Consider the following 57,671-nt stretch of genomic DNA (forward strand, 5'->3'; position numbering starts at 1 on the left):
GCCCACAACCGTCTGAACGCACTACAGGTCGTGCCCCAAAACTTCCTACGGCGTGACTGGCAGCCCATACGGATACGAATTTTTACCCATATAAATGATGCCGCGTCCATGATTTGGACAGCCGCAACGCGCCCATGCTGACCAGCGGCGTATGCGCCCCTGCCATCGCCTGCGCGCTGCAATTTCGCGCGAGTTGAAACAACGATGCGAAAGACCGCCATATCTGGCTGAGAACTGAGGCATCTCACGTGGCACAATCAGCGCGATAGCGGCCCTCTACTGTCAACGATTGCATTTGGCAAAGATTGCGTGGGGGGCAACATGAAATCATTTCCGGCAGCATATGGAGGCTTGCATGCGCAGATGTTTGAAAGACTGTCGGCATTTTTTCGTGGCGCTTGCAATTTCACTGTCATTAACATTGCTGGGAGCAGGGTTTCTTGTGCAGCGCAACGCTCAGATGCGTATCGCTGAACTCGAAAGCGTATTTACGTTGCAAACAGATAAACTGACAAGTATCCTGACAAAATATTTCTATAAAACACAAACACTTGCCGCAATTACCATTACGGGCAGCGGTAAGATCGAAAATTTTGAGCAGGTAGCAGCCGCGCTTCTTGACGACTCGTGTATTCAGGCCATTGTTCTGGCGCCCAAGGGTATAGTAAGCCATGTATATCCCACACAGGGCAACGAGGCGCTGCTGGGCAAGGACATATTGACCTATTCTTTCGGCAGTTGGGAAACGGTACGCTCCAGACACAGCAGCCACATGGTCATGGCGGGCCCCGTACCCATCATAACGGGCGGCACGGGCCTGATGGGCCGATTGTCGGTCTATACCGACGGCAAGAACAAGGCCAGGCAATTCTGGGGGATCGCTTCCATTGCGCTCAACTTCCCTGAAGTACTCAAGGGAGCGGAGTTGAGGCTGCTTGACGAACTGGGTCTGCCCTATGAAATCTGGCGAGAAAGCCCGTACGGCGGCGATCGCCAGATACTCGCCATGGGCACCAGCCCTGAATCCAGGGGCGCTCCCTACCTGGAAATGCCTGTGCACATACTCAATACCCAATGGTTTTTCAAGCTTTCTGCAAAAAGGGCATGGTACCAGCTCACGGAAACATGGCTTTACGTTGGCTTCAGCATACTGCTCAGCCTGCTGGTTTCCATGCTGGTGCAGCGCAGGTACGACATGGCGTTGGCGCACCGCCGCCTGGAAGAGATTGTGTATATCGACGCCCTGACAGGCTGTTTGAACAGGCGCGGACTCTTTAACGATCTTGGCCAGCGAATCGAAACCGACCCTGAAAAGAAATTCAGCCTGTATTATCTGGATCTGAACAAATTCAAGCCCATTAACGACGATTACGGGCACAAGGCGGGAGACAGGGTGTTGCAGCATTTTGCGGCCACCATGCGCAAATACGCTCCCAAACCCCACGCCCTTGCCCGCATAGGCGGTGACGAGTTCATTCTCATACTGCCGGGAGAAAATGACGAAGCACGAACACGGGAGGCCCTGGAAAATGCGCGTCGAGAATTGGCAAAAGGATTGCCCGCCGAGGGTATTCCCGTCGCCATTACCTTCAGCGTCGGCATGGCCGTTTACCCCGACCACAGTACGGATCTGGACGCGCTGCTTTCACGGGCCGACCAGGCCATGTACAGGGACAAGCAGTCACACGGCAGCGTGCGCAATGTGCCCCGTAGGCAGCAGGCGTAAATGACGCATCAGCCAGGCCAGATTGACGTTGAAATGTTCCAAAACAGGCGGCGGGCCAATGCCCGCCGCCTGTTTTGGTTCGCTGTAAGCGTGCCTGCCCTGTTACGTGCTGCAACAGGCGTGCCCTGTTGGGATGTTTCTATCCGCAAATGCGCTCCCTCTACATGGAGCGCATTTTTTGCAGCGGCCTACCTTTCAAAATAGGTATAGCCGCGCAAACCGTCTTCAAAGGCCTGCATGATGGAGAACCTGTCGCTGGGCGAAATGCGGCCCTGACGCACGGCCTGCTCGGCAGTGTCGCGCAGGTCTTCAATAATGCGGCGCGGGTCATATTCCACATAGCTCAGGATGTCCGCCACAGAGTCGCCACGAATTTCGCGCACGTACTCATAACTTCCGTCATCGGCCACGCGGATGGACACGACGTTGGTGTCCCCCATGAGGTTGTGCAGATCGCCGAGGGTTTCCTGGTACGCGCCCACAAGAAAGACGCCGAGATAATATTCCTCGCCGTCACGCAGGGGATGCAGTTCCAGCGTGGGCTTCATGCCCTGCGGGTCGATGAACTGGTCGATGCGTCCGTCCGAATCGCAGGTAATGTCCGAAATAATGGCGTGCCGCGCCGGAAACTCCTTGAGCCTGTGGATGGGCATGACCGGGAAAAGCTGGTCAATGGCCCAGGTGTCGGGCAAGGACTGGAACACGCTGAAGTTGCCGTAATAGATATCGGCCAGACTCACGTCAATATCGGCCAGATCGCGGGGTACGTTCTTGAGCCGGGTCTTTTCCTGGGCGATACGCATGATGATGGCCCAGAAAAACCGCTCGGCCAACGTCCGCTGGCGCAGGTTCGCGCGCCCCATCGAGAAAAGCTGCCGCATCTCGTCACGGTAGTAGATGGCGTCGTTATAGCATTCCTGCAGATTGCGCAGGCTGATGTTGGCCAGCGTTTCACGCAGGTTTTGCACAGGTTCCGGCGTGCCTTCGGGCAGAGCGTCAGGCAGTTGCACTTCTTCAACAATGCTCACGTCCAGCACGTTGAACAGCAGCACCGAATAATAGGCCACAGTGGCGCGCCCCGATTCGGTGATAATATGCGGATGGGGCACATTTGCCTCATCCAGGGTGCTCATGATGGCCTCAACCACGTCTGTGCAGTATTCGTCCAGACTGTAGTTGCGCGAAGAAATATAGTTGGTATGCGAACCGTCGTAGTCAACGGCAAGGCCGCCGCCAAGGTCAAGGTAGCCCATGGGCGCGCCCTCTTCCATAAGTCCCGCGTAAAGACGCGCGCCTTCCATAACGCCTGTGCGGATGTCACGGATGTTGGAAACCTGCGAACCCAGGTGGTAGTGCAGGAGCTTGAAGCAATCAAGCATGTCGTGCGCCTTGAGCGTATCCACCACGTCCACGATCTGGGCGGGAGAGAGGCCGAAGGTGGAACGCTCGCCGCCGGAATCCGTCCAGTGCCCGCCAGCCTTTACGGCCAGCTTGGCGCGCACGCCAATGTTGGGCCGCACGCCAAGAACCTTGCTGCGCTCAAGCAGCACGCCGAGTTCGCTGGGCATTTCAAGCACGAAAAAGACGTTGAAGCCCAGGCGCAAAGCCTGAAGCCCCAGATCCATGAATTCCTCATCCTTGTAGCCATTGCAGATGATGCAGGCCTCGCGGTCCTGCATCAGCGACACCGCGGCGATAAGTTCGGCCTTGGAGCCTACCTCAAGCCCGTGGTGATACTGTGCCCCGAACTGGGCGATTTTTTCCACCACCTGCTGCTGCTGGTTAACCTTGATGGGAAAAACACCGCGATAGGCCCCGGCATAGCCGAGATTTTTGATGGCTTTGCGAAAACTCTCGTGAATATTCGCTATGCGCGAGTCCAAAATATTTTCCACGCGCAAAAGCACGGGCATGTCGTGGCCCCTGTCCCGCAGGCCGGATATGATCTCCGGAATTGAAACCTGCGGCCCCTTGGGGCCCTGCGGGCAAATAACCACTTCGCCCGCATCGGAAACGTCAAAATATCCGGCACCCCAATTGCGGATACCGTACAGTTCGATGGAGTCCTCCACCCGCCACTGCTGCAATGCGCGGTTTTTTGCCAACTCGCACTCCTTGTATCGCCCTACGGCGAAGGTTAAAATCCTGCTGCAAAAAAGAGGCGTAATTATGCCGGGAAGGGGGTGAAAGTCAATGTTGGCAAACAGACCAAAATACGACGCTTTGGGCCTCTATTCACTTGACGCCGGACGGCCCTTGCTTCAACCTGTCCGCATGGTCACACCCGCTTTTTGGTTCAGGCCGGCCTGTGGAAGCCCTGTTTTGTGCTGCCCGTGTATTTGCTGTCCATGCTTTTAAGGATATATCCATGACGCCCTTTGACAACCGCCCGCCGATGCCATTTTTTTCCTGTACCAACCTTGCGGGGCATCTGCGCCATGCTCCCTTCCCTCGGGCTCTGCTGCTGGCCCTGACCATTGCGCTGCTTCCAGCTCTGAATGGCTGCTTTGGCAACGACCAGAAATCTTCCGGGCCGCCCCCGGCACCTGTGCGCGCGGCCGCTGTGGCCCGTGCCGATGTTCCGCGCCTGCTGCATGTGGTGGGCAACGTGCGGGCATCGGCCTCTGTGGGCGTCAGGCCGCGCGTGGCGGGCGAAATACAGCAGGTTCATTTCACGGAAGGGCAGGATGTGCAGGAAGGGCAACCACTCGTCACCATCGACCCGCGCCCTTTCGAGGCTGTACTGCGTGAAAAACGCGGCATGCTGGCCAAATCGCAGGCCCAACTCAACAAGGCACTGGATGACATGGCGCGCTACGGAAAGCTGGTGGGCGGCGGCTATGTGAGCCGTGAAGCCTACGAACAAACCGCTACCCAGGCGGCGGCGCTACGCGCCACGGTGCAGTCTGACAAGGCTGCCGAGGAAAGCGCGGCCCTTGACCTTGCCTACTGCACAGTGGTGGCCCCCATAAGCGGACGTGTCGGAGCGCTCAATGTGGATAAGGGCAACATGATAAAATCCACTGACGCAACGCCCATTGTGACCATCGACACTCTTTCCCCCATCTATGTGGGTTTTTCCGTGCCGGAGGCACATCTGCCCGTCATACTGGACCGCATGGCCACTGAAAGCGTCCCCGTTACCGCCACGCCTACAGGCGCGCAGCCGGAACACGGGCTGCTGACCCTGGTCGACAATACCGTGGACACGCGCACCGGCACCATCCGCCTGCGGGCCACATTTGAAAACGCCGACCGCCATCTCTGGCCCGGCCAGTTCGTGCAGGTTGAACTGCCCCTTGGCATGGGCGAACAGGTGCTCACCGTGCCCTCGCGCGGGGTACAGTCTGGTCGGGACGAATCCTATGTATATGTGGTGGACAAGGACAACCGCGCCGCCTACCGCACAGTGAAGGCCCTGTTTGAGCACAAGGGAGTCACCGTTGTGGAAGGGGCATTGACCGAAGGCGATCTGGTGGTCGTTGACGGTCAGGTACGCCTTGCCCCTGGCCTGCCTGTGAAAGTGGTGGAATAAACGCGACGCCAGCGCGGACGACGTTTGCGGGCAGGCAGCTGCAATGCCCATGGCGCGCCCCTTGCATCGCGTTGCGCGCGGATACGCAGCAATGCTGACCTTCACGACAGTCGCACGCAGCTATGTAGCAGTACTTGCGTTATGCAATTGTGGCAAACCTGCGATCTTTGCATGGCGACTGCTATTGCACGAAAAGGACCACGCCGTTTCACATACCGATTATTTTGCGCAGTTTCTTTGTCGCATGGCTTAAAGCATACGCAGCCCCTGCGGCAACGGCTGAAACGACACACGCCTTCACGGCGGGCGTCGTTTCACACGGCCGCCGGGGCAATTACAAAATAAAAACCTGGTCTGCATGTAACAACAGCGCGTGCCTTCTTGAAAAACGCGCAGCGGCCTGTCGCCCTCATGCGGGCATAAAAAACACGCGCGGCATATTATCTCGGCGTATTGCCCGAGCGTATTGTCGCTGAGCCTTGCCGCCAATACGGCTCAAACGTCTTCCATTTCAATGCGCCGGCAGACGGCCGAACCGTTGCTCAATCCTGCCAGGGCAAGCTCGAACTGCGCCAGGTGCTCTTCAGGCAGCAGCAGCGTAAAATGGGCCTGGGCCGCATAATCCTCGGTCGCTGTCTGCGCCTCAAAGGTCGGCAACAGGCGGCGCAGGGCGTCCACATGGGCGTATTCCACCGTAAGGGCCAGGCGGGCCTTCGGCACACGCTCCACCAAGGGAAGGGAAGACAGATTTTCGCGCACGCTGTCCTGATAGGCGCGCACAAGCCCGCCAGTGCCGAGCTTGACCCCGCCGAACCAGCGGCTCACCACCACGCACAACTCGCCCACGCCACTGTGCAGCACCACCTGCAGCATGGGCCGACCGGCCGTGCCGTGGGGTTCGCCATCGTCGGAAGAGCCTATCTGTGCCGTATGCCCCGGCGCTCCCGCCGCATAAGCCCAGCAGTTATGGGTGGCGTCCGCGTGACGCCTGCGTATTTCTTCCACAAAGGCGCGAGCGGCAACGGGGCCTGGCGTGTGGGCGCAAAGAGCAAGAAAACGGCTGCGGCGGATGAGTATTTCCGTGCAGTGCGGCTGGTCCGGGCTGGCGGCGGGAACGGCGTAGCGGCTCATGCCCCGTGCCCCTCGCAGTGCCACAGGGGCTCATCTTCATGGTCGCTTTCGTCACGTCGCGCATGCTGCGGCAAATCCAGAACCGAGGCGTCAGTCAAGGTGTCCGGCGGGGCGTCTGGCGGGCAGAATTCGCGGATACAGTCGAGCGCCAGGGGAAAACGCCGCTCCAGTTCGTGACGCCGGGCCAGATGCAGATCGGTGAAATCAAAACCGGGGGCAACCGTACACCCCACCAGTGAAAACCCGGAGCCGGGCGCTGGCGTGGCCCCGAACCAGTGGCCGCCGGGCACGGCAAACTGCAAGACATGCCCGTTGAAAATATCCGGCCCCAGGATGACTTCGCGGGCACGGCCCCCCTGGTCTATCCAGGCCAGCCGCAACGGCCCGCCAAGATGAAAGTGCCACAACTCATCCTGGCGTATGCGGTGCAGACGTGAGTATTGCCCTGCCCGCAGCAGAAAAAGTATGGCTGTCGATACGGGCCGGGGCTGCTCAAACCCGCAGGGCATGCCCCGTGGCGTCAGCATCTGCCCGCACTGATAGGTACGGCGGTAATATCCCCCTTCTGGATGGGGGGCGAGAGCAAGCTTTTCAATAATATTGCGGGCGTCCATATGTGCAGTGTAACCGCAGCCGGAGGCATAGGCAACGGCGGCAGCGCCGGGGCGCAGGACTGGCCGCGCGGAGTGGCGGCCTGGCAGCAAGTGGGCCGCGCCAGCCGCGCATGCCCGCACGCCCGAGGATTTGGCAGACAAATGTGCGCCCTGCGAAAACGTAAATGTCGCGCACCCGCACGCGTGGGATTCGACGAGATCAGGCCGTCACTGCGGCCGAGCGGCACAACGCACATCCACACCAGAAAATTCGGCCTGAGCTGCGACAAACACCATCATACGCCGCCCCCACGACCGGCCGCACTGATTGGACAGCAGATGAAGAGCAGGGTACCCTTGAAAACATACATTCCCCAAAATTTCGACGCGCGAGCTTCAGAACGTAACCGCCCGAAGAAACTGTTCTTACGCCTCCACAAAGAGCGTCTGCTCCCGTATTTGCCAAAATGCCCCAAACGTGAAATTGCCCTTGAACGATAATTATTTTATGTAGATATCAGCATTTGCACACAGCACGGACAAAATTATTACAAAAAAAGCTTTACAAGCACCGGGCTATTGATTAAATAGGAATCGTTCTTGATAAAACTAAAACATAATAAATCAACACTACAAGGAGTAACCAATGAGCAAGACTCAGGAAAATCTCATGACGGCCTTTGCCGGTGAATCCCAGGCCAACCGCAAATATCTTGCTTTCGCCCAGGCTGCCGACAAAGAAGGCCTGCCCCAGGTTGCCAAACTTTTCCGCGCAGCTGCCGCCGCCGAAACCATCCACGCCCACGCGCACCTGCGCAATGCGGGTAAAATCGGCGACACTGTCGCCAATCTCAAGTCGGCCATTGAAGGTGAAACCTACGAATTCACCAAGATGTATCCCGAAATGATCAAGGACGCGGAGGAAGAAGGCAAGACCGCCATCGCCAAGTATTTCGACTTTGTGAACACTGTCGAAGAAGTGCATGCCACCCTGTACAAAAAAGCCCTTGAAAACCCCGCTGGTCTGCCCGCGACCGACTATTACATCTGTAAGGTTTGCGGCTACACGCATGAAGGCCCCTGTGACGCCTGCCCCGTGTGCGGCGCTGGCACAGCTGCCTTTTTCAACGCCAGCGAATGCTGCAAGTAATTCACTTTCAACCAGGGATTGCACCAGCCAGCTGATGCGCTGACAAAGGGCGCGCCCCGTGCGGGCCCAACCACGTAAGCAGCGATTGGCCGAGAGGGAGCAACCACACAAGATTTCAGGCGAGAAGTCGGGCGATGCGCCCGCTGGTCGCAGCAAGTAAATCCGATGTGTTAAAGAGTCTCAAAGGGGGCGGGGCTGCCGGCAGGTGCTGGCGGCCCTCTTTCAATCTGGCCGCAAACATGCGCAGCGCCGTCCTGGAGCAGATCAACGTTGAAATGCTTCACATTTCAACGTGTCATTCTGCCGAAAAATGCGATTCTTGGCAGAATCCACGCAGACGGCGGCGCGCTACGCGTACGTGCAGCGTTAGAGCAATTTAACTTTTAAATTGCTCTGACGGCTGCGTGAGCAGACGTTCGCTACGGAGGCGTCAGCGCAGTTTATCTGCGCGGTTAAACGCCGAAGTGAGCGTGCCTTAAACTTTGAGAATGTAGATTCTCAAAGTTAATCTGCTCTAGAGCGTGCAACCTTTTTCAAAGGTAAGAAGCTCTAACGGACCACGGCGGCGCGAGAGCGGATCCGCGTGGGAACACTGGTGCTGTTGGGCCTCCCGGTCTGGGGCCGCGCCGGCTACGGCGCTCACGCATGCACTGGAGCATTTAACACTTGAAATGCTCGTGTACGGCAGGCAAAAGCCCGCCTGCCCGCATTCGCGGCAAGGGTTTTCCTGAAAATCCTTGCAGAGCAGTTAACTCATTTCATTCATAAACTGCTCTGAACGGCTGCGCAGTCTGCATCCACAGGCCAGCGTTGTGTCCTGCAAAACGGTTCTTCAAAAACCAGGGCAGCCGCTGCGGGCCGAGGGGGCACATCCGCGCTTGCGCCCTTACCGGGGGCGGCTTACAGTTGCCCGAGCGGTTCAAAACAGCATGCTCGGGCCGCACGGCTCTTCCTCTCGTGCCGGTTCGGGCGCAGGCAGGCTTGCCATGCGGTAATGCCCGCCTTTTGGTTTGCCTTTTTCATCAAAAAAGTTCAGTATGGACTGATGTTCGCTGGTTTGGGCACAATTGCCCTGTTCCGGCGTCACGGGGCGCGCGCCCACTTTTCTGCGCCGAGGACCGCCATGTTGCGGTGCCCCTTACGTCCATTCAGTTGTGTGGAGAACGTCAATGCGTCTTCTTTTCCGTTCATATGTACTTAGTTTTACACTGCTCCTCGGTGTCGCTCTGGCGTGCCAGGGCGTAGTGCACAGCGCCGAAGCCAAGGAACCTGCCAAGGAACCGGCCAAAGAGCAGACCAAGGATGCTCCCAGTAAATTCGATGCCCTCAAGCGCTTCAGCCAGGTACTTGATCTGGTGGAGCGTTATTATGTTCGCGACGTAACCCAGGGTGACCTGATCAACGGTGCAGTCAAGGGTATGCTGCAAGGGCTTGACCCCCACTCCACCTTCATGAACACCGATGAATACAAAGAAATGCAGGAGACCACCTCCGGCGAGTTCTTTGGCGTGGGCATAGAAATATCTCAGGAAAACGGCCAGATCACCGTGGTGACCCCCATTGAAGACACCCCGGCCTTCCGTGCCGGTCTGCAGCCGGGCGACATCATTCTGTCCATCAACGGCCAGCCAGCTCAGGAACTGTCCCTTCAGGAAGTGGTGTCGCGCATCCGCGGCCCCAAGGGTTCGGAAGTTGAACTGGTCATTCTGCACCACGAATCAAAAAATCCGCAAACCGTGCGGATCACGCGCGACGCCATCCCCCTTATCAGCGTCAAGTCCAAGAAGCTGGAAGACGGTTACTACTGGCTGCGTCTCACGCGCTTCTCCGAGCGTACCACTGACGAGTTGAAAGAAGCCCTCAAGGCCGCTGAAAAAGAAAGCAAGGCCACTGGCGGCATCAAGGGCATTGTGCTCGACCTGCGCAACAACCCCGGCGGGCTGCTGGATCAGGCCGTAAGCGTGTCTGACGTCTTCCTTGACAAGGGAACCATCGTTTCCATCAAGGGCCGCCGCGAGAACACCGAGCGTGTGTACACGGCCAAAAAGCAGGGCGACGACGTGCGCGTTCCCATGGTGGTTCTTATCAACGCGGGTTCCGCCTCTGCCTCTGAAATCGTGGCTGGCGCGCTGCGTGACCAGAAGCGCGCCCTCATTGTGGGCGAACGCTCCTTCGGCAAGGGTTCTGTGCAGAACATCATTCCCCTGGCTGACGGCTCCGGCCTCAAGCTCACGGTGGCTCTTTACTACACGCCCAACGGCAGTTCCATTCAGGCCGAAGGCATCGTGCCTGACCTGGAAATCCCCTTTGAAGCGCCCCGCACCGAAGATAAGGACAACCCGCGCATGATGCTGCGCGAGCAGGACCTGAACCGCCATCTTGAAACCAAACCGGACAAGAAGGCGGCCAAGGGCAAAAATACGGCCAATGACGCGCAGGAACAGCTTGCGCGTGACAATCAGCTGCGCATGGGCCTGCAGATGGTCAAGAGCCTGCCCAAGATGCGTGAAATCAAGGCAGATTGACGCCGGGCGTCACCTGACAGCACATGCGGCATAAAAATGATACGGAAAGCCTCCAGACTGGCCCATTGTGGCCGGGCGGGAGGCTTTCCGCATCTGTGCGCATGGCCCTGGGCGGGGGAATCTGGCTTGCGGCCAGTCTGGCCCTTGCCCTGTGGGTCGGACGTGGCACGCCTGACCCCTTTGCCGAAAATCAGCCCGCGGCAATGACGGATGCCGCCGGCGACCCGATGGATGCCCGTCCGGGCCAGATGCCGCAACCAGGCAGAGACGCCGCCGACCCGCAGGCCAGACTTGAAGCTCTGGACAAGATGGTGGAAGAGGTTTTGCCGCAAACGCTGCCTGCCGCCCGCTGGCGGCGGGAACTGACGCCCCCCCTTGTCGGGGACGACCCCGACGGCGGCCATGACACTGGCAATGGCACTGCCGGTACTGCCGCCCTCAGCATGGCAAGAAACGCGCGACGCAGCGCCTCCTCCGGCGCACCCTCTGGCGCGCCTGGGCAGGCAGCCGTGTTTCCCGCTCCCGCCAGCCCGGAAGCTCCGACGGTTCGCGTCTATACAGTGACAGGCCCGTGCGCCCCGCTGCGCCTCGGCCTGGGGCTGCTGGACAAGCTGGCCCGGCCCGACGCGAAGGTTCTGGCGGAAAGAAAAAGGCTCGCGGCTGAAGAGGCCGCCCTTGGCGGCCCGCAGGGCGGAGGCGGCCTCAACGCCAGAGGCGGCGCGGCCCTGTCCGACAGAGAAACGGATCTGCCTGGTCCAGAACTTGCTGATGGCACAATCCGCATCGCCTGGACGGATGCGGGCAGTCTGGATATTTACGATAATGGCCGTCTCACGCACCGGTTTCTTTTTCCGGGCCGCGAGGCGCAACTGGCTGACCTTGCAAGCCCTATGCCCCGGCCCGCCCTTGCGTTGGTTATTGACGATATGGGCCAAAGCCTGAGCGCCGCGGAAGCCCTGGCCGCCCTGCCCTATCCGGTTACCCTGGCCATATGGCCGCGCGCGCCGCACGCGCGTGAAACGGCGGAGATCGCCACACAGCGTCGGCTCGACGTCATGGCCCATGTGCCTATGGAGCCGCTGGCCAGAGCGGACGGCAAAAGGCCGCAACCCGGACCAGGGGCTTTGCGTACAGATATGGAGCCCGGTCAGATCAGGGCCACCCTGAAGGACAATCTTTCAGCCCTGCCGTCGGCCATAGGCCTGAACAACCATATGGGATCGGCCTTCACGGGCAGCGCGGCCTCCTGCCGCCGCCTGTGCGCCTGGCTTGAAGGTATGGGCCTCTTTGTTCTGGACAGCCTCACCACCCCGGACTCACAATTGGGCATGCAGGCACGGGCTTTGGGCATGGTAAGCGCCGTGCGGGACGTTTTTCTTGATACACGCCGCCAGACGCCCGCCATCCTGTCCGCCCTGGACCAGGCGGCGGCAAAGGCCCGCGCCAGAGGCTACGCGGTGGCCATCGGCCACCCGTATGAAGAAACCCTGCGCGCCCTGCGAACCTGGCAGGACAAGGCCCAGGTTGCCCTTGTGCCCCTGCGTCGGCTTGTCTGGCACCTTGCGCAGGAACGATCTGCCGGTACGGCCGAAACGCTTGCACGGTAGCCGCGCTGAAGATCCTCGGCACAGGCCAAGGGCAAATTTTCCGCCTCAGGAGCGCCGCGCATGCCGGGCCTCTGCCCGCGCAGACTCCGGGCATCCTCAAAATGACGATGCACTGAGCGCCATGTTAACAGCTTTGCCCGCCGCTGGCTCCGATGGGGAGCCGCACCGGACGGGCAGCGCGCCGCAAAGGGCGCGCCGGGGCGTAAGCGGCGCCCCGCCTTCACCCTATCAGATTAAGGAGTGTGTCATGATGCAATCCACCTTTGCCATTATCAAACCCGATGCCGTCGCAAGCCAGTTCACCGGTGAAATACTGGCGGCCATGGAAGCGTCCGGGCTCAAGATCGTGGCCCTCAAAAGGTTGCATCTTTCCAAGGCTCAGGCCGCCGGTTTCTATGCCGTCCATCGTGAACGTCCCTTTTTTGACAGTCTGACGGACTATATGTCCTCTGCCCCCCTGGTTTGCGTGGTGCTGCGCGGTGAAGACGCTGTGCCCCGTTGGCGGGCCCTCATGGGCGCCACCAATCCCGCGCAGGCCGAACCCGGAACCATCCGCGCCAAGTACGGCCAGAGCATTGAGGCCAACGCCGTGCATGGCTCGGACGCTCAGGAAACCGCCGCCTTTGAAATAGGCTATTTCTTCAGTGGCCTGGAAATTTCGGAGTAAATCATGACAATGCGCATAGGTTGTGTGGGCTGCGGCAATATGGGTGGAGCCATTCTGGCCGGACTGGCCCGCGGTGCGGGCCGGAACCAGGATCAGGCAGACGCTTACGCTTTGTGCGGCTACAACCGCACAGCCTCGCGCATGCGTCCGCTTGAAGAAGCAGGGGTGCAGGTCATGACAAGCCCCCTTGCCGTGGCTGAAAATGCGGACATCATCATTCTGGCGGTCAAGCCGTACCAGATGCGGGAAGTGGTGGGACAACTACGCCCCGCGCTTGACGCAAACAAGGTTCTTGTGTCCGTGGCTGCGGGCATCACCAGCGGCAGTCTTGCCCAATGGGCTGAAAACGCCTGCCCCGTGGTGCGCTGCATGCCCAATACTCCCGCCCTGGTGGGTAAGGGCGTGTTTGCCCTGTGCCTTGAGGACCCCAAACTCTCCCAAAGCTGCAAGCAAAGCCTTTTGCGGGTTTTCGGCACTCTGGGACAGTGCGTCGAACTGGCTGAAGAAAAATTCACGGCCTTTTCCGCGCTCATTGGCGCGGGCCCGGCGTACGTATTTGCCATGATGCAGGGGCTCGTGCAGGCCGGGGTGACGCTGGGCTTCCCTCATGCCCAGTCACGGCAGATGGTCACGGCCCTTTTTGCCGGATCAGCCCGCATGGCGGAGCAGGACGCCTCCCCCCTCGGACAGTTGCGGGACAACGTCTGCTCGCCCGGAGGCCTGACCATTGCCGGAGTGAACGTGCTGGACCGCGCGGGCCTCACCGGCCTTCTGGTTGATGCCGTGCTGGCCGCTGACGCCCGCGGCGCGGAGATGGAACGCAAGGGCGGTTAGGTGTTGAGGTCAAGAAGGTTGCGTTGAATTGCTTTGTGGGGGAGGGACCCTTTTGCAAAAGGGTCCCTCCCCCACACCCCCACCCCCTAAAACTCTTAGAGCAGATTAACTTTGAAAATATACATTTTCAAAGTTTGAGGCACGCTCACTTCGGCGTTTAACAGCGCAAATAAATTGCGCTTACGCCTCCGTGGCGGGCGTCTGCTCCCGCATCCACCAGAGCAATTTCATTATGAAATTGCTCTAGCGTGGTCACGTATGACACAAAGGGTTTTCTGATTTGAAGTGGGGATGTTTCAAAGCCCGTGGCCAATCCGGCCCGGTAAAAGATAAAGTCGGCTTTCAGGTGTACCTGAAGGCCGACTTTTCATTCGGTGAAAGAACAGGAAAAAACGGTTTTTCAGCCCGCGCTTCGAGCGCCCTGCCCGGCGTTTGTCAGGCAAACCAGCAGCGTGCCCGCCAATCCGGGGCGCGCTCCTTCCAGACCGGAGCCTCGGCGCGGCAAATATCCTGCGCCTTCGGACAACGGGGATGAAAGCGACAGCCGTCCGGCGGATCCAGAGGGCTCGGCAGTTCGCCTTCCAGTGGCGGTGCAAGATAGCCCCCGCCCTCGCCTGTGGGCATGGCGGCCATGAGCGCCTGCGTGTAGGGATGGGCCGCCCCGGAAAAAAGCTGCTCCGCTGTGGCTTCCTCCACCACCTGTCCAAGATACATGACCACAATGCGCCTGCACAAAAAGCCCACCACAGAAAGGTCGTGCGAAATGAAAAGATAGGCCGGGCCGAAGTGCTCCTGCACGTCGCGCAGCAGATTGAGTATCTGCGCCTGCACCGAGGCGTCCAGAGCGGATACGGGTTCATCGCACACCACCACCTGGGGTCGGGTGATGAGCGCGCGGGCCACGGCTATGCGCTGACGCTGGCCGCCAGAAAACTCGTGGGGATACCTCCCCCCCATGCCTTCAAGGCCCACGGTGGCAAGCATCTCGTCCGCCAGCCCGAGGCGTTCGGCCCTGGGGATGTTGCGTGCAGCCAGAGGCTCGGCAATGGAGGCCCTGGCGGAAAGCCGTGGGTTAAGCGAAGAGAAGGGATCCTGAAAAACCATCTGAATCTGCCCGGCGGCCCAACTGTTGGCCCCGGCCGGGGGCAGCTCCCTGCCGCCAAGCAGCGCCTGCCCCTCTGAAGGTGCGAGCAGACCGCAGGCAAGCCGCCCCAGGGTCGACTTGCCGCAGCCCGATTCGCCCACAAGCCCCAGACTTTCACCGGAATAAAGACGAAGGCTCACGGCGTCCACGGCCGTAAGAAGGCGCTGTTCGGCAAAAAAACCCCGCCTGACGGCAAAACGCCGTGAAACTTCGCGCAGTTCAAGCAAAGGAGCGGCGGCGGGGTCTGCGGCGGGATTTATCGCCACGTCGTCCGCCCCAAGCGTGGCCAAATCCACTCTGGCATCGTCTGTCACGGTCAGCATGTCCGCTCCGCCACACCAGCGGTACTGAAGGTAGCCATGTCATTATAGATGTCGGCGGCGCAGCGTAACAGGCCATAGGCCACAGCCCCCCCGGTTCCCTCGCCCAGCCGCATGTCGAGATGCAGCAGAGGCCGGTGGTCGGGCACTGCCTGTTCCAGCCGGGCCAGTGCCCGGCCATGCCCCTGTTCTGCCGAGGCATGGGACAGCACGGCATACTCGGCCAAAATCGGACATATGCGCAAAGCCGTCACATAGGCCGCGCTGCAAATGAAGCCGTCCACCAGCACGGGCAAACGCCGCGAGGCCGCGCCCAGCATGATGCCGCTCATTACCACGATTTCGTGGCCGCCAAGGGCGGCCAGAATTTCCACGGGATCGCCGCTGCCCACCGCTTTTTCGTTAACGGCCAGGGCCTTGCGCACTATCCGGGCCTTGTGCTCGACCATGGCCGCGTCCGCCCCTGCCCCGGGCCCTGCCATGACCTCTGGTTCAAGGTGCAGCAGCGCGCAGTATAGGGCCGTGCCCGCAGTGGAGTTGGCAATGCCCATCTCCCCCACACCAAGACACTGATACCCCTTGTCCGCTGCGTCATGGGCCAGTTTGACGCCCGCGCGCAGCCCCTTGAGGCAGGTTTCCACACTCATGGCCGGGCCAAGCGTCATATCCGCCGTGCCGTCACCGAGGCGGCAGTCCAGCAGCATGGGGTTCGGCGCAAACGAGCCGCCAGCACATCCGGCGTCCACCACGCGCAGTTCCATGCCCATGCTGCGGCACAGCACGTTGATGGCCGCGCCGCCGCCAAAAAAATTCTGCACCATCTGGCGCGTCACGGCCTGCGGAAAGGGCGAGACGCCCTGAGCCGCCACGCCATGGTCGCCCGCAACAGTAAGCATGAGCGCCGGATGTACCCGCAGGGGCAACTGCCCTCCGCGCATGGCGTAGAGCCTGCGGGCCAGGTCTTCAAGCCTGCCAAGGCTGCCTCTGGGTTTGGTGAGGTCGTCAAGATGCGCCTGGGCCGCATCCAGATCCTGCTGGCGCAGAGGTTCGATATGCAGGTCGGGAGAAATACGTTCAAGTGCCGTTGGGGATGAAAAAAGCTGTGAAGTGTTGTCGTTCATAATTTTTATCTAGCCTTTCCCCTTTCCGTGCGCAAGGGTGAGTGTCGGCAAACAGGGAGAATATGCATGGCCGCCCTTTACGATCGCTTGCGGGTACTTATTATGACGTGCATACGAAACCGAGGACTTTTCACCAATGACCCAAACACTCGCAGCCATATACGCTCAAGTTCCTTCACGGGTCCGCTCCATGTGCGGCCAGCGGCATTTTTGCGGCATCAACCGCACCCTGGCCTGGGCGCTCTACTGGACATTGCTGACGTTTCTTTCAGGCGGGCTGCTTGCCCCTGCGCAGGCAGGCGCGGCCCCTCAGGAAAACAGCCCGCGCATGACCCCTGTGGTCCGCGCCGTGCAGGCCGTTGCTCCGGCTGTGGTCAACATCACCAGTACCCATGTGATACAGGGGCAATATCTTTCGCCTCTGGAACAGTTTTTCGGGCCGGGGTTTGGAATGGGACCGGATTTCGGCGCTCCCTCCCCCCGCAGCCAGAAACGCGAAAGCCTGGGAACAGGCGTTATTGTTGACGGCAAAAAGGGGCTCGTGCTCACCAACGCCCACGTTATCGCGGGCGGCGACGAAGTTATGGTACGCCTGCTTGATGGCCGTGAGTTCCCCGCCATCGTGCGCGGGGCTGACCCGGATTTCGACATAGCCGTACTGGAGATCAAGGGCCCGCAGAACCTTCCGGCAGTGCGCCTTGGAGATTCTGACGACGTGCTTCCCGGCGAGACGGTCATTGCCATCGGCAATCCCTTCGGCTTCAGTCATACGGTCACAACCGGCGTGGTTTCCGCCCTGGGGCGCACCATACGCAACCGCAACAATGCCTTCACCGACCTCATACAGACCGATGCTGCCATTAATCCCGGCAACAGCGGCGGCCCCCTGCTCAATCTGGAGGGCGTGCTTATCGGCATCAACACTGCCGTGGACGCCAGAGCCGAGGGCATAGGTTTTGCCATCCCCGTCAACAAGGCCCGCCGGGTTATGGCCGACCTTGTGGACAGCGGCAAGGTCGCTCCCCTGTGGCTCGGACTTGACGTGCAGGATATGGACGTGCAAACAGCCATGGCACTGGGGCTCAAGAGCGCGCGCGGCGTGCTGATCAGTATGGTTTTTCCCGGCACTCCGGCCGACGGAGCCCATATACGTCCCGGCGACATTCTGGACACCATCAATGCAACGCCCGTGCGTGACCGGCGAGACTATCTTGATATTTTGCGCAACCAGACGCCGGAAACAAAGCTGCGCCTGGGCCTGAAGCGCGATGGCGGAGCCGTGACGGCCGAGGTTGTTCCCGCGCCCTTTACTGACGAAAGCGCCCGCACCCTCATGGAAAAGCGCTGGGGTTTCAGCGCGATGCAGACATCCGGCGGCGTTGTGTTGAGCAGCGTCAACAAGCAGGGACCGTCAAATTTCTTGCGTAAGGGCGATGCTATCACCGCTGTGGGGGCCAGCCCTGTGCGCAAGATGGAAGACCTGTTGCAGGCATTCAGGCGCGAACGCATGGCCGGGCAGGTACTTTTGCAGGTCATGCGCAACGGCAAGGGCTATTACGCCAGAATAACGCCATAACAGGCCGGATTACGCCCCTTCGGGCAGGTTCCGGCGGGGTACGGCAATGCTTCTCTTTTTTGAGCCCATCACAGGCAATACGTCTGAAAATCAGCGCATGGCGAGGCTTTTCGGGCAGAGAACAAAGGGCACTTGACAGGGGGGTAGGCTAAAGCTATCCATTTGCACAAGCTAATTTTATCCGCTTGTGTGATCAAGCAAGACAACCTATTGGGAGGACATCATGGGTTACAATGTGAATGTTGACGTGGACAAGTGCATCGGCTGTGGCGAATGCGTGGATGTTTGCCCCGTTGAAGTTTATGAAATCAAGGACGGCAAGTCTGAAGCCGTGAACGCTGAAGAGTGCCTTGGCTGTGAATCCTGTGTTGAAGTCTGTGAAGTCAGTGCCATTACCATTGAAGAAAACTAAGGTAAGGTTGGAAGGCCGTTCGGCATTCCATTGCTGACCCAGTCACAGACTGAGTGTTGTGCCGCCCGACGCACGCGCGCCAGGCGGCACTTACATACAAGGCGAAACGCGGGATTTTTCCGGGCGGGTCAAAGCCTGCCTTGAAATCCCGTACAACACGCCGGGCGCGACCGGATACGCCTTGTGGGCTTTATGTTCAGGCCTGACCAGAACGCCCGCAAAAAAAAGGGTGAAACCTTCCGCCTCCGCCCCGCCGCACACCTGCCGGACGGCCCGTACGCGCCCTCCGCACAGCCACAGGATGACCATGATCCCTGATCTGACCGCCATTTTCGCCCGTTATGAAAACCTGCGGGCTGAGGCCGACACCCTCTTTGACCGGGTACGGGAGGCCTGTCCGCAGTGCGTGACCTGTAAAGAAGGCTGTAGCGACTGCTGCCACGCCATGTTCGACCTTTCGCTGGTGGAGGCCATGTATATTCACAAGGCCTTTGAAGAAGCTTTCAATTACGGGCCCGAACGCTCGGCCATTCTGGAGCGCGCTTCTGAACTGGACCGCCACATCACCCGCCTCAAGCGCGACCTGTACCGCGCTGAGAAGGATGGCGAAAGCCCCGAAGCCATCATGTCTGTGGCCGCCAGAGTCAAGATGCGCTGCCCGCTGCTGGACGATGACGACCGTTGCCTTTTGTATGAAGCCAGACCCATTACCTGTCGGCTTTACGGCGTGCCCACCGCCATTGGCGGCCAGGGCCACGTATGCGGGTTCTCGGCGTTTGAAAAGGGCCGCCCCTACCCCACGGTGCATATGGACAAGATGCAGGCCAGGCTTGAAGATCTGAGCAAAGAAATTGCCACTGCTGTCAAATCGCGCTTCAAGGAGATGCATGAAGTCTATGTGCCGCTGTCCATGGCGCTGCTGACCCGCTATGACGAGGCGTACCTTGGCATAGGCCCCGCCAAAAAAGAAGAGGCTTAAGCGGCCGCTGGCAATCACATCCGCAACCGTCGTGCGCGCGGGCGCGGCTGCGCCGCATCCGGCTCAAACCGAAACTACGCGCCCGCAGACGTTTTTGGCGCACAGCAAGGAGTACGGCATGTACGGCAGCATACCCGCCACCGTCTTTCGGGACGGCACGCCGCAAGAACTTAATGAGGAGCAGGAAAAGCTCAAGCGTGAGATTTATGACCGCATGAATCCGCGCCGCCGCAAATTTGTGGACCGTCTGGGTTACGAAAACTGGGACCCTTTCCAGAAGCCCAATGATCCTCTTGACCTGCGCACGGACATCTCAAAACGCACGACGCAACAGCTCATCAACGAATTTCTGCGCGATGCGGCCAAAAATGGCCCGTGCGGCAAGGCTTACAGCAAGGGCGCTATGGAATGCGCTTTGGGCGTCATCAATAAAGACGAAAAATACATGGGCATTTTCGACTTTTGCCGCTGGTACTATGATCTCTTGAAAAAAGAAGGACACATCCAATGAAAGCTCGCTACGACGATCTGGACGAGTATATCGCAGACCTCAAGGCGGAAATTGCCGGAAATGAGCAATGCGCCAACCATCATTATAATCTGGGCCTGGCCTTGTTGAGCAAGCGCGACTTTGTCGCCGCTGAAGAAGCCTTTCTGAATGCCGTGCGCAATTCGCCGCACCTGGCAGAGGCTTACGTACAGCTTGGCGGTATCTGCCTTGAACGCGGCGACCTTGAAGGCTGCCTGCGCTACAATGAAGAAGCCGCCAACTGCCGCGCCAAGTTCCCCGTGCCGTGGAGCAATATTGCCTTTGTGCACCTGCAGCGCGGCGAGCCCGACAAGGCCATCGCCGCCCTGAACAAGGCCCTCAAGTGGGACCCCAACTTTGTGCAGGCGCAAAACGCCCTGGCCACGGCCTATTTCATGAAGGGCAACTTCAAGGCCTGCGAAGAACAGTGCCTGGCCATCATCAAAAAAGAACCCGCCTTTGCCCCTGCCTGGAACAACCTTGCGCTGGCCTACTTTGACCAGGGCGAGCACGCCAAGGCCAAAGAAGCGGCGGAAACAGCCCAGAAGCTGGGCTTTGATGTGCCCGAGGGCTTCATGGAAGAGCTCAAGACCTGCTGCTGATTCTTCTTTACGCCAAAAACACAAGCCCGGAGACCCCTCCGGGCTTTTTTCGTTCTCGTGGGCCAAGGCAGATACCTTGCGCATCTGCCCGTCGGACGCATGCCCGCCATCATCCGCCCTGCGCGGCACAGGCAAAACCTGCCCTGTCGCCGCGCGGCATGCAGCGGGTCCGTTGCATAGCCCCGTAAAGCCCGGCCACGTTGAAACTGCCCCGCGCTGGGGGAGCAGGCGCTCGCCGTACAGGCATACGCGCGAGGTACCCGTGCTGCCCCGCGGTGTAGCGGGCATGCCGAAATGCTGTGGAATATCTTTGCAATATCGGTCCACTCTTGGGTAGAGCGGACATTTTTGCGTAAAAAAATTGGCGCTTTTACGTCAGTTTTTTCGCCACAGGCGGACAGCGCGGCCGTAACGCCACACGCTGTCAGAACTCCCGTGCGCTTTGCCGCAAGCGGCTATCCGCCCCGATCCGGAGCGTCGTGACCTGCCGCAGTCCAGCGGTGGGCGTGCTCGCGTCATTCTTCAAGGCACAAATTTTGCTTACAAAGCAGCGCAAGACCCCGAATGGTCAATTTTGCCGCCCGTCGTTTCCGCAGTGCCCCGGCAGAACCGGAAACGTCAGCATAAGGAGAAAGCCTGTGGAACTGGAATTCCGTTTTCGCAATAACGACATGGGAATGTTGTTTCCTACGTTTCAGGAAAGGGTGAACGCCATGCTGCCCGCCCAAAAGGCGGAAGCCGAAACTGAAGCGTCCGCCGCGCGCGAACTGGACCCGCCTGTCACGGATACGCCGCACATGCTCAACAATGAAGAAATGACCCAGGCACTTGCCCAGGTGGAAGAAGAAGCCGCCCAGCACAGCCAGGAAATGATACAGGCGCACTCCGGCCTCAATGAGCAGCGCGTGGCACGGCTTTTGGGGCTGCTCGACTAGAGCATTTTAACTTTGAAAAAGTGTAAATGCTCTAACGCTGCACGAAAGTGCAGCGCACCACAACGTGGTGTGGGTTCAGCCGAAAATCGCATTTTTCGGCTGAATGAAAACTTTGAAATGTGAAGCATTTCATTAGTAAACTGCCTTCACATGGATTCCTTTGAGAATATACATTCTCATGCGATAGACACGCCAGCTCCGTCGTGTAACCGCACGGGTAAACGGTGAGTTTCTCTTTGCCCTGAACGCAAGAACCGCCTTCGGCTCTCCTTTCATACGGGAGAACAAAGGCGGTTCTTGCGTTCAGGGCGGGGTTATGCGCCCGACGGGCAACCCTACACCTCCAGACTCAGGCCCACAGGGCAATGGTCCGAGCCGTAAACGTCCTGCTCGATCCAGGCGTCACGGATGGCGGGCGCAAGTTCCTGCGACACAAAAAAGTAGTCTATGCGCCAGCCCACGTTCTTTTCGCGCGCCCGGCTCTTGTACGACCACCACGAATAGTTGTCGGGCGCGTCGCCGTGCACGTGGCGGAACGTGTCCACATACCCCATGGCGATAAAGCGGTCCATAAAAGCCCGCTCTTCGGGCAGAAAACCCGTGTTTTTTTCATTCTGCTTGGGGCGGGCCAAGTCAATGGGCCGGTGCGCGATGTTGAAATCGCCGCAGACCACGATGGGTTTAGTTTTACGGCACTCTTCGGCATAGGCCAGAAATGCCTCGAAATAACCCATTTTGTAGGGCACCCGCTTGAATGCGCCCGTGGGCTTGCCGCTTTCGTCCAATTCTTCGGAGCCCCCATTGGGGAAATAGCCGTTGAAAAAATGAAATGCCGGGTATTCCAGATGCAGCAGACGCCCCTCGCCCTGATATTCGGGCTGCGGCAGTTCCGCGCTGCAAGACAAAAAGGGCGTGCGGCTGTAAACGGCCACGCCGGAATAGCCTTTTTTCACAACGCTGGACGACCAGCGGGATTCCCAGCCCGCAGGCTCACGCACTATCTCGTCCAGTTGTTCGGGGTGGGCCTTGGTTTCTTGCAGGGCCACCACATCCGCATCGGTCTGCGTGAACCAGTCCCATTCAGCCTTGGCGGATACCGCGCGCAGGCCGTTGACGTTCCAGGATACAAGTTTGAACTGCATAAAACCTCCGGCCAAAGCATAGCCTTGCTGGCCCGGCCCTGCAAGCTCGACGGGAACGGACGCGCTGTTGCCGATTGCGCAAAAAAAAGCTTTGCTGTAGTAATAAGCCAGGGTTGCATCACGCAGCGCCGGGCTTTCCGGCGCATGAGCCCATGAAATTTTAGGAGTCGCTTCATGGAAATTTTGCCCATCAGACGCGCCATATTAAGCGTCACGGACAAAAGCGGCCTTGTGGAATTCGCCACTTTTCTGACAGCCCGCGGCGTGGAGCTTATCTCTACCGGCGGCACCCAGAAAGTGCTGGAGGCGGCGGGGCTGCCCGTCACCGCGGTAAGCACGGTAACCGGTTTCCCCGAAGTTCTCGGAGGCCGGGTAAAAACCCTGCACCCCAAGATTCACGCAGGCATTCTGGCCAACAAGGACGAAGAATCCCACATGCAGACCCTTACCGAAAAGGGCATACGTCCTTTTGACCTTGTCTGCGTCAACCTCTACGACTTTGCGGGCGCGGTGGAGCGGCAGCTTTCGCTTGAGGAAGCCGTGGAAGAAATCGACATCGGCGGCCCATGTATGCTGCGGGCGGCTGCCAAGAACTTCCACAGCGTTCTTGTGCTGCCCTCACCCCAGTGGTACCCCGTGGCCATGGACGAAATGCGCGCCCACAATAACGGCATTGGCCTGGAATTTCGTCAGATCATGGCTTCGAGGGCCTTTGAGGCCACTTCGCGCTACGACGCCCTCATCACGTCCTATCTTCGTCCCTGACCGTCATGCCACGGGGCGGCCCCGCTGCCCCGTTTTTTCCGTGTCACGCCCGCCGGGCCCATCGCCCGGCGGCCAAAAATGCAACGCTACACGCCCGTCAGGAGCCGACCATTCCAAAACCAGAAGGCAATGTACAGGGGCTGAAACCGAGCCAGCTTACCGCCCTCAACCGTTTGTTCAACCGCCGTTTTCCGGCGGAAGACGTCTATACGGTGGAGCAGGCGCGTGAACTGGCGCTGCTTTCACGCGCCGTAGGACGGCAGGTTGGCCTGCTCATAGACCGCAAGGGCCGCGTGCAGATGGTGATTGTGGGCGAGCCGGGCAGCATCTTGATTCCCGAACTGCCCAGAGGACGCGGCGGCAACGAGCGCCTGCGCGGTCTGCGCCTCTTGCACACGCACCTGACCCCGGGCGGCATCAGCCAGGAAGACCTTATGGATATGCTCTTCCTGCGGCTGGACGCCGTCATAGCGCTCACGGTCAATCCCGTGGGCGACCCCGTGCAGTGGCAGGCGGCGCACCTGCTGCCCTCCAGCGTTAACGGCCAGGCCTACCATCTTGACCAGCCACGCCCCTGGGACCGCACGGCAGCCCATATGACGGACACGGCCGAAGCGCTGGAAGAAGAGCTGTCCCGCAGGGCCGAAGATGCCAAGGAGGCGGACGGCAGCCCGCGAGTCCTGCTGGTTTCCGTGGCTGCTGCGCCCCGCATCATTCAGGAGCGCAATCTGGACGAACTGGGCGAGCTTGCGCGCACCGCCGGCCTGACCGTGGCCGGGCGGATGGTGCAGCGCGTGACCCAGGTGAACCCGCGCCTTATCATGGGCCGGGGCAAGGTGGCGGAACTTGAAGTGCTGGCCCTGCAAGGCAGGGCGGGCATGCTGATCTTTGACGGAGAGCTTTCGCCCTCGCAACTGCACAACCTGGCTGACATCACCGAACGCAAGGTCATAGACCGCACACAGCTTATTCTTGATATCTTTGCGCAGCACGCCGTAAGCCGTGCGGGCAAGTTGCAGGTGGAACTGGCCCAGCTGCGCTACACCCAGCCGCGCCTGGTGGGTAAAAACCGCGCCATGGACCGCCTTATGGGCGGTATCGGCGGACGCGGCCCTGGCGAAACCAAGCTTGAGACCGACCGCCGCAAAATACGCGACCGCATGGCCCGCATCCGAAAGGATCTTGACCAGTTACGCCGCCAGCGCTCCTTTACCAGAGCGCGCCGCTCACGCCAGGGCATCCCGCTGGCCGCCCTTGTGGGCTACACCAATGCGGGCAAGTCCACGCTGCTCAATACGCTCACCCGCTCAGAGGTTCTGGCGGAAAACAAGCTTTTCGCCACCCTTGATCCCACCACGCGACGGCTGCGCTTTCCCGCTGAAAAAGAGCTTATTCTGGCCGACACCGTAGGATTCATCCGCAATCTGCCCAAGGAACTCATGGACGCCTTTCGCGCCACCCTTGAAGAACTGGAGGCGGCCCAGCTGCTTCTGCATGTGGCCGACGCCTCGCATCCCGACCTTTTGCAGCAGATCAACGCCGTGGAAACCATACTGGCCGAAATGGAGCTTGACCGCGTGCCGCGCCTGCTCATCCTCAATAAATGGGATCAACTGGAAGCCCCGGCCAGGGCGGAACTGGCCGACGCCTTTCCGCTTGCCCTGCCCATCACCGCCAAAACAGGCGAAGGCTGCAAAGTGCTGCTGGAAGAACTTGAAATGCGCCTGCTGCACGAGGCCACGACCATTGTTGAAGATGTCCCGTACAGTCTCAACTAGATCACAGTGCCGTTGAAATGCTTCACATTTCAACGGCACTGTGATCTGTCTCTTTGATCTACATCTTTCCAAGGAAGCACTGATTAAAGAGCCTCTTGGAAACGCGCAGTTATTTCGTTTGGCAAGGCGCGATCTTTTTTTGAAGCAGGAGTGGACTCTTCCGTCCTCGACTGTTTCAAAAAAAGTGAAGCAACGCCGCCAAACGGAATAAATCAGCGTTTCCTTAAATTTTGGTGACGCCCTGCGTATCGCCAGCCATCGTGTCCTGCCCGGGGGCGGGTTTTTCCGGCGCGGGCTGCGGCTTGGGTTCACCAGGCACGGCGGGCGCGGCGGGGACGGCGGGCGCGCTTTTTCCGACGGCATACTCACGGGCCGTGTTTTCCATAACGGCCCGCCCCACCACCAGCCACCTGTCGCCAACCTTGCGCAGGGCAAGCCAGCTTGTCATGCGGGCGGGGGTGGTCACCTGGGCCACGGCGGCGCCGGAGCCGATTTCCGTAATTTTGGCGTTATTCAGGCTTTCAGGCACCCAGGGGCAATTGGGCGTCTCGGCCTCACGGCATTGGGCCATAAGCTCACCCGTGCTGACGCCACGGTTGAACTGATTGTGCAGACGCGACTCCATATCCACGATGCTGCCCAGAATCTCGTCCATGCCGCCAATGCCGAGCGAGCGGCCCAGGCTGTCCAAAAGCCCCAGCGGGGCTTCTTCCCTGGCAAGATTCTTCATCTCATTGTTGGCAAAGCTCTTCATGTCCATACCAGCCAGAAAGGCGGCACTGTCATTCTTTTTCAAAGCCTCGGCCATACCGTTAAGCGCTTTTTGCGGCCCGGAGGATACGCAGGCGGCCACCAGCGCCGCCAGGATAAGCAATACGAAGAAATAACGCGAGGAACGGCTATCCATTTTCATACACACCTCTTGGAAAATCTAGAGCAGATTAACTTTGAAATGCTTCACATTTCAAAGTCTTCATACAGCCCAAAATGCGATTTGCGGCTGAATCCACGCCACGTTGTGGCGCGCTGCACTCTCGTGCAGCGTTAGAGCTTTTACACTTTGAGAACAGACATCCCCAAAGGTTCACGTCGTTCACCTTACTGCGCAACAGCGCCATAAACCAGCGTTCGCTTCTTTGTGGCTGTTGCCCGCGTGAACAGGCCACAGGCAATGTCATCTTAAATTTGCCCAAGGCACAGGCCAGGCTGCGTCAACAAGCGAATCCGGAACGCCACAAGTTTTCTATACACTTTCGTGCGCGCCAGAGCAAATCAACTTTGAAATATATATCCGCAACGTCCGCATACGGCCACTTTGGCGCATAACAGCGTGGATACACCGCGTTTGCGCCGTAATGACGCGCTCATGCGCATACGCTGGCGGGGCGGCTTCACGATGCAACCGCTCCAATGCATAGGGGCCGCCGCTCCGCCACAGGGCTTTTTTTCCTCCCGGCCTTCTGCTACACATGGGCCACGAGCAGCGCACGGCATTGTGACTGAGGCGCAGCGTCAGGAGGCACTTACATGAAAGTCATTATTATGTGTGGCGGCAAGGGCACGCGCTTGCGCGAAGAAACCTCGGTCAAACCCAAGCCTATGGTCGAGATCGGCGGACGGCCCGTGCTGTGGCACATCATGTCCATTTATGCCCGCTTCGGCTTCAAGGATTTTGTGCTGCCGCTGGGCTACAAGGGGCAGGTCATAAAGCAGTATTTTCATGACTACAATATCCGGAACACGGATTTTACCGTGGATCTGAAAAACGGAGACATCACCACCTACCCGAGTCACATTGAAGACTGGCGCGTCACCCTGTGCGACACAGGCGAGGACACCCTCAAAGGCGGCCGGCTCAAACGTGTGGCCAAGTATATTGACACCGACAGCTTCATGGTCACCTATGGCGACGGCGTGGCGGACATCGACCTGCACAAGCTTATCGAGTTCCACAAGCAGTCCGGCAGCATCGGCACCTTCACGGGCGTGCGCATGCCCTCGCGCTTTGGCACCGTGCGCACCGATGACCAGGGCAAAATCCTTTCATGGGAAGAAAAACCCGTACTGGACGAATATATCAACTGCGGCTTTTTTGTCTTCAAGCGGGAGTTTCTGGACTACCTCAGCGAAGATGAAAGCTGCGACCTTGAAAAAGAACCCCTGCAAAGGCTTGCGGCTGAAGGGCAGCTTTCAATGTACCCGCATCCCGGCCAGTGGCAGTGCATGGACACGCTGCGCGACTCCATCAAGCTCAACGAGCTTTGGGATTCCGGCCGCGCTTTCTGGGTGTAAACCCGCATTTCACGCCAGACGCGTCAGGATCGAGCGGGGCATAGTTGCGCCTGCCTCCGTCCTGTCGTGCTGCAACCATTTCTGAAGGAGCAAACCATGTTTGCCAACGCATACAAGGGACGCCGGGTTTTCGTAACCGGGCACACGGGCTTCAAAGGCTCCTGGCTGGCGGCATGGCTGAGCCAGATGGGCGCTGTGGTGGGCGGTTTTTCCGACGACGTGCCCACCCACCCTTCGCATTACGGCGCCATGAACCTTGGCGCGCATCTTGAGGCAGACCTGCGCGGCGACATACGCGACCGCGATGCCCTTGTGCGGGCCGTGCGCCAGTTCCGCCCGGACGCGGTCTTTCATCTGGCCGCCCAGGCTCTGGTGCGTAAATCCTATGACGATCCGGCGCTCACGTTTGAGTCCAACATGATGGGCACGCTCAACATGCTGGAGGCCGTGCGCGCCTGCCCCGACGTTGGCGCTGTTGTCATGATCACCTCGGACAAGTGCTACCGCAATGACGAATGGGTGTGGGGCTATCGCGAAACCGACCACCTTGGCGGGCACGACCCCTACTCCGCTTCCAAAAGCTGCGCCGAGATCATCGCGCATTCCTATTTTGAAAGCTTTTTCAAGGACGGCCCGGCCTGCGCCACGGTGCGCGCGGGCAACGTCATCGGCGGGGGCGACTGGGCCACAGACCGCATTGTGCCCGACTGCGCCCGTGCCTGGGCCGCAGGCCAGCCGGTGCAGATCCGCAGCCCCTGGGCCACCCGCCCCTGGCAGCTGGTTCTGGAGCCTCTTTCGGGCTACCTGTGGCTGGGCGCGCGGCTCCTTCTTGGACAGAACAGCCCCTTTGACCTGCGCGGCCAGGCGTACAACTTCGGCCCTGCCGCTGATGTGAACAATACCGTGGCCGAAGTGGTCGAAGCCCTGGCCATGCACTGGCCCGGCTTCAACAGCGAAATGGACAAGGCCGAGCAGGCAGGCATGAAGGAATGCACCCTGCTCAAGCTTTGCTGCGACAAGGCCCTGGGCCACCTGGGCTGGAAGGCCACGCTCAATTTTGAAGAAACCATCCGCTACACCGCGGAGTGGTACCACTGCTTCTATCAGGGTGAAGGCGGGAAAAAACCGCAGAACATGCTGGACTTCACGCTGGGCCAGATTTCGGCCTATGTGAACGCCGCCGAACAGCGCGGGCAGGTGTGGGTAAAGTAATGGAAGCTTCAGAAAGTATGGCGCGGGATGTGGGCATTGAAGGCGCATTGCTGCAACCGCTGGCGGTGATCCCCACTCCCGGCGGCCCGGTGATGCGTATGCTGCGCCCCGAATCCGCCCTGCTGCCCGATTTTCGCCAGTGCTTCGGTGAAATATATTTTTCCGAAGTTCTGCCCGGCCACGTCAAGGCATGGAAGCGCCACACCCGCCAGGTGCAGCACTTTGCCGTTCCCTCCGGCCTTTTGCGCATCGTGCTGTATGATGACAGGCAAGGCTCCGCCACCAGGGGCGTTGTGTGCGAACTGGCTCTGGGCAGGCCCGACAACTACGCCCTGCTGCGCATCCCCACGGGCGTGTGGTACGGCTTCACGGCCATGGGCGACGCGCCTGCCCTCATCTGCAACTGCGCGGATATTCCCCACGATCCGACAGAAGGCCAGCGCCTGCCCATGAATGATCCGTCCATTCCCTACGTCTGGAGTACGGAAGAGGCATAGGCATGGAATATAGCAGTCTTTTGCGGGCCGCCTGGCAAGGGCGGCCCGACAATGCGCCTCGCCTGTCGGGCGCGGAGATATTGCGCGCATGGTGGCAAGCCTGCCGACCGCCCTTTTTCATCACGGCGGCCATTCCGGTAACCCTGGCCCTTGCCTTTGCCTTTCGTCTTGAGGGACGGATCAGCCCACAACAGTGGACTGTTTACGGACTTCTTCTGCTCGGCTGCTTTATGGGGCTGACCATCGCCAACTTTGCCAATGACCTCTTCGACCATATCCTTGGTGTGGACGGCGGCGACAATATTGGCGGATCACGCGTTATCCAGAACGGTTCCATCAGCCCCCGCCAGCTTTCCGTGGCGCTTATGCTGCTTACCCCCGCCACACTTGCCGTGGGCGGACTGCTCATAGTTCTCGCGCCCGCAGGTCTGCGCTGCGGTTTGTGGGCCGCGAGCCTTTTTGCCGTGGCCTCTGCCATTTTTTATGTGGCCCCGCCCCTGCGCTACGGGCACAGGGCGCTCGGAGAGCTGTTCGTCTGCCTGAATATGGGTTTTATCATGGTCTGCGCCAGCACATCCCTGCTGTTGCAAAGCTTTGACCCGCGCAGCATGGCGCTGGCGCTTCCCATAGGCCTTATGGTGGCGGGCGTGTTGTACTACCAGAGCCTGCCTGAAATCGAAACAGACCTTGCCGCCGGCAAACACACCCTGGCCAACAGGCTTGGCAAGGACAAGGCCGCGCTTGTCTTCCGCCTGTGGTGGCCCGCCGTATGGCTGCTGCTGCTCAACCTGTGGGCGGCCGGACTGGCTGCCTGGCCTGTGGCACTGGCCTTGCTGGGCCTGCCCTTCTACCTGCGGGCCTGCCGCCATATGGCTGCGGCACAGGCTGGCGACTGGCTGCCTCTGGACGCATACGGACATCTGGTGCGTAAATGCTATCTTTTGAGCGGCGCGGCGCTCATTGCCGGAGTGGCCCTTTAGATCGGATTACCTTTGAAATGCTTCACATTTCAAAGTTTTCATTCAGCCGAAAATGCTATTTTAGGCAGACTCCACACCACGTTGTGGTGCGCTGCACTTTCGTACAGCGTTAGAGCATTTACACTTTTTCAAAGTTAAAATGCTCTAGAGCAGATTAACTTTGAAAATATACATTTTCAAAGTTTGAGGCACGCTCACTTCGGCGTTTAACAGCGCAAATAAATAGCGGTGCTGTCTTCATCCGTAAGCCCTGCGGGCAACGGCTGAAGCTGCGCTTACGCCTCCGTGGCGGGCGTCTGCTCACGCAGCCGCCAGAGCAATTTCATTATGAAATTGCTCTAGAATGAACGCCTGCCCCCCGCAGCCGCCGAATGGAGGTTTTAGGGGGTGGGGGCGTGGGGGAGGAGACCCTTTTGCAAAAGGGTCCCTCCCCCACAAAACATCCCACAACAATAGCACCCTGAAGCACGTAAAAAGGGGCGGCCTAGCCGCCCCTTTTTCCATAAAAACCAACTCGTTTTACGTCTCAGCCCAACACGGCCCTGGCTTCGGCCAGCCGGGCCTCGTCTTCACGGTCAAGAGCTCGCAGGGCGCGGGCCAGGGTCTGCCATGCCTCGGGCCTGTCGTGCAGGCCCGCGCTCTTGCGGGCCAGCAGTTCCGCCATGGCCGGGTCTTCGTTGCCGTCAAGGTAGATATTGGCCAGCAGCAGCATGGAGGCCGCATCCTGCGGATTGCGCAACAAGGCTTCATGCAGCAGTTCACGGGCTTCGCCGCCCTTGCGCTGCCGGGCGGCCACACGGGCCAGATGCCGCCTGGCCACGCCGGGCCGTCCGGGGGCGGCGTCTTCAATGGCGGCGGCCAGTTCGTAATAGCGGCGGGCTTCGGCCCTTCTGCCGCTTTGCTCGCACAACTGCCCGAGACGTATATGGGCAAACAGATGGTCAGGCGCAGTCTTGACGCACTGTCGGTAATAGCGGGCGGCGGCGCGGCGCTCCCCAAGGCTTTGGCAGACATTGCCGAGATTGTAGTTAATCTGCGTGGCTGTGCTTTCGTCCGGTTTATGGCGCAGAGCCTCAAGAAAATGCCTGCGTGCCTCATGCCTGCGTCCCAGGGCCGCCATGCACACGCCAAGGGAGTTCCAGGCCATGACGTTGGTTTCGTCCGCCAGCAGGGCGAGCTTGTATTCCTCAAGCGCGCCGAACACGTCGCCAAGGCTGTAGCGCCGATCGGCGCTGATGTTCAGGGCCAGCGAGTTGCATTGCCCCACTCTTGGATGCGGCAGAAGAAGGGCGTACTCCAGAGCCCTGAGGGCGCAGTCGGGCATTTCGGCCTTTCGATACTGCAGGAAGGGAAAGGCGGCCAGACCTGCCGCGGCGTCGACGCCCTCATCTTTCAGGGCCGAGCACAGGGCCTCATACAGGGGCACGACGTTCTGCGGCTCTGCACCGGGATGGAAAAAAATAAGACTGTTGCTGCCATAAAGCCCGGCCAGGGGAGCGGCTCCCGCATCGTGGGGGGCCTCCCCGCGCAGCAGTTTTTCCCACAAGCGCAGGGCTGTTGCCGCCGTGGAGCCCGACGCGCCTTCCATGCGAACAATGGCGAGCACAAATCGGGCGCGGCGCTCGCTTTCCTGCGCGAAGCGGTTGAGAAAATCACCGTGACCGCACAGCGCCGCCTGCTCGGCCTGCCCGGCATCCACGACATTCACGGCATCCAGGGCGTCTGCCGCACGATTGGCGGAGTCGGCGGAACCTGTTTCAAGCTGCCGCGCGTGCCCGGCTGTTTCGGTAGGCGGAGCAGCGGCGGCGTTCTGTTGCCCGGCAGTAACGGACGGCAAGGAATGCATGCCCTGCGCGTCGGAAAAATGCAGCACGGGATCATGCCCGTCGAGGTCAGGACTGAGCACAGGACTTTGCCCAAGAAGCGCCAGACTGTCGCCGGGCGCGGGCAGAAATGTGGTGTCGGCCAGGTGCAGAATTTCGGCAATGGAATCCCTGTCGCCCACACGCAGCAGCACAATTTCACCCTTGTGGCGCGGCTTTTGGCCGGGTTCGGCGCTCCATACCGCAAAGCGCATGCCTTCACGGGCCTTGGCCTGGCGCCCAAGGCTGATGCGCAGACGGCCCACCGGCAGTGTTTCCAGCACAAGCCCGCCCTCTTGCAGGATGCGGGCAAAGGGCATGACGCGCCCCTCGCCGGAACGGTTGCCCGCCGCGCCGGCGGCGGTCTGACCCGCAACATCCGCCGCCAGCCGTGCTCTGGCCATGAGCAGCCGGGCCTGCTCATACATGCCAATCCTCATTTCAGATCCCTGCATGTCCTGCGGATACAGGGCGTGCCCGGCGCACAGGCGTGGAGCCACGCCCTGTGTTGTGAGGGGCGGCACGGGACGCAACGCCTGCATGCGGGCCAGAACGGCGCAGGCCAGCTTATGGCATGCGCCGCGCCCGCTGGCGGAAAGCAAAAGTGCCATTTCGTGCGTTCCCACCCGCGCGGCAAGCACGTCTGAAGGCAGAACGGCGCGACAGGCGGCGGCAAGCTGGCGCATGACATTTTCGCCAAAGGCGTAGCCATGCCGCCGGATAATATCAGGCCCGTTGCCAAGGCGCAGCAGCACTATGCCCATACACATGCGGTACATGGGGGCTGCAAGGCCTTCCGGCGCGGAGGGTTCTTCAAAATGGGCTCGCACCCTTTCAGCCTCGCCCTCCATACGGGCAAAAAGACTTTCCTCCGTGGCAAGAGCAGTAACGGCGTCCGTGCGCACAGCCTTGGCGCGGGCCAGATTTTCCAGACACAGGGAGGCAAGGGCGGGCAACACCTTCAAAAGAGGCCGCACCTCACGGGCGCGCACGCCGTGCAGCATGACCATGCCAAGCTGACGCCCGCCCCAGTGCAGGGGCAAGAGCAGCCTGCGCTCGCGCGTCAACAGCCGTGGTTCTTCCGGGGTGTGCTCTCTGGGAAAATAGAGCGCGTGACCGCTGAAGCTTAAGAACGCCGATAACTGGCGGCACAGCAGACCTTCCATTTCCATGAGGTCTTCGCGGGCCAGCTTTTGTATGGCCCGCAGTTCAGACCACTCCCGCGTGAGGCCGCTGTCGCCATGCACTGACGCTCCCCAGAATTTCTCTGTCCCGCCCGTCCAGTCCGTCCAGTCCGGGTGGGGCGCCACGGCTGACGGATCCGCCTGGGCGGTTGCGTCGGGCGGGGAGTCCGGCATATCATGGCCCTTGCCCTTGTCGCTCGCTCCGGCGTTTTTTCGCGTTGTGTTCCGGGTCATTTCCTGAAATCCTTCTGCGCTCAGCATACTCTGTTTTATGGCGGCAGTGTAGTTCGCTGGCAGGAGCTTGTCTAGAAAATATCTTGAAAAACCGCCTCTGGCGCCTCAAACACCCTGCACAGGCTTGCCCAGCGAAAATTAAGAGGGTAGTATCTGGTCTGCGAAAGTTGTTAACGCGCTGCGGATCCGCTGCGTACCGCCGACCTCCGAACCGCAATCCCCACATACAAGGAAAACCCACATGGCAGTTGCTGCTTTTCCCATAGGCCCTTTACAGACCAACAGCTATCTTATCCATAAAACTTCCAGGGCCGTGGCCATTGACGTAGGCGGCGACCCCGCGCCTATGCTGGAATACCTGCATACACACAACCTGAAGCTTGACGCCATCTGCATAACGCATCGCCACTTCGACCATATGTACGGTGTGGCCGCTCTGGAAGAAGCCACCGGCGCGATCATATACATTCCACAGGACGACGACAGCCTCGCGGGCACGGAATCCGGCAAGGGCGGCGTCTGGGGCTTTCCGCCGGTTCCGGAGTTTACGGCCAGCCCCATGCCCATGGGCAGGACAGTCTTCGGCGACATGGTTTGCGATGTGCTCAGAACGCCTGGGCATACCCCCGGCGGCGTCTCCCTTTATTTCCCTGACGAGCATGCTGTTTTTTCCGGTGACGCCCTGTTCTACCGCTCCATCGGGCGCACGGACTTTCCCGGCGGCGACCACGACACCCTTTTGCACTCGGTCAAGGATGTGCTCTTCAAGCTGCCCGCTGACACCACGGTCTATCCGGGACACGGCCCCACAAGCAATATCGGCGACGAAATCGCCAATAACCCATTTTGCGGTGAGTTCAGACCATGAGCAGACCACTAGCCCTTCTTTGCAGTCCGCACCCTGATGGCGTGTCAGACTCTGTGGCCAGACTTGTGGCCGAAGGGGCAGCCGAGGCCGGAACCGACTGGCGGCTTGTGGCCTTGCGCGACTATGCGTTCGAGGGTTGTGTCGATTGTGGCGGCTGTAGCAGGCCGCCACACAGATGTACGCTGGCGGGCCGGGATTACGGCGGCATGAAAGACAGGGCTGATGAAATATTTTCGCTTATTGAAGCCGCACCTCTGCTCTTCATATCCGCGCCCATCTACTTCTATTCCCTGCCCGCGCATTTCAAGGCCCTCATTGACCGCACCCAGCGTTTCTGGGCCGCCCAAAACCACGCCCCGGCAACCAAGCCCCTGCTCCCCCGTCCCCCGATCAAACCCACGCTGGTGAGCCTGGTGGCCGGAAGACCGCGCGGCAATCTGCTCTTCTCGGGCTCCCTGCTGACCCTGCGCTATTTTCTTTCTCCGCTGAACGCGACAATCAGCGAAACGCGGCTGCTACGCGGGCTCGAAAAGGTTAAAGACCTGGAAGAACGCCCCGCTGTTCGCGCCGCGCTGCACGCCTGGGGTCACGATTGGGGTTGCAGGCTCATGGCGGGCAAGATACCGGGATATAATCCGGCCGCCAGCCCCGGTCCGGGCTGCGCCCAGGACGGCCCGTCCGCCTCCTGCTGACAGCGCCGATCCGGGGACCTGCCCCTTTTGGCCCGCTTGCTGACCAGATAGCAATACCATCGTCAGGTTGCCCGGATGAGCTTACAATTCGCCAGCAAAATCTCCACAGCCGCCCGCTTTCTGGGCCTTGCCCAGGCCCGGTGCTTTCATTGTCTGCGCCCCTTCACCCCTGACGCGGAAAAAAGTTCCGCCAATAGCACGTCGCCGCCCGCGGGCATTTTCGACACTGCCGCTTCCCTGTGCCCCTCGTGCCGCGACCTGCTTGTTCCCTACGGGGGGCCGCGCTGCCCTGCCTGCGGTCTGCCCGCCCCTCCGCCCCCAAGGGATTGCGGGACGTCACAGAAGGCATACCAGGGCAGCCTGTGCGGGCGTTGCCTCTCAAACCCGCCGCCCTGGACGCAAGCCGCGTTTTACGGGCTGTACCGCGAATCCCTGCGGCATGCGCTTCTGCGGCTCAAATTTGACGGGCACCTCTACCTGGCCCCGCTGCTTGGCGCGTTTCTTATGGAAGCCTCCCGCTGTCTGCCCGGCCCCGACGCCCTGCTGGCTGTGCCGCAGTATCCGGACCATCTGCGGCACAGGGGCTACAATCAGGCGCATGAGCTTGCAAAAGCCCTGCACGTGCAGACCGGCCTTGCGCTTTTTCCCGACCTGCTCAGCCGAACCCGCCCCGGTCCTGCCCAGGTTGGCCTCAACGCCCGCTCCCGGCCGGAAAACGTCCGCCACAGCTTTGCGGCCTCCCCTGAGGTAAAAGGGTTGCACCTGTGGCTGGTGGACGACGTCATGACCACGGGCAGCACCCTCCGCGCGGCGAGCCTGGCGCTGCTCAAGGTGGGAGCCAGACGTGTGGACGTGCTGGTGGTGGCCCGCACGCCCAAGGAAGATATGGGATTCACTGGCGACAACGCACCCATGGTGGCAAACGGGCCAAAAAGTCACGGCTCTGCCACATGACAATGCGAAAACGTTCTGCTATGTTCACACAAATGGGACGTTCCGCCCCCGGCCCCGGTAAACCTGGGGCTACAGGGATCACATCCGGCATTGCAGGAGCCTTCATGCCGCGCCTTTCTTTTTCATTCAGCCTGCCGCACACGGCGGGCGCCATTTTGTCCGCTGCCCTGTGGGCTGTTGTGTGCTGCGCCTTTACAGCGGTTTCAGCCAACGCCCAGGTAACCTTGCTGGTGCCGAGTCAGCCCAGCATCGAGGCTCCGGCCAAAACCGACAAGGCAGACGCTTCCAGCAAGCGCGACGACAAAAAGCAGGAAAGCAAACAGCCTGCGCCCAAACCGGAAAAAAGCGCTGACACTGGCAAGGCCGCCGCCAGCGTCCGCAAACCGGAACCAGCAGGCGCGCCCACAGCCAAAGCCGCCCCCGGAGCCGAACAGGGGGCCGTAAAAGCGCCCGCACCGCAGGGAGCGCCGCCAGTTGCCGAGGCCCCCGCGCCACCGCCGCCCCCGGAACTTCCCGTCATCGACGAACAGGTTGATGTGCTTATCACCATGATGCGCCCCTTCCAGTATCAGAGCCTTGTCATGGATATGCCGCAACTGTTCGCTGTTTTGCGCTATGACAACGCCAGCCCGGTCAAGGACGGCCTCATTCAGCCAGAGCGCCGCGACCTTCTGGGCGATGTGGAAGAAATAGGCTACCTCGACCAGAAAGCCTGGGGAGCCAACGTAGCCCTGACCACTCCGGGCCTTTACCAGTTCATCATTGAAGGCCGCCCCTGGTGGGACGCCGCCCGTGGACAGTTTTTGCAGCACTACGTAAAGACCATGCTGCCCGTACACGGAGTGGAACGAGGGTGGGAGCAGCCCGTCGGCCAGGTGTTTGAAATCCAGGCCCTTACACGTCCCTTTGGCCTTACCGCGCCCGCCGTTTTCACAGGCGTCGCCCTGCTGCACGGCAAGGCGCTGCCCAACGCTCCCGTGCGCATGGTCCGCATCAACACGGAAAAACGCCCCGTCCCCACGCCCTGGCATGAGGAGATGGAGGCGCGCACCGACAAGGCTGGCCAGTTCTCCTTTATACTCAACCAGCCCGGCTGGTGGTGCTGTATGGCAGTAGCGCCTGGCGATCCTCTCAAGGGGCCGGACGGCCAGCCAAAACCCCTGAATCTCGGTGCGCTTTTCTGGCTGTACGTGGACGGCGCTGCCGATGCCCGCAAGCGCTGATTCAAGGCGGGGCGTAAGTGCGGCATAGTCTTTGGAGCCGCGTGGACGCGCCATGGCGCATTAAATGAAAAACGTTTCGCGCTGATGCGGTGCACTGCTGATTGGCGCAGCTTGCCCTTGCATAGGCGCAGGCTCAAAGGACTGCCACGCCCCTTACGGCCAGTGGCGGCGCAGCAAAGGGCTCTTGTGTCTTTACCGCGCGCGTCCTGCCTGCGCAGCCGTCAGGGCAATTTCAAAGTGACGTCGCTCTAGAGCAGATTAACTTTGAAATGTTTCACATTTCAAAGTGTTCATTCAGCCGAAAAATGCGATTTGCGGCTGAATCCACGCCACGTTGTGGCGCGCTGCACTTTCGTGCAGCGTTAGAGCATTTACACTTTTTCAAAGTTAAAATGCTCTAAAATGAAATTACCCTAACCCTCCATAAAAAATATTTTTTTGATGTGTCACTGCAGGGCCGGCCGGAAATCCGGCTCTTGCCTTTTCTGTCACAATGTTTATGGTAAGTAAGGCTGAACAGAACGTGCGACTATCGCACCCTGCAAACCAACAACCCCCTCCTGGGAGCTGTTCATGAAATTGAGTGCCTTTCTGACTATTGTCCTCTTTCTTTGCTGTTCCATCATGCTTGCCGTGCCCGACGCTACTGAAGCCGCCCGCCTGGGTGGCGGCGGTTCCTTTGGCAGCAAGCCCTTTATGAGCACCCCTGCGCCAAGACCCACCATGCGTCAGGACGCCACGCAAGCGCCACGGCCGTCCATGAATCAGCCCCAGGCTGCGCCTCAGGCTTCCCGACCCGGCATGTTCGGCGGTATGGGCGGCCTTTTCGGTGGCCTTCTGGCTGGCACGCTGCTTGGCTCGCTGCTCGGCGGTCACGGTTTTTCTGGCGGCGGCTTTATGGATATCATCATCATTGGCCTTCTGGTATTTTTCGGGCTCAAGCTCTTTGCCCGGTTTCGCGCTCAGCAGGCTCCTGCTGGCGCGGGTGCACGGAGCGAACAAGGTGGCGCGTATGATGACCGCATGCAGGGCATGCAGCGCGAATCCACGGGCAGCAACGGATGGGACGTGCTGCGCGGCGACGGTTCAGGTTCGCCTTCTCAGGCAGCCGCCGCTGCTCCCAATATTCCCATGCCCGATGGATTTGATGCTGAAGAATTTCTACGCGGGGCCAAGATGGCCTACACCCGGCTGCAAAAAGCCTGGGACAAACGCGACATGGACGACATCGCCCAGTTCACCAGTTCTGCCGTGCAGCACGCCGTGCGCGAACAGATGGAAGCCGACCCCAAGCCCGGCAACACCGAGATTCTTCTGGTCAATGCCCAGCTGCTTGGTGTGGAAAATGAAGGCAACGAACAGTACGCCCAGGTCTTTTTTGATGTGCTGATGCGTGAAAGTCCCGACCAGCAGGCTCCGTCCACCGTACGCGAAGTATGGCATTTCATGCGCCCTGTGCAGGGCGGCAGCTGGAAACTGGACGGCATCCAGCAGGTCGAGTAACATAGGCGCTCCGCAGTGGCGGATATGCTCCAGCATACAATATGCCGGAAGCCTTTGGCTTCCGGCTTGTTTTTGGCAACCTTGGAGAATATATGAAAAATTATGTCGAAAAACACGACAAGCTACTACGATACCTGCAGATGACCATTGAAAGCGCCACTCCGGATTTCGCCAGAGTGACCATGCCCCTTACCGATAACCACAGGAATGGCATGGGCTGCGCCCACGGCGGAGCCATTTTTTCGCTGGCCGACGTGGCTTTTGGGGCTGCGGCCAACGCGGGCAAGGATATGGGCGTGGTGAGCCTTTCGACCACCATCGAATTTCTGCGTCCCGGCAGATGTGGCCCCCTGGCTGCTGAAGCCTATCTGGTGCGCAAGGGCCAGCACATACAGAGCTATACCGTGAAGGTTTTTGACGGCAATGGAGAGCTTATCGCCCAGTGCATGGCTTCCGGATACCAGACAGACATTTTGCTGCCGGACTAGAGCAGATTAACTTTGAAACGCTTCACATTTCAAAGTGTTCATTCAGCCGAAAAATGCGATTTGCGTCTGAATCCACGCCACGTTGTGGCGCGCTGCACTTTTGTGCAGCGTTAGAGCATTTACCACTTGAAATGCTCGCGCACGGTAGGCAAAAGCCTGCCTGCTCGCATTTCGTGGCAGGGATTTTCAAAAAAATCCTTGCAGAGCAGTTAACTCATTTCATTCGTGGACTGCTCTAAATTACGCCAGCAACGTGCTTTTCAGCCCGGCGGCCTTCAAGGTTAGCCGGGCTGCTTCCTTTTTATGCCCCCGGACTTATATTCACCATACTGGCTGCCGACAACGCGGCCAAAAAACACCAGAGAGGACGCCATGGCAAGCGGTTGGGCCGGTGACGGCGCAGTGCAGGACCAGATTCAGGATTCCATCAATGACGAAGTCGCCCGTGCGCGGCGCAATCTCCCCAGCGGCGAAAGCCTGAGTCATTGCGAGGAGTGCGGGGAGCCCATCCCGCAGGCCCGGCGTGAGGCCCTGCCGGGCGTGCGACTGTGCGTCGCCTGCCAGCAGGAGGCGGACAGGGAACAGCAGGCGGTTTCTCTTTACAACCGGCGTGGCAGCAAGGACAGCCAGTTGCGGTAGGCCTTGCCGTCCACGCCTCGGCCCGTAGAGGCATTTTCCGCGTTTTCTTCATGGCTTCGATTGGTCCTGCCGGGTATGCCACGGCATCACAGCTGCTTCTGTTGCACTCACTGGTGCGCTGGTGATGCGCATGCAGAGCGCCATGCAGCCGGCAGAACATATCTCCCCTGAAATAAAATTCTCAAAGCATACGGAACGCCCGTTACGGCGCATTATGGCGCATAGCAGCGCGCATAAACCGCAGTGGCTCCTTGGCGCGTGCGTCTGCTCACGCCCACTCGCGCAGATGCCAAAGCAGTTTCAAAGAAAATTTACCCTTCCGCCACTTCTGGCAGTGCCCTGCCGCAATTCCGTGCGGCACGAACTGGTGACAGAACGCTGACAGCCGCCCGCCTTTAAGGTACCGTGCTGCCCATGAGACAGCACTTCAGTGATTTCACCCATATTGAACAGCATCTGGACAGTCTGGGGCTTTTTCATATGGACATGGGCCTGGACCGCATGCGGCGCGCCCTGTCGGCTCTGGGCCTTGTCCGGCCCCCCTTTGTGACGGTGCAGGTGCTCGGCACCAACGGCAAGGGGTCCACCGCCTCCTTTCTTGCTTCCCTGTGCGCTGCCCACGGCCTGCGCACGGGTCTGTACACCTCCCCGCACTTTGTCAGCCCAACGGAGCGCATCCGCATCGACGGCAGGCCCTGGCCGCAGAAATCATGGCCCGCGCAGGCCAACAAGGTCATGGATGCAGCCCCGGAACTGACGTATTTTGAGTTCCTTACCGTGCTCGCCTTGCTGGCCTTTGCGGAAGAGCGGGTAGATGTGGCCATTCTTGAGGCTGGGCTTGGCGGCAGCCACGACGCCACCACCGCCGTGAGCGCGGACGTGCTCTGCTATACCCCCATAGCAATGGACCATAAGGACGTGCTTGGCGGAAGCCTTGCGGCCATCGCCACAGACAAGGCCGGAGCCATCCGTTCGGCGGCTCCCGTATGCTCCACCTTTCAGTTCCCTCAGGCTGCACGGGCCATTGAAGCAGCCGCGCATGCGCACAAGGCTCCGCTGATCTGGGCCGGCGCGGCCGACGCATCCCTGGAACTGGGGCTCCCCGGGCCGCACCAGAAAAACAACGCTGGCCTCGCGCTGGCAACATGGCAGATGCTGGCCCCCATGCTCGGCAAGGACCCGCTGGACGCACAGGCGCAAAAGCGCGGCCTTGCCCAGGCCTTTATCCCCGGCCGCCTGCAGTACGTGCCCGGCACGAGCGCCATGCCGCCCTTTCTGCTGGACGGCGCGCATAACCCCCACGGCATGGCCGCACTCATAGCGGCCTTGCGGCAGGCGAACACGCAGCCCGCCGCCATTGTGTTTTCCTGCCTGGGAGACAAGGACTGGCAGACGGCGGCCGCCATGCTGAAAAAGCAGGCAGGCGACGCCCTTATCTTCGTGCCCCCGCTGGACAACCCCAGAGCGGCCAGCGCGCAAGACGTGGCACGCTTTTTCAACGCCATGCCTCCGGTCACAGCCCAGGCCATGCCTGACGCGCAAGACGGCCCGGCCAGCGCGCCTGCCGATGCTCCACCGCTGGCACAGGCTCTGGCCCATGCCGCGGCAGCGGCGCGCGCCTGTCCTGGCTGCTCGGGCCGCCCGGTACTGGTCACAGGCTCGCTCTATCTGCTGGCGGAATTCTTCAGCCTCTATCCCGCATACCTTTCGCCCCAGAACGCAAATCACCCGGACGCAACTCAAGGGAGAAAAACCCCATGAATAAACTCTTTCGCGCCATCCCTGCCGTGGACCTTTGCCTTGCGGCCCTTCACGAGGCCGATCCCCATATGGCCGAGGCCCCGCGCGCCCTTGTGCGGGATCTGGTGACAGCATACTGGGACCAGCAGCGGCAGGCCATTCGGGAAGGCCAGTACCGCTCCGCCGATGAACTGGGGCTTGAAGCCCGACTGACGGACCTTGCGGCCCATGTACGGGCGGGCCTGCGAAGCCGCTTCAGCGCGGCCCTCAACGCCACCGGGGTTGTGGTTCATACCAATATGGGCCGTTCGGTGCTGGCAAAAGAAGCGCGGGAGGCGGTCATCACCGCCGCCACAGGCTACTGCAACCTTGAACTGAACATGACCACCGGCGGGCGCGGCAGCCGTCACGCCCTGGTGGAAGACCTGCTCTGCCGTCTCACAGGAGCCGAAGCGGCCCTTGTGGTCAACAACAATGCCGCCGCCGTGCTGCTTGTGCTGGACACTTTTTGCAAGGGCGGCGAAGTGGTGGTCTCGCGTGGCGAACTGGTGGAAATCGGCGGCAGCTTCCGCATCCCTGAAGTTATGGAAAAAAGCGGCGCAACCCTGCGCGAGGTGGGAGCCACCAACCGTACCCATCTGCGCGACTACAGAGCGGCCATCAATGAAAACACCCGCGCCCTCATGCGCGTGCACACGTCAAACTACCGCATTGTGGGCTTCCACTCCGCCGTGTCCCTGCCGGAACTGGCGGAGCTGGCAAAGGAGCATGGCCTGCCGCTTATTGAAGACCTGGGCAGCGGCAGCCTGACGGACTTTTCGGCCGCTGGCCTGCCCAATGAGCCCACGGTTCCCTCAGTGCTGGCCCAGGGCGCGGATATTGCCACATTTTCCGGCGACAAGGTGCTGGGCGGCCCGCAGGCCGGCATCATCACGGGCCGCAAAAGCATGGTGGACAAGCTCAAGAGCAATCCGCTCACCCGCGCCCTGCGCTGCGACAAGCTCTGCCTTGCCGCCCTTGAAGCCACCCTGCGCCTCTATCTTGATCCGGACAAGGCCCGGCAAAGCGTGCCCACCCTGCGCATGATCTGCCGTACCGCCGACGAACTCAACAAGGACGCCCGCTCCCTGGCCACCGCCCTGCGCAGAGGGCTCAACTCCAGCCCGCAAACGTCCTGCCACATAAGCCTGCGGGCCGACGTTTCCCGCGTGGGCGGCGGGGCCTTTCCCCAGTACGACCTGCCCACCACCCTGGTGTGCCTCAAGCCTGCCGCATGCAGTCCCACGGCGCTCAAGGCCGCCCTGCTGCGCACTGATCCGCCCCTCATAGGACGGCTTGAAGACGATAGCTTCTGCCTTGACCCCCGCACACTGGACACTGCGGACAGGCCCATACTGCTGCGAGTATTGCGCGAGGCACTGGCCCTTGCCGCCACTGGCCTTATATAGGTATCAAGATTGATTGCCGCCCAGCGCGGCCATAAAGGAAAACATTATGGAAAAAACGCTGACCTACAAACCCAGAAACGCCTGGGAAGATGCGGACGCCAAGACCCGCAAACATATGGAATCTCTGGCTCTTCGTTATATGGATTTTATCACGCGCTGCAAAACCGAACGCGAAACAGTGGAATACGTGCGCGAACGCCTGGCCGCCCAGGGCTATGGCGAAGATTTCGGCGGCGACCGCGTCATGCGGCCCATGCGCGGCAAAGCCATTTTCGCCGCCCGTCGCGGCACGCTGCCTCTGGATCAGGGGCTTGCCCTTGTGGCAGCCCACGCCGACACGCCGCGCCTTGACTTCAAGCAGCGCCCCCTTATCGAGCAGCCCGGCGTGGCGCAGGCCAAAACCCACTATTACGGCGGCATACGCAAATACCAGTGGCTGGCGCGCCCCCTGGCGCTGCACGGTGTTGTCATACGCGCCGACGGTTCAACGCTTGAGGTCACCATTGGCGAAAAGCCCGGCGAACCTGTCTTCTGCATTGCGGACCTTCTGCCCCATCTGGCGCAAAAACAGGTAACGCAGACCGTCAGCGACGCCTTTGAGGGCGAAAAACTCAACATCATTCTGGGGCACAGCCCCAAGGCCGCCAAGGGCAAAAAAGACGACGCGCCCAAGGAACCCATCAAGGCCCAGTTGCTTGAAATCCTCAATAAAAAATACGGCATCACCGAAGAAGACCTTATTACTGCCGAGCTTCAGGCCGTGCCCGCCGGGCCGGCGCGCTTTGTGGGTTTTGACAAGGCCCTGGTGGGCGGCTACGGGCAGGACGACCGCATCTGCGTGTTCGCGGCCCTTGAGGCCCTGCTGGAAGCCGAGGCCACAGGGCGCAGCATGGCGGTGATGTTCTGGGACAAGGAAGAAATCGGTTCGGACGGCGCAACCGGCGCGGCGTCGCGCTTTCTGCAATACTGCATTGAAGACCTGACCCAGGCGTGGGCTCCGGGCCTGTCCGCATCGCGCGTCTTTATGGAAACCCGCGCCCTTTCCGCCGACGTTCAGGCCGCTCTGGACCCGGATTTCCAGGAAGTGCACGAAAAGCAGAACGCCGCCCAGATGGGCTACGGGCCCTGCTTCTCCAAGTTCACGGGCTCGCGCGGCAAATACGGCGCCAGTGAGGCTGATGCCGAATTTTTCGGCGCGCTGCGCAACCTGTTCAACAGCAAAAACATCCCCTGGCAGGCGGCGGAACTGGGGCGCGTGGATCACGGCGGCGGCGGCACGGTGGCGCTCTTTCTGGCGGCCTACGGCATGCACGTCATTGACCTTGGCCCGGCCGTGCTTTCCATGCACAGCCCCTTTGAACTGGCAAGCTGCGCGGACCTGCACACCACGGTTCAGGCGTACCGGGCCTTTCTTGAGTCAAACATATAGCTGACCTGTATAGCTGCCCGTGTATATAGCTGACCGGGCGGCTGTATCAGAGCAGACAGGCTTTGAGCGACTGCGATGCCTGCAAGGCGCGATCTCTGCCCCCCGCTTCCAAACAGAAAAACCTTTGAGCATTGCAGCATACTGTAAAGGTTTTAGGGGGTGGGGGCGTGGGGGAGGCGACCCTTTTGCAAAAGGGTCCCTCCCCCACAAAATTGCTCCTGCGCTGCATGGCGGCCCGCGCCAACCCAAACGGGTACCTTATGGACATCGACAGTCAAAAACTGGCCCTGCTCAACAGCGGACAGGCCGCCTCAAGCAATCTTGCCGAAGCCCTTGCCGTGGATTTTACCGCTCTTATGGCTGCGGCCGTTCCCGATGTGCCTGCCAGCGGCATTGACGCCCTGCGCCAGGCGGCGGGCCAGGGCGTTTCCAAAAAGATGCGTCTGGCCGGAAAGCTGCTGTATGAAACCTTTGGGCCTGACGGTCTGGCCCCCTGTGCAACCCACCCCTCGGACACGGTGCGCGGATGGGCCTGCTTTGCCCTTGCCCTCTGCCCGGCCCGGAATATTGAAGAAAGGCTTGAGGCCGTGCGGCCCCTTGCCGATGACGCCCACTTCGGCGTGCGCGAATGGGTCTGGATGGCCGTACGCCCCCACCTCACCGAACATCTTGATGCGGCCATACCCCACCTTGTCGGCTGGACGGCGGATGCTTCCGAACGTGTGCGCCGCTTCGCCAGCGAAAGCATACGCCCGCGCGGGGTCTGGTGCAGCCATATGGAACGGCTCAAACAGGACCCTGATCTCGGCCTGCCGGTGCTGGAACCGCTACGGGCAGACCCGGCGGCCTATGTGCAGGACAGCGTGGGCAACTGGCTCAATGACGCGGCCAAATCCCAGCCGCAGTGGGTACAGGATGTCTGCGACCGCTGGCTGGGTGAAAGCCCCTGCAAGCCGACGGAGCGCATCTGCAAGCGTGCCCTGCGCAGCATCAAGAAATAACGCTATCGGTGCGCGATGATATTTTGAAGAATTTTGTGGGGGAGGGACCCTTTTGCAAAAGGGTCTCCTCCCCCACGCCCCCACCCCCTAAAACTCTTATTGCAGGGTACAGGCCCTAACGCGGCACAAGCATCCAGAGCATTTAACACTTGAAATACTCGCGTACGGCAGGCAAAAGCCTGCCTACTCGCATTTCGTGGCAAGGATTTTCAAGAAAATCCCTGCAGAGCAGTTAACTCATTTCATTCGTAAACTGCTCTGGCATCAAAAGTAGTCTGAAAAATAGGGTTTATCAGGCGGAATCAGCGCTTCAAGCGTTTTGAGCAGATGGTAGTCCATATCAATGCGGTCATTGTTATAGAGATAGGTGGGCCGCTTGTAGCCCATAAGCATGGTGGTCAGCGTCTGGATGTCCAGCGCGATGCGGTGCCCCGAATGGCATGTGGTCACCTGTTCGCAGACAGCTTCATCGTCCTGCCAGCGCACATGAAATATGCCGTTGTTCCAAGGCGCAATGGGGTCTTTTACCTCAAAATCGAGGGTGAGCCTGGGATCGTTGAACTGGAAGGGATAAAACTCCATAAAGCGCTGCACATCCACAATACGGGCCATGCCGTAAGGCTGTATGGTCTCGTCGATCTCGCTGTCCTCAAGCTGAAAAGCCATGGCCTCGCCCGTGTAGTTGGCTCCTTCCACCTTGGTGATCATAGAAAAATGCGCGCTGATATAGTTCCAGATGCCGTACTTGGCCTCCTGGTTCAGGTAGACCATCTCCTTGATGCTGAAAACTTCATTCTCAATGTAGTAGATCACATAGCCCAAGGGCTTGCGGTCAGTGCTGTAATACACGGCCGCCATGACATCGTCCGAATCCCAGCGCCAGTATTCCTCCCACTCCAGCGCGCCGCGTATGAGCGCGCCGTGTTCCTGAAGCGCGAAATATTTATAAACCTTGTGCAGATCCTCATTTTCAATATCCACACGTTCTATCTGCCCTTCCACCGGGTGACGCGCCGGAAGCTGCGTATCCTTGATGGTGAAGGTCATTTTGTCCGACACGATTTCCCAGCCGTGCTTGCGGTAAAGCGGGATGGAATAGGGGCACAGATAGGAGATGATCTGCTGCTGGCCGCGCATGTACTCAAGGCTTTTTGCCAGCAGCGAGTGGATAAGCCCCCGCCCGGTATACTCCGGATAAGTCGCCACCCCGGTGATGCCGCCCATTTTGCAAATCTCGCCCTGGACGTTCACTTCCATTGGATAGATGACCACTTGCGAAGCCAGCCGGCCCTTGTAAAACCAGCCCATAACGTGCGATGCCTCGAAAATGGGCCTCTTGGACTGCTTCATTTCCTTGTCGGACCAGCCAATGCGGGCCATTTCAGACGTACTCACCTGAAAGGCATACCGCAGCAGGGCTTCGAACTGCTCAAAATCGTCCTTGCCAAGCTGGCGGAATTCAAAGGCGTCGTGAACGCCATTGGGCGGTTGTCGGTCCTCGTCCTTGCGTTCGCTGTCCACGGCTTCTCCTTCACCGCGCTCCTCCGCGGCCATGACTGTCCGGCGGGCCTCAAGGCCGCGCTCCCGGCGGTTCACGGGCACAATCGGCGCGCCATTGCATTTGTCGGGCGGCGTGCCTGCTGCGCGAAATGGGTGGGGTTCCAGTCGTGGACCATCAAGAGGCGGCAAATGCTGTTGCTTGTGTAGAATGCGCATGCCTGTTTATTCCGGTAGCTGCTCGTAAAAAAAATGCCTGATTATGACCAGCACGCCCGGCGCGGACTGCGTGTCTGCGCCCTGACGGCCCGTGTTGCGGGGCAGGGGTGAAAAAGTCCCCCCGCAAGGCCGCTGTACCGCGCTGGGCAGTTTTACGCAAGGCATGAAACCATGGTAAAATGAAGAAAAATAGATAACGATAAAGCATGGTTGAAAAAGAGCCTTACAGTACGGCAGAATACAGGAACCCTTGCCGCTGTGCTTCGGCGTATGGACAGAGTATGGGACAAAAACTGAAGAAAAAGAAGCAAAACAGTTATGAAAAAAGCACCACAGATGCGCCGCAAAACCTGTCAGACGGGCAGGCCCGCTGCCATCCGCCGTTGCCGCAGACTTTCCAGCACGTCCATGCCGACGCGAAGTTTGCCGTAGCCCTTGCCAAGACAAATGGACGGCTTGTTGTCGCCGTGATAATCCGAACCGCCGCTGATGCCCAGGTCAAAACGCTTGGCCAGAGCGAGGCAGGCGCGAACGTCCGCTTCGGAATGCTCACTGTGCCACGCCTCAATGGCATTGAGCCCGCAGTCCTTGAGGTGCGACACCTGCGTGTCCAGCCAGCCCGACGGCCCCTTCCACAGCATGGGGTGGGCCAGGCTGACGGTCGCGCCAAGATCGGCCAGAAGGCGCACGCTTTCTTCCGGTTCCAGCACTTCCTTGGGCAGGTAGGCCTTGCCGTGGCAACCGAGGTATTCCTTGAAAACTTCACGGGAATTTTTGGCATATCCCTTGCGCAACAGGACTTCAGCAATATGGGGTCTGCCCACGCTTTCGCCCGTGGCTATGGCCAGCACCTCTTCCATGGTGATATCCAGCCCCAGGTCCTGAAGCTTGCGCACTATGCCTTCGTTGCGCTCCGCGCGCTTGCGCCGCAGAAAAGCCAGTTTTTCCTGCAACAGTGCGGGATGTTGCGGCAGCCACAGCCCCAGAATGTGCAATTCTCCCAGTTCCGTGCCCGTGGAGATTTCACACCCGCGTATGAGTTCGACGCCATATTCACGCCCGGCGTCAGCGGCTTCATCCAGACCGGAAAGCGTATCATGGTCAGTCACGGCCACGGCCTCAAGCCCCGCCTGGGCGGCCTTGGCCATGAGCTGTGCCGGAGAATCCGTACCATCGGAAGCAGTAGTGTGCGTATGCAGATCAACCAGTTTCATGCGGTGTAAACCTTACTAAAGATGAGTTTTTATTAATAGCGCAAAATATCAATATGGGGCAAGCCTTGAACTGGCCCCTGCATCTCTGTATACTAGCCGCCCATGCTGATTTAAGAGGAAGGATATATGCCCATCAATACTGACGAACTCTTGCGGATACTGGCCTGCCCCAAATGCCTGGGCAACCTCGCCGCTATGGAAGAAAATAATGACACGGCGGGTTTTGCCTGCGCGGCCTGCCAGGTTATCTACCCCGTTCGGGAAGATATACCTGTCATGCTGGTGGAAGAAGCTGTGGATATGCCCACCTGGAATGCACAGCATCCTCAGGCAAAGGAACGCGCCTGATGCGCCTGCTCATAGCCTCCGATCTGCACGGATCCATTGAAAGCCTGCGCTTTCTGGTGGAAAAAGCACGGCAGATCGAACCCGACATGCTGGTGCTGCTGGGCGACCTTGTTTATCACGGCCCCCGCAATCCCCTGCCTGCGGGCTATGACACAAGGTTGGTGATGCGTGAAATGCCCGACCTCACCGCGCTGCCCTGCCCGGTTACCGCTGTGCGCGGCAACTGCGACGCCGAGGTGGATCTGGGATTGCTGCCCTTTCCTGTGGCCGACACTACATGGCTTGATGCCGATGGACTGCGCATCTTCGTAAGCCACGGCCACCACCTGCCCGAAAATCCGCCATGCCCCGGCTTCAAACCCGGCACTGTCTTCCTGCGCGGGCATACCCACATTCCACGCGGCGAAACCCTCGATGGGCTGCACTTCTGGAATCCCGGTTCCCTTTCGCTGCCCAAGAGCGGCTTTCCCCGCAGCTACGGGCTGTATGAAAACGGCCTCTTCCGCGTGCTGAACATGCAGGACAAGGAAGTTCTGCGCCACGCCCCGGCCTGATGGCCCCGCGCCCTTGCCGACAGTACTGCCTATGACCGCCCAACCCACATCGCGGCAACCGCTGTTCTCCCTGACGGACGGGTTCAGACTGGTGCTGGCCTCCGGTTCGCCACGCCGTCGCCGGTTTCTGTCCGAATGGGGGGTGCCCTTTGAACTGGCCCGCCCGGACCGGGCAGAGCCTCTGCCCCTGCCCGGTGAACAACCCGATGCCTACACCCGGCGGGCTGCGGCGGCCAAGGCGCACGCCGTTACCGCCAGTCTGAACAGAACAGGTGCGGAAGCTTCCCCATTCACGCAAGAAAAAGCCATCATCCTTTCCGCCGACACGGTGGTGGCTGTGGATGGCGATATTTTGGGCAAACCTCACGATGCCGCCCACGCCCTCTCCATGCTGCAACGCCTCACCGGACGCGGACATGAGGTCATCAGCGCCGTATGCCTGCTTTTGCCCCTTTCAGCGGGCGCGCATGAGGAAACATATGGAAACGCAGCTGGCGTTACATCGTGTAACGCGCCAGATTGCGCGCGCGGCGCTGACAAAAGCATTGCGTACCAGGGCTGCGGAGCGGAAGAACTGGTTTTCAGCGACGCAAGCCGTGTGTACTTTCATCCCTGGCCTGAAAACGTTTTGCGGGCCTACGTGGATACGGGCGAACCGCACGACAAGGCCGGAGCCTACGCCATTCAGGGTCAGGGAGCGTTTCTGGTGGACAGGATAGAAGGATCGTGGAGCACGGTGGTGGGGCTGCCCGTCACCCAGCTGGCCCACCTGCTGCTGGACCGGGGCTTCATGAGGCCCTGCGCCTCCCCCCCGCTTGCCCCAGGGAAACGCTGATTTATTCCTTTTGGCGGCGTTGCTTCACTTTTTTTTGAAACAGCCGAGGACGGAAGAGTCCACTCCTGCTTCAAAAAAAGATCGCGCCTTGCCAAACGGAATAACTGCGCGTTTCCATAAATATCCTCACCATGCCCAAGTTTTCGGTGTTGCCCCAGACCGCCGCATGCCGACGCCAGACCACCGCATATCGGCACATGCCGACCCATGTCAAAATCCCTGCCTCCAGAAAAAGCCTTGCGAAAGCGCGCCAGAAGAGGGGAACAGCCCCTTTTTGCCCTCGGATTTGCCTGTCCCCATAAAATTTAAGAAATTTCTATATTTTTTTACACCTTGATTGTGAAAATTTTCTTCAATTGTAATGGCGTTACAATCCGCGCCGCATGGTGGAATCACCTCATTTTTCAGGCTCTTGATACTTTTTTCACAACTATGACTGAAAGCACAAACAAGAATCTGCCTCTTGACTGTTATTTAAAATCTCTTTACTCGAGTATCATGGCCAATTCTCAACTTTTCAATTTACAGTTTAGACAGGATGGAGGTCTGGATCATGTCTCAGGAACGGATCACGACACTGTTGAATGAAAATCGCAGCTATCTTCCACCAGAGCACGGCAAAACTTCTGCCTGGGTATGCGGAGCAGAAGAATACGATGCACTGTGCCGCCGTGCCGTGGAAGACCCCAGTGACTTTTGGGGTGCTCGAGCTTCGCAGTTAGTCCATTGGTTCAAGCGCTGGGACAAAGTGCTAGAAGCTGATGAAGTAAACCACAAATACAGGTGGTTTACCGGCGGCAAGCTCAATGCCTCATTCAACTGCATTGACAGGCATCTTATTTCAGGCCGGCGCAACAAGGCAGCCCTCATCTGGCAGGGCGAAAAAGAAACGGACGTTCGCTGCTATACCTACCAGATGCTCTATACCGAGGTCTGCCGGGTGGCTCATGCACTGAGCTCGCTGCGCATCCGCAAGGGCGATCACGTGGCCCTGTATATGCCTATGATCCCGGAGCTGTTTATCGCCATGCTGGCCTGCGCCCGCATCGGGGCCATACATACGGCCATTTTTTCCGGCTACGCCGAGGGCGGCGTGCGCAGCCGCATCCAGGGCTGCAAGGCGCGCGTGGTCATCACGGCCGACGCCGCCGTGCGTGGCGGCAAATTCAAGCCCCTCAAGGCCAACCTCGACCCCATCCTTGAAAAATGCCCTTCCGTGGCGCATGTGGTGGTGGTCAAGCATGCCGGACTTGAAAATGTCCATATGCAGCGCAACCGGGACATCTGGTGGCACGACCTTATTGACGACTTCACGCTCAACCCAGACTTTCCCTGTGAGCCGATGGACGCCAACGACACGCTCTTTCTGCTGCACACCAGCGGCAGCACGGGCAAACCCACCGGCGTCATGCACTCCACGGGCGGGTACCTTACCTATGCGGCTCACACCACCCAGTGGTGCTTCGACATGCGCGACGACGACGTATACTGGTGCACTGCCGACGCAGGCTGGATCACCGGCCATACCTACGGCGTTTATGGCCCCCTGTCGCTGGGGGCGACCACCCTCATGTTCGAGGGCATACCCACATGGCCCTATCCTGACCGCTACTGGCGCATTGTCGAGAATTTTCGCGTCAACATTCTCTACACGGCGCCCACGGTCATACGTTCGCTCATGCGCATGAACGAAGCGTGGACAGAACGCTACGACCTGCGCAGCCTGCGCATCCTGGGCAGCGTGGGCGAACCCATCAACCCCGAAGCCTGGCAGTGGTACCACAAACACATCGGCAGTGGCGAACTGCCCATTGTGGACACGTGGTGGCAGACGGAAACCGGCGGGGCCATGATCGCGCCCATGCCCTATGCAACCAAGCTCAAGCCCGGTTCGGCCTCCAAGCCCCTGCCCGGCATTGACGCCACGGTTATGGGTTCAGCAGCGCGCGACGGCGAGGAGCCCGAAGTGGGTTGCAAGGCCGGGCATCTGGTCATACGTCGCCCCTGGCCCGGCATGATGCAAGGCGTTTTCAATGACGAAGAGAAGTACCAGTCCTATTTTTCGCGCTTTGGCTGCTACGCTTCTGGCGACGCCGCCGAAATTGATCAGGACGGCTACTTCTGGATTCTGGGTCGTATCGACGACTCCATCAACGTATCGGGACACCGCCTCTCCACAGCGGAAATCGAAGCAGTGCTGGCCACCTGCCCCGAAGTGGGCGAAGCCGCCGTTGTGCCCATGCCACACGCCCTCAAGGGTGAGGGCATTTACGCTTACGTGGTTACGCGCGACGAGGTGCCCTGGAGCGCCGACCTGCGCACCAAGCTGCGCGAGGCCGTAAGACGCGATATCGGTGCTCTGGCCACCCCGGAATACATACAGTTTGTGGATGGCATGCCCAAAACGACCTCGGGCAAGATTATCCGGCGTATGTTGCGCAAGATAGCTGGCGACAGTTACGAAGATATTGGCGACACCACCTCACTGGCCGAACCCGAGGTCATTCCCAAGATTATCACCGGGCACCGCAATCTTGTGGCCGGGCGGCATGAGACAGAAAACGGCCCTGAAGGCGGCGACAACGCCAAAGCGGAGGAATAGACGCCGCAGCAGGGGGCACACGCCCCCTGTCGCCGCTGGCGCATGACGCATGGTACCGCCTGCCGTTGCAGGACCATCCGCGCAGATGCGGCGCAGTACGGCCTCTCTGGAATTGATGTCGTGCGAACACGTCTGATCGTGATCCAGCGGCCACGGGCTGCACACCTTCCAGCAACAAACAGAGGCCGGGGCGTTTTTGCCCCGGCCTCTGTTACAAAGCAACGTGCCATGGAAAACAGGGATTCTCAATGCGTGAAGTCGCCCGCACAGGCGCGCGACAGCGCAGGTGGACAACGCCTACGCCGTCACGGCGAGCGCCTGCTCCCACAGAGGCCCGAGAAATTTCAAAGTGACAATGCCGGGCGAGCGCCGCTCACGCAGCCCCCTGAGCAATCGTAAAGTGAGCTTGCTCTGGCCAGAGCATTTAACACTTGAAATGCTCACGTACGGCAGGCAAAAACCTGCCTATTCGCATATTCGTGGCAAGAATTTTCCTGAAAATCCTTGCAGAGCGGTTAACGCATTTCATTCGCTAACCGCTCTAAAAAACCGCCTGCCCTACAGGGCCTTACGGCGCACCCACACGTGACGGGTCGCCAGCGTGGCCCAGGCCAGACCGGCGGCCACATGCAGCCCCTTGCCACCCGCAAAGCCGGCAAGCAGGCAAAGACTGCCAGCGCCGAGCATGGTGCGCACCTCGAACTTGCGCGGGCTTATGCCCATAATTTTACCCTTGCCCTTGCCAGACACAAAGGGCTGCAAAAACGACGGCACCTGCATATCGCCAAGCATGTCGCCGAAGCTTTTGCCGCGGAGTGTTTCCTTACCCTTGTGGCCTGCCTGCCCCGCACCGAACCGCGACCGGCGTTCGGCCTTGCGCGCTGCCGCGACCTCGGCTTTGGGCCTGAGAAGATCCGGTATTTTTCCTTCCAGCCGCTGACAGATGGCGGCAAAGTCCGCGTCGGGGCTCATGAGCAGTAAAAGCGATTCCGAGCCGAAGCGCATTTCGTTGACGCCTTTTTCATCCCGCAGCAAGGCCTGTGCCTCGCCGCGCGCCCTGACATCCGCCAGGGCGGGATGGCGCAACCGCGCCCTGCCCTCGATAGCATGCACAACATAGGAAGATTGCATGGGGCCTCCTTGCCAAAAAAACGGGTCGTCCAGCGCCCGGTTTGAAATTGACTTTCTTTTCTCTTGACACATCTTACTATTGACGGCAAGGTGATCATCAAGCCTGAAGAAATAATTGGCACCCATGCTGAAGCTACGCCGTTGCACCACGGCTACGGTGGCGTTTTATGCATGTACCGGAACCCATAATTTCACTATATCACAGCCGCAAGGCTAAAAAAGAGAGAACACGCATGAGCCAGATTGTCAATCTGCGTCAGATGCAGGTAGGCCAGCAGGGCAAGATTGCCGCTGTGGAAGCCCTTGGTGAAATGAACCGCCGCATTCGCGACATGGGGCTCATCCCCGGCACAACGGTTTCAATAGTTGGCCGCGCGCCCCTCAAAGACCCTGTCGCTCTGCGTCTGTCCGGCGTCACGATCTCACTTCGCAACAGCGAAGCCGATTTCATCAAGGTCGACCTGGCGGGTTCCGGCAGCTAGACTTCCAGTTCTGTCAAAAATGTCATATTCTCGCTTATTCCCTGCCACGCTTGCGTGGCAGGGGGCTGGATTTTTCTCTGCCGCCCTGTGCGACTTGCCGTACGGACGGTTTACAACGCGGTCATTAAGGAGATACGTTATGAATAATGGTCTGAAATGCGGCCTGTGGTTTCTGGGTGGACTGATTGTCGGCGCTGTGGGTATTACGGCTGCGAGCCGTGCCAAACTCGACTTCAAACCGCTGGCTACCGACCTCATCAGCCGTGGCATTGATGTTAAAGATGCCCTGCTGACCAAGGTTGAAGCCCTCAAGGAAGATGTGGAAGACCTCACCGCCGAAGCCCGCGTGGCCTCTGACAAGCGCAAGGCCACCAAAGACAGCGCTGAAGCCTAAAAATTCCGCATGTGTACGGTCAGCCGCTGGAACAGGCCACCTTGAAAAACGCGGCCGGTTCCGGCGGCATGGCTGTTTTGCCTTGCCCTGCCCGAAGCTGTGGCAGACCTGAACAGGGAATGGACGTGGGGCGCATCCGCCCCAGCCGCACAAAAATCTGACGGCGCGCCGCAGGGGTGGGCTGACGCCCTCATCTTCCCCCGACAAACGCCGTATCGCCCATAATCAAAGTTATATATGGAACAGGAGCGCGCGCATGCGTTTTTACATTGTTCATGAGCTGCGTGGCATCTCCACGCCCGATTCAGGCAGAATGCGCGTGCGCGCCTCTTGCCCCCTCGGCCTTGCCCAGGCCGAAGCTCTGGCAGGGGCGCTGTCTACATTGCCCGGCATAAGCGAGGTACGTGTAAACCCCCGCCTGGGCAGCCTGCTTTTTCATTATGAAGACGCCAAAAACCGTGAAACGGCCCTGACCCTCTTTGTGGGGGCCGGCGGCGTAGATGGCCCCCTGGCGGACATTGTGGACGATCCCGCCCCAGGCCCTGGCGAAGCCACGCTCACTGAAGGGCTCATGCCCGTGTTTCAGTATGTTTTCGTCCGCCCACTGCTGCCCATGGCCTTGCGCATCGTCAACAGCGTGATCAGCGCAGTGCCTTTTCTTTTCAAGGGCGTTCGCGCCGTGCTGCGCGGCGCGCTCAATGTGGACGTTCTTGATGCTGCCGCCATTGGCGCGTCCCTTGTCATGCGCGACTTCCGCACTGTCAGCCTGCTCACCCTGCTGCTGGGTCTCGGCGAAACGCTGGAATACTGGACGCGCCGCCGCTCCATGGCCACGCTCACCGAAAGTCTGGCGCTCAATGTTGAAAACGTGTGGCTGCTGGCCGACGGCACGGAAATATCCGTTCCCCTGGCGCAGGTGAAGGAAGGCGATCTGGTCGTTGTGCGCGATGGGGGCAGCATCCCCGTTGACGGCGTGGTCGAGGAAGGCTGCGCAGTGGTCAATCAGTCGTCCATGACAGGGGAACCTCTTGGGGTTCGCCGCACTAACGGAGCGTCTGTCTTTGCTGGCACAGTGGTTGAAGAAGGCCGCCTGGTCATCCGCGCCCGCCATGTGGGCGACGGCACACGCCTGCGGCAGGTCGTGAAATTTATTGAAGAATCAGAATCACTCAAGGCCGGCATCCAGGGCAAGTATGAACGCTTGGCCGACATGGCCGTGCCCTTTACCTTTGGCCTGGCCGCTCTTGTCTGGCTGCTCACGCGGGACTTCCGCCGTGCGGCCTCCGTGCTGCTGGTGGACTACTCCTGCGCGCTCAAGCTGGCGACCCCTCTGGCGGTACTGGCCTCCATGCGCGAAGGCGCTCGTCATGGCATGGCCATCAAGGGCGGACGTTACCTTGAAGCCCTTAACGAGGCCGACACTGTCGTTTTCGACAAGACCGGCACCCTCACCCAGGCCAGCCCCGAGGTAGTGGAGGTCTTTCCCGCGCCGGGCTTTGAGCGCACTGAAGTTCTGCGCGTCATGGCCTGCCTTGAGGAGCATTTTCCCCACCCGGTGGCCCGCGCCGTCGTTCGCAAGGCCGATGAAGAAGGTCTCAAGCATGCCGAAGAGCACGCCCATGTGGAATACGTGGTGGCGCACGGCGTGGCCTCGTCGCTGTACGGCAAAAAAATGCGCGTGGGCAGCCGCCACTACATCGAACATGATGAAGGCGTTGACGTTTCGCCCCTGGAAACAGTGATTGACGAGCAGACCGGCATGGGCCGCTCCCTGCTCTTCATGAGCGAAGACGGCAAGGTGGCGGGCATGGTCTCCATTGAAGATCCCATGCGTCCTGAAGCGCCCCGCGTGGTGGAAGAACTCCGCGGGTTGGGCTTCAACCGCGTTCTCATGCTGACGGGCGACGACGAGCGCACAGCCCGGGCCGTGGCTGCCCGTGTGGGCATCAGCGAATACCGCGCGCAGGTGCTGCCCACCGACAAGGCCCGCATTGTTCAGGAACTGACCGATCAGGGATGCAAGGTGCTCATGGTGGGAGACGGCATTAACGACGCTCCCGCGCTTTCCGCTTCACATGTGGGCGTCGCCATGAGCGACGGCACGGACCTGGCCCGCGAGGTGGCCAACGTGTTGCTGACCCACCCCAACCTTGAGGGCCTTGTCAACGCCCGCCTGCTGGGCACGCGCACCTTGCAGCGCATCCATTTCAATTTCGTGGCCACACTGACGCTCAACAGCGCCTTTCTGCTGGGCGGCCTTTTCATGTTTATGGGCCCTGGCGTTGCGGCCCTGCTGCACAATGTCACCACGCTGGGCGTGGCTCTTAACGCCATGCGCCCCCACCTGCCCACCAAGGCCCTGCCGGGCGAGGAGAGCCATTTTGAAATCCCTGCATCTTCTTAAATATGTACGCAGCTTCGTGGACGGCCGGGTGCGCATACGCCACCCGGCACTGCACGACGCATCCGTGGCGGCCCTTGCCGAGGCCCGCATGAAAGCCATTGCCGGGGTCGCTTCAGTAGAATGCAACCCCGTAAGCGGCTCCGTGCTCATCACGTACGACAGCACCATCATTCCCAAAGACCGCCTCTTCGCCATTGGTGAAGCCTGGGCTGTCTATCTCGACAAGGTCAAAGCCGGAAAGCCCGCTGACGTGCCGGAATTTTAGGTCAAGGTTCACGCGAACACATCCTACCTTTGAAAAAGGTTGCATGAACTGGCGCTGCGCGAAAGTGCAGCGCGCCGCAACATGGCGTGGATTCAGCCGAGCTTTAGCCGTTGTGACGAAGGCTTCAGCCGTTGCGACGCAGGAAGCTACGGATGCTTCAAGCGTTGTGACGCAGGAAACTACGCTTGAAGACAGCATGCGTAACGACACGGCTTGTCCCTTACAATCGCTGTCGCCATCCGTAGCGATGCTGTCCTGCCCCGTAAGGCGGTTCCCGCCAACGGTTCAGGCAAGCCCTGCGGGCGCGTTAGCCGTTGCAGCGTCAGCGGCTTACGGATAACGACAGCGAACCTTTAGGTAAGATTTTTGCGTAACTCATTGCCGTCTTTATCCGTAGCTTCGCGGCAGT

The 57,671-nt window shown here is 59.9% G+C and carries 50 protein-coding genes; 39 read left to right on the top strand and 11 right to left on the bottom strand.

The window, feature by feature from the left end; all coding sequences use genetic code 11:
* Window positions 1-442: 442 nt before the first annotated feature.
* Window positions 443-1,726, top strand: coding sequence for a sensor domain-containing diguanylate cyclase (locus tag ACZ5DH_RS08025; protein ID WP_464253809.1), 1,284 nt, complete (start codon window positions 443-445; stop codon window positions 1,724-1,726).
* A gap of 188 nt (window positions 1,727-1,914) precedes the next feature.
* On the opposite strand, the gene speA is transcribed toward ACZ5DH_RS08025, so the two are convergent.
* Window positions 1,915-3,831: a biosynthetic arginine decarboxylase gene (gene speA / locus ACZ5DH_RS08030; RefSeq protein ID WP_464253810.1), complete on the bottom strand. Its 1,917-nt coding sequence runs from the start codon at window positions 3,829-3,831 to the stop codon at window positions 1,915-1,917.
* A 263-nt stretch (window positions 3,832-4,094) separates the two neighbouring features.
* Between speA and ACZ5DH_RS08035 the strand changes: the two genes are divergently transcribed.
* Window positions 4,095-5,261 (top strand): efflux RND transporter periplasmic adaptor subunit, encoded by a 1,167-nt coding sequence (locus ACZ5DH_RS08035; protein ID WP_464253811.1) that lies wholly within the window; start codon window positions 4,095-4,097, stop codon window positions 5,259-5,261.
* 495 nt (window positions 5,262-5,756) lie between these two features.
* Here ACZ5DH_RS08035 and ACZ5DH_RS08040 read toward each other — a convergent pair whose 3' ends face one another.
* Both ACZ5DH_RS08040 and ACZ5DH_RS08045 read right to left on the bottom strand, forming a co-directional pair.
* The gene (locus ACZ5DH_RS08040) at window positions 5,757-6,392 is read right to left on the bottom strand and encodes a YigZ family protein (protein WP_464253812.1); all 636 of its coding nucleotides are present in this window, start codon (window positions 6,390-6,392) and stop codon (window positions 5,757-5,759) included.
* Window positions 6,389-7,147 carry a cupin domain-containing protein gene (locus ACZ5DH_RS08045; protein WP_464253813.1) on the bottom strand — a complete coding sequence of 253 codons (759 nt, stop codon included), beginning with the start codon at window positions 7,145-7,147 and terminating at the stop codon, window positions 6,389-6,391. The genes ACZ5DH_RS08040 and ACZ5DH_RS08045 overlap by 4 nt, the downstream gene beginning before the upstream one ends.
* Window positions 7,148-7,631: 484 nt before the next feature.
* Here ACZ5DH_RS08045 and ACZ5DH_RS08050 point away from each other — a divergent pair, with 484 nt between their 5' ends.
* The 5 genes from ACZ5DH_RS08050 to proC all read left to right on the top strand — a co-directional run bounded on the left by ACZ5DH_RS08050 (window position 7,632) and on the right by proC (window position 13,768).
* Complete coding sequence (locus tag ACZ5DH_RS08050; protein WP_464253814.1) at window positions 7,632-8,135, top strand: rubrerythrin family protein; 504 nt, start codon at window positions 7,632-7,634, stop codon at window positions 8,133-8,135.
* Window positions 8,136-9,304: 1,169 nt separating this feature from the next.
* The gene (locus tag ACZ5DH_RS08055) at window positions 9,305-10,660 is read left to right on the top strand and encodes a S41 family peptidase (RefSeq protein WP_464253815.1); all 1,356 of its coding nucleotides are present in this window, start codon (window positions 9,305-9,307) and stop codon (window positions 10,658-10,660) included.
* 23 nt (window positions 10,661-10,683) lie between these two features.
* Entirely contained in the window at window positions 10,684-12,267 is a 1,584-nt protein-coding gene (locus ACZ5DH_RS08060) for a divergent polysaccharide deacetylase family protein (protein ID WP_464253816.1), read from the top strand.
* Window positions 12,268-12,514: 247 nt separating this feature from the next.
* Window positions 12,515-12,934, top strand: coding sequence for a nucleoside-diphosphate kinase (ndk, locus tag ACZ5DH_RS08065; protein ID WP_464253817.1), 420 nt, complete (start codon window positions 12,515-12,517; stop codon window positions 12,932-12,934).
* 3 nt (window positions 12,935-12,937) lie between these two features.
* On the top strand, window positions 12,938-13,768 hold the full coding sequence (proC, locus tag ACZ5DH_RS08070) for a pyrroline-5-carboxylate reductase (RefSeq protein WP_464253818.1): 831 nt from the start codon (window positions 12,938-12,940) through the stop codon (window positions 13,766-13,768).
* Window positions 13,769-14,203: 435 nt separating this feature from the next.
* Here proC and ACZ5DH_RS08075 read toward each other — a convergent pair whose 3' ends face one another.
* Window positions 14,204-15,235, bottom strand: coding sequence for an ABC transporter ATP-binding protein (locus ACZ5DH_RS08075; protein WP_464253819.1), 1,032 nt, complete (start codon window positions 15,233-15,235; stop codon window positions 14,204-14,206).
* Window positions 15,229-16,353 carry a nicotinate-nucleotide--dimethylbenzimidazole phosphoribosyltransferase gene (gene cobT, locus ACZ5DH_RS08080; protein ID WP_464253820.1) on the bottom strand — a complete coding sequence of 375 codons (1,125 nt, stop codon included), beginning with the start codon at window positions 16,351-16,353 and terminating at the stop codon, window positions 15,229-15,231. Before cobT ends, ACZ5DH_RS08075 begins: the two co-directional genes overlap by 7 nt.
* A 136-nt stretch (window positions 16,354-16,489) precedes the next feature.
* Between cobT and ACZ5DH_RS08085 the strand changes: the two genes are divergently transcribed.
* The 6 genes from ACZ5DH_RS08085 (at window position 16,490) to ACZ5DH_RS08110 (ending at window position 21,386) form a co-directional block, all read left to right on the top strand.
* Window positions 16,490-17,929 carry a trypsin-like peptidase domain-containing protein gene (locus tag ACZ5DH_RS08085; protein ID WP_464253821.1) on the top strand — a complete coding sequence of 480 codons (1,440 nt, stop codon included), beginning with the start codon at window positions 16,490-16,492 and terminating at the stop codon, window positions 17,927-17,929.
* 223 nt (window positions 17,930-18,152) lie between these two features.
* Window positions 18,153-18,341 (top strand): ferredoxin, encoded by a 189-nt coding sequence (locus ACZ5DH_RS08090; protein WP_464253822.1) that lies wholly within the window; start codon window positions 18,153-18,155, stop codon window positions 18,339-18,341.
* Window positions 18,342-18,648: 307 nt separating this feature from the next.
* Complete coding sequence (locus ACZ5DH_RS08095) at window positions 18,649-19,320, top strand: YkgJ family cysteine cluster protein (RefSeq protein WP_464253823.1); 672 nt, start codon at window positions 18,649-18,651, stop codon at window positions 19,318-19,320.
* A 118-nt stretch (window positions 19,321-19,438) separates the two neighbouring features.
* On the top strand, window positions 19,439-19,831 hold the full coding sequence (locus tag ACZ5DH_RS08100) for a hypothetical protein (RefSeq protein WP_464253824.1): 393 nt from the start codon (window positions 19,439-19,441) through the stop codon (window positions 19,829-19,831).
* Window positions 19,828-20,451 (top strand): tetratricopeptide repeat protein, encoded by a 624-nt coding sequence (locus ACZ5DH_RS08105; protein ID WP_464253825.1) that lies wholly within the window; start codon window positions 19,828-19,830, stop codon window positions 20,449-20,451. The genes ACZ5DH_RS08100 and ACZ5DH_RS08105 overlap by 4 nt, the downstream gene beginning before the upstream one ends.
* A 638-nt stretch (window positions 20,452-21,089) precedes the next feature.
* Window positions 21,090-21,386, top strand: a complete 297-nt coding sequence (locus ACZ5DH_RS08110) for a pseudouridine synthase (RefSeq protein ID WP_464253826.1) — start codon at window positions 21,090-21,092, stop codon at window positions 21,384-21,386.
* A 335-nt stretch (window positions 21,387-21,721) separates the two neighbouring features.
* Here the strand turns inward: ACZ5DH_RS08110 and ACZ5DH_RS08115 are convergent, their stop codons facing one another.
* On the bottom strand, window positions 21,722-22,528 hold the full coding sequence (locus ACZ5DH_RS08115; RefSeq protein WP_464253827.1) for an exodeoxyribonuclease III: 807 nt from the start codon (window positions 22,526-22,528) through the stop codon (window positions 21,722-21,724).
* Between the two features lie 174 nt (window positions 22,529-22,702).
* Here ACZ5DH_RS08115 and ACZ5DH_RS08120 point away from each other — a divergent pair, with 174 nt between their 5' ends.
* Together ACZ5DH_RS08120 and hflX are read left to right on the top strand one after the other, a co-directional pair.
* A complete protein-coding gene (locus ACZ5DH_RS08120; RefSeq protein WP_464253828.1) occupies window positions 22,703-23,293 on the top strand; it encodes an IMP cyclohydrolase in 591 nt (196 codons plus the stop codon).
* 5 nt (window positions 23,294-23,298) lie between these two features.
* On the top strand, window positions 23,299-25,071 hold the full coding sequence (gene hflX / locus ACZ5DH_RS08125) for a GTPase HflX (protein WP_464253829.1): 1,773 nt from the start codon (window positions 23,299-23,301) through the stop codon (window positions 25,069-25,071).
* A 223-nt stretch (window positions 25,072-25,294) separates the two neighbouring features.
* Here the strand turns inward: hflX and ACZ5DH_RS08130 are convergent, their stop codons facing one another.
* Window positions 25,295-25,984, bottom strand: a complete 690-nt coding sequence (locus ACZ5DH_RS08130) for a hypothetical protein (RefSeq protein ID WP_464253830.1) — start codon at window positions 25,982-25,984, stop codon at window positions 25,295-25,297.
* 614 nt (window positions 25,985-26,598) lie between these two features.
* On the opposite strand from ACZ5DH_RS08130, the gene rfbF reads away from it, so the two are divergent.
* The 4 genes from rfbF to ACZ5DH_RS08150 all read left to right on the top strand — a co-directional run bounded on the left by rfbF (window position 26,599) and on the right by ACZ5DH_RS08150 (window position 30,052).
* A complete protein-coding gene (gene rfbF, locus ACZ5DH_RS08135) occupies window positions 26,599-27,363 on the top strand; it encodes a glucose-1-phosphate cytidylyltransferase (RefSeq protein ID WP_464253831.1) in 765 nt (254 codons plus the stop codon).
* Window positions 27,364-27,459: 96 nt separating this feature from the next.
* Window positions 27,460-28,575 carry a CDP-glucose 4,6-dehydratase gene (rfbG, locus tag ACZ5DH_RS08140; protein WP_464253832.1) on the top strand — a complete coding sequence of 372 codons (1,116 nt, stop codon included), beginning with the start codon at window positions 27,460-27,462 and terminating at the stop codon, window positions 28,573-28,575.
* Window positions 28,575-29,072 carry a cupin domain-containing protein gene (locus tag ACZ5DH_RS08145; RefSeq protein WP_464253833.1) on the top strand — a complete coding sequence of 166 codons (498 nt, stop codon included), beginning with the start codon at window positions 28,575-28,577 and terminating at the stop codon, window positions 29,070-29,072. The genes rfbG and ACZ5DH_RS08145 overlap by 1 nt, the downstream gene beginning before the upstream one ends.
* A gap of 2 nt (window positions 29,073-29,074) precedes the next feature.
* Window positions 29,075-30,052: a prenyltransferase gene (locus tag ACZ5DH_RS08150; protein WP_464253834.1), complete on the top strand. Its 978-nt coding sequence runs from the start codon at window positions 29,075-29,077 to the stop codon at window positions 30,050-30,052.
* Between the two features lie 526 nt (window positions 30,053-30,578).
* Here ACZ5DH_RS08150 and ACZ5DH_RS08155 read toward each other — a convergent pair.
* Entirely contained in the window at window positions 30,579-33,332 is a 2,754-nt protein-coding gene (locus ACZ5DH_RS08155; RefSeq protein WP_464253835.1) for a diguanylate cyclase domain-containing protein, read from the bottom strand.
* A gap of 241 nt (window positions 33,333-33,573) precedes the next feature.
* On the opposite strand from ACZ5DH_RS08155, the gene ACZ5DH_RS08160 reads away from it, so the two are divergent.
* From ACZ5DH_RS08160 to ACZ5DH_RS08210, 11 genes are all read left to right on the top strand, one after another.
* Entirely contained in the window at window positions 33,574-34,200 is a 627-nt protein-coding gene (locus ACZ5DH_RS08160) for an MBL fold metallo-hydrolase (protein ID WP_464253836.1), read from the top strand.
* Window positions 34,197-34,892: a flavodoxin family protein gene (locus tag ACZ5DH_RS08165; protein ID WP_464253837.1), complete on the top strand. Its 696-nt coding sequence runs from the start codon at window positions 34,197-34,199 to the stop codon at window positions 34,890-34,892. The genes ACZ5DH_RS08160 and ACZ5DH_RS08165 overlap by 4 nt, the downstream gene beginning before the upstream one ends.
* A 75-nt stretch (window positions 34,893-34,967) precedes the next feature.
* On the top strand, window positions 34,968-35,846 hold the full coding sequence (locus tag ACZ5DH_RS08170; protein WP_464253838.1) for a ComF family protein: 879 nt from the start codon (window positions 34,968-34,970) through the stop codon (window positions 35,844-35,846).
* Between the two features lie 104 nt (window positions 35,847-35,950).
* The gene (locus ACZ5DH_RS08175) at window positions 35,951-37,069 is read left to right on the top strand and encodes a DUF4198 domain-containing protein (RefSeq protein WP_464253839.1); all 1,119 of its coding nucleotides are present in this window, start codon (window positions 35,951-35,953) and stop codon (window positions 37,067-37,069) included.
* Window positions 37,070-37,642: 573 nt separating this feature from the next.
* Complete coding sequence (locus tag ACZ5DH_RS08180) at window positions 37,643-38,572, top strand: Tim44 domain-containing protein (protein WP_464253840.1); 930 nt, start codon at window positions 37,643-37,645, stop codon at window positions 38,570-38,572.
* Window positions 38,573-38,664: 92 nt separating this feature from the next.
* Window positions 38,665-39,060 carry a PaaI family thioesterase gene (locus tag ACZ5DH_RS08185; protein WP_464253841.1) on the top strand — a complete coding sequence of 132 codons (396 nt, stop codon included), beginning with the start codon at window positions 38,665-38,667 and terminating at the stop codon, window positions 39,058-39,060.
* A 372-nt stretch (window positions 39,061-39,432) separates the two neighbouring features.
* Window positions 39,433-39,699 carry a DksA/TraR family C4-type zinc finger protein gene (locus tag ACZ5DH_RS08190; protein WP_320352761.1) on the top strand — a complete coding sequence of 89 codons (267 nt, stop codon included), beginning with the start codon at window positions 39,433-39,435 and terminating at the stop codon, window positions 39,697-39,699.
* Between the two features lie 414 nt (window positions 39,700-40,113).
* Complete coding sequence (locus tag ACZ5DH_RS08195) at window positions 40,114-41,460, top strand: bifunctional folylpolyglutamate synthase/dihydrofolate synthase (protein WP_464253842.1); 1,347 nt, start codon at window positions 40,114-40,116, stop codon at window positions 41,458-41,460.
* Entirely contained in the window at window positions 41,457-42,887 is a 1,431-nt protein-coding gene (gene selA, locus ACZ5DH_RS08200) for an L-seryl-tRNA(Sec) selenium transferase (RefSeq protein WP_464253843.1), read from the top strand. The genes ACZ5DH_RS08195 and selA overlap by 4 nt, the downstream gene beginning before the upstream one ends.
* A gap of 46 nt (window positions 42,888-42,933) precedes the next feature.
* Window positions 42,934-44,316: an aminopeptidase gene (locus ACZ5DH_RS08205; RefSeq protein WP_464253844.1), complete on the top strand. Its 1,383-nt coding sequence runs from the start codon at window positions 42,934-42,936 to the stop codon at window positions 44,314-44,316.
* A 185-nt stretch (window positions 44,317-44,501) separates the two neighbouring features.
* Window positions 44,502-45,317, top strand: coding sequence for a HEAT repeat domain-containing protein (locus ACZ5DH_RS08210; protein ID WP_464253845.1), 816 nt, complete (start codon window positions 44,502-44,504; stop codon window positions 45,315-45,317).
* Window positions 45,318-45,581: 264 nt separating this feature from the next.
* Here the strand turns inward: ACZ5DH_RS08210 and ACZ5DH_RS08215 are convergent, their stop codons facing one another.
* The gene (locus ACZ5DH_RS08215) at window positions 45,582-47,033 is read right to left on the bottom strand and encodes a GNAT family N-acetyltransferase (RefSeq protein WP_464253846.1); all 1,452 of its coding nucleotides are present in this window, start codon (window positions 47,031-47,033) and stop codon (window positions 45,582-45,584) included.
* Between the two features lie 353 nt (window positions 47,034-47,386).
* A complete protein-coding gene (locus ACZ5DH_RS08220) occupies window positions 47,387-48,247 on the bottom strand; it encodes a PHP domain-containing protein (RefSeq protein WP_464253847.1) in 861 nt (286 codons plus the stop codon).
* Between the two features lie 126 nt (window positions 48,248-48,373).
* Between ACZ5DH_RS08220 and ACZ5DH_RS08225 the strand changes: the two genes are divergently transcribed.
* The 4 genes from ACZ5DH_RS08225 (at window position 48,374) to acs (ending at window position 52,586) form a co-directional block, all read left to right on the top strand.
* A complete protein-coding gene (locus tag ACZ5DH_RS08225) occupies window positions 48,374-48,595 on the top strand; it encodes a Trm112 family protein (protein ID WP_464253848.1) in 222 nt (73 codons plus the stop codon).
* Entirely contained in the window at window positions 48,595-49,149 is a 555-nt protein-coding gene (yfcE, locus tag ACZ5DH_RS08230; RefSeq protein WP_464253849.1) for a phosphodiesterase, read from the top strand. The genes ACZ5DH_RS08225 and yfcE overlap by 1 nt, the downstream gene beginning before the upstream one ends.
* A gap of 31 nt (window positions 49,150-49,180) precedes the next feature.
* Complete coding sequence (locus ACZ5DH_RS08235) at window positions 49,181-49,984, top strand: Maf family protein (protein WP_464253850.1); 804 nt, start codon at window positions 49,181-49,183, stop codon at window positions 49,982-49,984.
* Between the two features lie 553 nt (window positions 49,985-50,537).
* The gene (gene acs, locus ACZ5DH_RS08240) at window positions 50,538-52,586 is read left to right on the top strand and encodes an acetate--CoA ligase (protein ID WP_464253851.1); all 2,049 of its coding nucleotides are present in this window, start codon (window positions 50,538-50,540) and stop codon (window positions 52,584-52,586) included.
* Window positions 52,587-53,144: 558 nt separating this feature from the next.
* On the opposite strand, the gene ACZ5DH_RS08245 is transcribed toward acs, so the two are convergent.
* Window positions 53,145-53,717 (bottom strand): hypothetical protein, encoded by a 573-nt coding sequence (locus ACZ5DH_RS08245; RefSeq protein WP_464253852.1) that lies wholly within the window; start codon window positions 53,715-53,717, stop codon window positions 53,145-53,147.
* A gap of 233 nt (window positions 53,718-53,950) precedes the next feature.
* Here ACZ5DH_RS08245 and ACZ5DH_RS08250 point away from each other — a divergent pair, with 233 nt between their 5' ends.
* From ACZ5DH_RS08250 to ACZ5DH_RS08270, 5 genes are all read left to right on the top strand, one after another.
* Window positions 53,951-54,199 carry a FeoA family protein gene (locus ACZ5DH_RS08250; protein WP_291302242.1) on the top strand — a complete coding sequence of 83 codons (249 nt, stop codon included), beginning with the start codon at window positions 53,951-53,953 and terminating at the stop codon, window positions 54,197-54,199.
* A 139-nt stretch (window positions 54,200-54,338) separates the two neighbouring features.
* Complete coding sequence (locus tag ACZ5DH_RS08255) at window positions 54,339-54,593, top strand: hypothetical protein (RefSeq protein WP_464253853.1); 255 nt, start codon at window positions 54,339-54,341, stop codon at window positions 54,591-54,593.
* Between the two features lie 256 nt (window positions 54,594-54,849).
* On the top strand, window positions 54,850-56,997 hold the full coding sequence (locus ACZ5DH_RS08260; protein WP_464253854.1) for a heavy metal translocating P-type ATPase: 2,148 nt from the start codon (window positions 54,850-54,852) through the stop codon (window positions 56,995-56,997).
* The gene (locus ACZ5DH_RS08265) at window positions 56,975-57,262 is read left to right on the top strand and encodes an HMA2 domain-containing protein (RefSeq protein WP_464253855.1); all 288 of its coding nucleotides are present in this window, start codon (window positions 56,975-56,977) and stop codon (window positions 57,260-57,262) included. Before ACZ5DH_RS08260 ends, ACZ5DH_RS08265 begins: the two co-directional genes overlap by 23 nt.
* A gap of 166 nt (window positions 57,263-57,428) precedes the next feature.
* A complete protein-coding gene (locus ACZ5DH_RS08270; protein WP_464253856.1) occupies window positions 57,429-57,602 on the top strand; it encodes a hypothetical protein in 174 nt (57 codons plus the stop codon).
* Window positions 57,603-57,671: the final 69 nt, after the last annotated feature.

The organism is Desulfovibrio simplex (genome assembly GCF_055387835.1).

Coding starts and splice junctions, on each gene's coding strand:
- ACZ5DH_RS08035 (WP_464253811.1), top strand. CDS start 4,095: ATGACGCCCTTTGACAACCGCCCGCCGATGCCATTTTTTTCCTGTACC.
- ACZ5DH_RS08040 (WP_464253812.1), bottom strand. CDS start 6,392: ATGAGCCGCTACGCCGTTCCCGCCGCCAGCCCGGACCAGCCGCACTGC.
- ACZ5DH_RS08050 (WP_464253814.1), top strand. CDS start 7,632: ATGAGCAAGACTCAGGAAAATCTCATGACGGCCTTTGCCGGTGAATCC.
- ACZ5DH_RS08055 (WP_464253815.1), top strand. CDS start 9,305: ATGCGTCTTCTTTTCCGTTCATATGTACTTAGTTTTACACTGCTCCTC.
- ACZ5DH_RS08060 (WP_464253816.1), top strand. CDS start 10,684: ATGCGGCATAAAAATGATACGGAAAGCCTCCAGACTGGCCCATTGTGG.
- ndk (WP_464253817.1), top strand. CDS start 12,515: ATGATGCAATCCACCTTTGCCATTATCAAACCCGATGCCGTCGCAAGC.
- proC (WP_464253818.1), top strand. CDS start 12,938: ATGACAATGCGCATAGGTTGTGTGGGCTGCGGCAATATGGGTGGAGCC.
- ACZ5DH_RS08075 (WP_464253819.1), bottom strand. CDS start 15,235: ATGCTGACCGTGACAGACGATGCCAGAGTGGATTTGGCCACGCTTGGG.
- cobT (WP_464253820.1), bottom strand. CDS start 16,353: ATGAACGACAACACTTCACAGCTTTTTTCATCCCCAACGGCACTTGAA.
- ACZ5DH_RS08085 (WP_464253821.1), top strand. CDS start 16,490: ATGACCCAAACACTCGCAGCCATATACGCTCAAGTTCCTTCACGGGTC.
- ACZ5DH_RS08090 (WP_464253822.1), top strand. CDS start 18,153: ATGGGTTACAATGTGAATGTTGACGTGGACAAGTGCATCGGCTGTGGC.
- ACZ5DH_RS08095 (WP_464253823.1), top strand. CDS start 18,649: ATGATCCCTGATCTGACCGCCATTTTCGCCCGTTATGAAAACCTGCGG.
- ACZ5DH_RS08100 (WP_464253824.1), top strand. CDS start 19,439: ATGTACGGCAGCATACCCGCCACCGTCTTTCGGGACGGCACGCCGCAA.
- ACZ5DH_RS08105 (WP_464253825.1), top strand. CDS start 19,828: ATGAAAGCTCGCTACGACGATCTGGACGAGTATATCGCAGACCTCAAG.
- ACZ5DH_RS08115 (WP_464253827.1), bottom strand. CDS start 22,528: ATGCAGTTCAAACTTGTATCCTGGAACGTCAACGGCCTGCGCGCGGTA.
- ACZ5DH_RS08120 (WP_464253828.1), top strand. CDS start 22,703: ATGGAAATTTTGCCCATCAGACGCGCCATATTAAGCGTCACGGACAAA.
- hflX (WP_464253829.1), top strand. CDS start 23,299: ATGCCACGGGGCGGCCCCGCTGCCCCGTTTTTTCCGTGTCACGCCCGC.
- ACZ5DH_RS08130 (WP_464253830.1), bottom strand. CDS start 25,984: ATGAAAATGGATAGCCGTTCCTCGCGTTATTTCTTCGTATTGCTTATC.
- rfbF (WP_464253831.1), top strand. CDS start 26,599: ATGAAAGTCATTATTATGTGTGGCGGCAAGGGCACGCGCTTGCGCGAA.
- rfbG (WP_464253832.1), top strand. CDS start 27,460: ATGTTTGCCAACGCATACAAGGGACGCCGGGTTTTCGTAACCGGGCAC.
- ACZ5DH_RS08145 (WP_464253833.1), top strand. CDS start 28,575: ATGGAAGCTTCAGAAAGTATGGCGCGGGATGTGGGCATTGAAGGCGCA.
- ACZ5DH_RS08150 (WP_464253834.1), top strand. CDS start 29,075: ATGGAATATAGCAGTCTTTTGCGGGCCGCCTGGCAAGGGCGGCCCGAC.
- ACZ5DH_RS08155 (WP_464253835.1), bottom strand. CDS start 33,332: ATGACCCGGAACACAACGCGAAAAAACGCCGGAGCGAGCGACAAGGGC.
- ACZ5DH_RS08160 (WP_464253836.1), top strand. CDS start 33,574: ATGGCAGTTGCTGCTTTTCCCATAGGCCCTTTACAGACCAACAGCTAT.
- ACZ5DH_RS08165 (WP_464253837.1), top strand. CDS start 34,197: ATGAGCAGACCACTAGCCCTTCTTTGCAGTCCGCACCCTGATGGCGTG.
- ACZ5DH_RS08170 (WP_464253838.1), top strand. CDS start 34,968: ATGAGCTTACAATTCGCCAGCAAAATCTCCACAGCCGCCCGCTTTCTG.
- ACZ5DH_RS08175 (WP_464253839.1), top strand. CDS start 35,951: ATGCCGCGCCTTTCTTTTTCATTCAGCCTGCCGCACACGGCGGGCGCC.
- ACZ5DH_RS08180 (WP_464253840.1), top strand. CDS start 37,643: ATGAAATTGAGTGCCTTTCTGACTATTGTCCTCTTTCTTTGCTGTTCC.
- ACZ5DH_RS08185 (WP_464253841.1), top strand. CDS start 38,665: ATGAAAAATTATGTCGAAAAACACGACAAGCTACTACGATACCTGCAG.
- ACZ5DH_RS08190 (WP_320352761.1), top strand. CDS start 39,433: ATGGCAAGCGGTTGGGCCGGTGACGGCGCAGTGCAGGACCAGATTCAG.
- ACZ5DH_RS08195 (WP_464253842.1), top strand. CDS start 40,114: ATGAGACAGCACTTCAGTGATTTCACCCATATTGAACAGCATCTGGAC.
- selA (WP_464253843.1), top strand. CDS start 41,457: ATGAATAAACTCTTTCGCGCCATCCCTGCCGTGGACCTTTGCCTTGCG.
- ACZ5DH_RS08205 (WP_464253844.1), top strand. CDS start 42,934: ATGGAAAAAACGCTGACCTACAAACCCAGAAACGCCTGGGAAGATGCG.
- ACZ5DH_RS08215 (WP_464253846.1), bottom strand. CDS start 47,033: ATGCGCATTCTACACAAGCAACAGCATTTGCCGCCTCTTGATGGTCCA.
- ACZ5DH_RS08220 (WP_464253847.1), bottom strand. CDS start 48,247: ATGAAACTGGTTGATCTGCATACGCACACTACTGCTTCCGATGGTACG.
- ACZ5DH_RS08225 (WP_464253848.1), top strand. CDS start 48,374: ATGCCCATCAATACTGACGAACTCTTGCGGATACTGGCCTGCCCCAAA.
- yfcE (WP_464253849.1), top strand. CDS start 48,595: ATGCGCCTGCTCATAGCCTCCGATCTGCACGGATCCATTGAAAGCCTG.
- ACZ5DH_RS08235 (WP_464253850.1), top strand. CDS start 49,181: ATGACCGCCCAACCCACATCGCGGCAACCGCTGTTCTCCCTGACGGAC.
- acs (WP_464253851.1), top strand. CDS start 50,538: ATGTCTCAGGAACGGATCACGACACTGTTGAATGAAAATCGCAGCTAT.
- ACZ5DH_RS08245 (WP_464253852.1), bottom strand. CDS start 53,717: ATGCAATCTTCCTATGTTGTGCATGCTATCGAGGGCAGGGCGCGGTTG.
- ACZ5DH_RS08250 (WP_291302242.1), top strand. CDS start 53,951: ATGAGCCAGATTGTCAATCTGCGTCAGATGCAGGTAGGCCAGCAGGGC.
- ACZ5DH_RS08255 (WP_464253853.1), top strand. CDS start 54,339: ATGAATAATGGTCTGAAATGCGGCCTGTGGTTTCTGGGTGGACTGATT.
- ACZ5DH_RS08260 (WP_464253854.1), top strand. CDS start 54,850: ATGCGTTTTTACATTGTTCATGAGCTGCGTGGCATCTCCACGCCCGAT.